This is a genomic window from Microbacterium sp. SLBN-154, from assembly GCF_006715565.1.
GTDB lineage: Bacteria > Actinomycetota > Actinomycetes > Actinomycetales > Microbacteriaceae > Microbacterium.
On the sequence record NZ_VFNL01000001.1, the window covers coordinates 3,451,027 to 3,507,732 of the forward strand.

At 68.5% G+C, this 56,706-nt stretch carries 55 protein-coding genes and 1 pseudogene (2 of these 56 cut by a window edge); 25 read left to right on the forward strand and 31 right to left on the reverse strand.

Going from position 1 to position 56,706, the window contains the following annotated elements; genetic code table 11:
• Positions 1-573: the 5' portion of an electron transfer flavoprotein subunit beta/FixA family protein gene (locus tag FBY40_RS16695; protein ID WP_141939855.1), read on the reverse strand. 204 nt of this gene lie to the left of the window's left edge; the window shows 573 of its 777 coding nt (coding positions 1-573); it begins with the start codon at positions 571-573; its stop codon lies off the left edge, out of view.
• Positions 574-675: 102 nt separating this feature from the next.
• Between FBY40_RS16695 and FBY40_RS16700 the strand changes: the two genes are divergently transcribed.
• Entirely contained in the window at positions 676-1,206 is a 531-nt protein-coding gene (locus FBY40_RS16700; protein WP_235014997.1) for a MarR family winged helix-turn-helix transcriptional regulator, read from the forward strand.
• 1 nt (position 1,207) lies between these two features.
• Here the strand turns inward: FBY40_RS16700 and FBY40_RS16705 are convergent, their stop codons facing one another.
• The 3 genes from FBY40_RS16705 to FBY40_RS16715 are packed head-to-tail and all read right to left on the reverse strand — an operon-like array spanning position 1,208 to position 4,076.
• Entirely contained in the window at positions 1,208-1,984 is a 777-nt protein-coding gene (locus FBY40_RS16705; protein ID WP_141939856.1) for an enoyl-CoA hydratase-related protein, read from the reverse strand.
• The gene (gene mmsB, locus FBY40_RS16710) at positions 1,981-2,889 is read right to left on the reverse strand and encodes a 3-hydroxyisobutyrate dehydrogenase (protein ID WP_141939857.1); all 909 of its coding nucleotides are present in this window, start codon (positions 2,887-2,889) and stop codon (positions 1,981-1,983) included. The genes FBY40_RS16705 and mmsB overlap by 4 nt, the downstream gene beginning before the upstream one ends.
• Positions 2,886-4,076, reverse strand: coding sequence for an acyl-CoA dehydrogenase family protein (locus FBY40_RS16715; RefSeq protein WP_141939858.1), 1,191 nt, complete (start codon positions 4,074-4,076; stop codon positions 2,886-2,888). The genes mmsB and FBY40_RS16715 overlap by 4 nt, the downstream gene beginning before the upstream one ends.
• A 172-nt stretch (positions 4,077-4,248) precedes the next feature.
• Here FBY40_RS16715 and FBY40_RS16720 point away from each other — a divergent pair, with 172 nt between their 5' ends.
• On the forward strand, positions 4,249-7,746 hold the full coding sequence (locus FBY40_RS16720; RefSeq protein ID WP_141939859.1) for a choice-of-anchor I family protein: 3,498 nt from the start codon (positions 4,249-4,251) through the stop codon (positions 7,744-7,746).
• Between the two features lie 166 nt (positions 7,747-7,912).
• Here FBY40_RS16720 and FBY40_RS16725 read toward each other — a convergent pair whose 3' ends face one another.
• On the reverse strand, positions 7,913-8,128 hold the full coding sequence (locus FBY40_RS16725; RefSeq protein ID WP_141939860.1) for a hypothetical protein: 216 nt from the start codon (positions 8,126-8,128) through the stop codon (positions 7,913-7,915).
• A gap of 406 nt (positions 8,129-8,534) precedes the next feature.
• On the opposite strand from FBY40_RS16725, the gene FBY40_RS17665 reads away from it, so the two are divergent.
• Both FBY40_RS17665 and FBY40_RS16730 read left to right on the forward strand, forming a co-directional pair.
• Positions 8,535-8,669 (forward strand): hypothetical protein, encoded by a 135-nt coding sequence (locus tag FBY40_RS17665; RefSeq protein ID WP_268815541.1) that lies wholly within the window; start codon positions 8,535-8,537, stop codon positions 8,667-8,669.
• A gap of 25 nt (positions 8,670-8,694) precedes the next feature.
• A complete protein-coding gene (locus tag FBY40_RS16730; protein ID WP_141939861.1) occupies positions 8,695-9,072 on the forward strand; it encodes a bleomycin resistance protein in 378 nt (125 codons plus the stop codon).
• A gap of 75 nt (positions 9,073-9,147) precedes the next feature.
• Here FBY40_RS16730 and pulA read toward each other — a convergent pair whose 3' ends face one another.
• Positions 9,148-15,162 carry a pullulanase-type alpha-1,6-glucosidase gene (gene pulA, locus FBY40_RS16735; RefSeq protein WP_141939862.1) on the reverse strand — a complete coding sequence of 2,005 codons (6,015 nt, stop codon included), beginning with the start codon at positions 15,160-15,162 and terminating at the stop codon, positions 9,148-9,150.
• 289 nt (positions 15,163-15,451) lie between these two features.
• On the opposite strand from pulA, the gene FBY40_RS16740 reads away from it, so the two are divergent.
• Positions 15,452-16,159: a Pr6Pr family membrane protein gene (locus FBY40_RS16740; protein WP_141939863.1), complete on the forward strand. Its 708-nt coding sequence runs from the start codon at positions 15,452-15,454 to the stop codon at positions 16,157-16,159.
• Positions 16,146-16,370 carry a hypothetical protein gene (locus FBY40_RS16745; protein WP_141939864.1) on the forward strand — a complete coding sequence of 75 codons (225 nt, stop codon included), beginning with the start codon at positions 16,146-16,148 and terminating at the stop codon, positions 16,368-16,370. Before FBY40_RS16740 ends, FBY40_RS16745 begins: the two co-directional genes overlap by 14 nt.
• Positions 16,371-16,713: 343 nt before the next feature.
• Here FBY40_RS16745 and FBY40_RS16750 read toward each other — a convergent pair whose 3' ends face one another.
• The 8 genes from FBY40_RS16750 to FBY40_RS16785 all read right to left on the reverse strand — a co-directional run bounded on the left by FBY40_RS16750 (position 16,714) and on the right by FBY40_RS16785 (position 23,814).
• On the reverse strand, positions 16,714-17,199 hold the full coding sequence (locus FBY40_RS16750) for an NUDIX domain-containing protein (RefSeq protein WP_141939865.1): 486 nt from the start codon (positions 17,197-17,199) through the stop codon (positions 16,714-16,716).
• Positions 17,200-17,256: 57 nt separating this feature from the next.
• Positions 17,257-17,814 carry an AAA family ATPase gene (locus tag FBY40_RS16755; RefSeq protein ID WP_141939866.1) on the reverse strand — a complete coding sequence of 186 codons (558 nt, stop codon included), beginning with the start codon at positions 17,812-17,814 and terminating at the stop codon, positions 17,257-17,259.
• A gap of 38 nt (positions 17,815-17,852) precedes the next feature.
• Positions 17,853-19,025 carry a thiolase family protein gene (locus tag FBY40_RS16760; protein WP_141939867.1) on the reverse strand — a complete coding sequence of 391 codons (1,173 nt, stop codon included), beginning with the start codon at positions 19,023-19,025 and terminating at the stop codon, positions 17,853-17,855.
• On the reverse strand, positions 19,022-19,483 hold the full coding sequence (locus tag FBY40_RS16765; RefSeq protein ID WP_141939868.1) for a hotdog fold thioesterase: 462 nt from the start codon (positions 19,481-19,483) through the stop codon (positions 19,022-19,024). The genes FBY40_RS16760 and FBY40_RS16765 overlap by 4 nt, the downstream gene beginning before the upstream one ends.
• The gene (locus tag FBY40_RS16770; RefSeq protein WP_141939869.1) at positions 19,480-20,670 is read right to left on the reverse strand and encodes a bifunctional 2-methylcitrate synthase/citrate synthase; all 1,191 of its coding nucleotides are present in this window, start codon (positions 20,668-20,670) and stop codon (positions 19,480-19,482) included. Before FBY40_RS16770 ends, FBY40_RS16765 begins: the two co-directional genes overlap by 4 nt.
• Before the next feature lie 68 nt (positions 20,671-20,738).
• Positions 20,739-21,647, reverse strand: a complete 909-nt coding sequence (gene prpB, locus FBY40_RS16775) for a methylisocitrate lyase (RefSeq protein WP_141939870.1) — start codon at positions 21,645-21,647, stop codon at positions 20,739-20,741.
• Positions 21,647-23,173, reverse strand: a complete 1,527-nt coding sequence (locus FBY40_RS16780; RefSeq protein ID WP_141939871.1) for an MmgE/PrpD family protein — start codon at positions 23,171-23,173, stop codon at positions 21,647-21,649. Before FBY40_RS16780 ends, prpB begins: the two co-directional genes overlap by 1 nt.
• Positions 23,170-23,814: a GntR family transcriptional regulator gene (locus tag FBY40_RS16785; RefSeq protein ID WP_141939872.1), complete on the reverse strand. Its 645-nt coding sequence runs from the start codon at positions 23,812-23,814 to the stop codon at positions 23,170-23,172. Before FBY40_RS16785 ends, FBY40_RS16780 begins: the two co-directional genes overlap by 4 nt.
• Before the next feature lie 146 nt (positions 23,815-23,960).
• On the opposite strand from FBY40_RS16785, the gene FBY40_RS16790 reads away from it, so the two are divergent.
• From FBY40_RS16790 to FBY40_RS16810, 5 genes are read left to right on the forward strand one after another with little or no spacing between them, the layout of a single operon-like run.
• Positions 23,961-24,869: an ABC transporter ATP-binding protein gene (locus FBY40_RS16790; protein ID WP_141939873.1), complete on the forward strand. Its 909-nt coding sequence runs from the start codon at positions 23,961-23,963 to the stop codon at positions 24,867-24,869.
• Positions 24,866-26,473 carry an ABC transporter permease gene (locus FBY40_RS16795; protein WP_141939874.1) on the forward strand — a complete coding sequence of 536 codons (1,608 nt, stop codon included), beginning with the start codon at positions 24,866-24,868 and terminating at the stop codon, positions 26,471-26,473. Before FBY40_RS16790 ends, FBY40_RS16795 begins: the two co-directional genes overlap by 4 nt.
• The gene (locus FBY40_RS16800) at positions 26,466-26,945 is read left to right on the forward strand and encodes a GbsR/MarR family transcriptional regulator (protein ID WP_235014999.1); all 480 of its coding nucleotides are present in this window, start codon (positions 26,466-26,468) and stop codon (positions 26,943-26,945) included. The genes FBY40_RS16795 and FBY40_RS16800 overlap by 8 nt, the downstream gene beginning before the upstream one ends.
• Positions 26,945-28,474 carry a carboxylesterase/lipase family protein gene (locus FBY40_RS16805; protein ID WP_141939875.1) on the forward strand — a complete coding sequence of 510 codons (1,530 nt, stop codon included), beginning with the start codon at positions 26,945-26,947 and terminating at the stop codon, positions 28,472-28,474. The genes FBY40_RS16800 and FBY40_RS16805 overlap by 1 nt, the downstream gene beginning before the upstream one ends.
• A gap of 38 nt (positions 28,475-28,512) precedes the next feature.
• Positions 28,513-29,034, forward strand: coding sequence for a ribonuclease H family protein (locus FBY40_RS16810; RefSeq protein WP_235015001.1), 522 nt, complete (start codon positions 28,513-28,515; stop codon positions 29,032-29,034).
• A 23-nt stretch (positions 29,035-29,057) separates the two neighbouring features.
• On the opposite strand, the gene FBY40_RS16815 is transcribed toward FBY40_RS16810, so the two are convergent.
• On the reverse strand, positions 29,058-29,792 hold the full coding sequence (locus tag FBY40_RS16815) for an rRNA methyltransferase (RefSeq protein WP_141939876.1): 735 nt from the start codon (positions 29,790-29,792) through the stop codon (positions 29,058-29,060).
• Positions 29,793-29,798: 6 nt separating this feature from the next.
• Positions 29,799-30,620, reverse strand: coding sequence for a TrmH family RNA methyltransferase (locus tag FBY40_RS16820; protein ID WP_235015004.1), 822 nt, complete (start codon positions 30,618-30,620; stop codon positions 29,799-29,801).
• A gap of 123 nt (positions 30,621-30,743) precedes the next feature.
• Here FBY40_RS16820 and FBY40_RS16825 point away from each other — a divergent pair, with 123 nt between their 5' ends.
• Positions 30,744-31,592, forward strand: coding sequence for a hypothetical protein (locus FBY40_RS16825; RefSeq protein WP_141939877.1), 849 nt, complete (start codon positions 30,744-30,746; stop codon positions 31,590-31,592).
• Between the two features lie 7 nt (positions 31,593-31,599).
• On the opposite strand, the gene FBY40_RS16830 is transcribed toward FBY40_RS16825, so the two are convergent.
• The 8 genes from FBY40_RS16830 to FBY40_RS16865 form a co-directional block, all read right to left on the reverse strand.
• A complete protein-coding gene (locus FBY40_RS16830) occupies positions 31,600-32,061 on the reverse strand; it encodes an NUDIX domain-containing protein (RefSeq protein ID WP_124294353.1) in 462 nt (153 codons plus the stop codon).
• Complete coding sequence (locus FBY40_RS16835) at positions 32,061-33,074, reverse strand: aldo/keto reductase family protein (RefSeq protein ID WP_141939878.1); 1,014 nt, start codon at positions 33,072-33,074, stop codon at positions 32,061-32,063. The genes FBY40_RS16830 and FBY40_RS16835 overlap by 1 nt, the downstream gene beginning before the upstream one ends.
• Positions 33,075-33,097: 23 nt before the next feature.
• Positions 33,098-34,027, reverse strand: coding sequence for an aldo/keto reductase (locus FBY40_RS16840; RefSeq protein ID WP_235015006.1), 930 nt, complete (start codon positions 34,025-34,027; stop codon positions 33,098-33,100).
• Positions 34,028-34,133: 106 nt separating this feature from the next.
• Complete coding sequence (locus FBY40_RS16845; RefSeq protein ID WP_141939879.1) at positions 34,134-36,131, reverse strand: ABC1 kinase family protein; 1,998 nt, start codon at positions 36,129-36,131, stop codon at positions 34,134-34,136.
• A gap of 44 nt (positions 36,132-36,175) precedes the next feature.
• Positions 36,176-37,018, reverse strand: a complete 843-nt coding sequence (locus tag FBY40_RS16850) for an ABC transporter permease (protein ID WP_141939880.1) — start codon at positions 37,016-37,018, stop codon at positions 36,176-36,178.
• Complete coding sequence (locus FBY40_RS16855) at positions 37,015-37,920, reverse strand: ABC transporter ATP-binding protein (RefSeq protein WP_124292340.1); 906 nt, start codon at positions 37,918-37,920, stop codon at positions 37,015-37,017. The genes FBY40_RS16850 and FBY40_RS16855 overlap by 4 nt, the downstream gene beginning before the upstream one ends.
• Positions 37,921-37,974: 54 nt before the next feature.
• Positions 37,975-39,204, reverse strand: a complete 1,230-nt coding sequence (gene rlmN / locus FBY40_RS16860; protein WP_124292339.1) for a 23S rRNA (adenine(2503)-C(2))-methyltransferase RlmN — start codon at positions 39,202-39,204, stop codon at positions 37,975-37,977.
• A gap of 412 nt (positions 39,205-39,616) precedes the next feature.
• Positions 39,617-40,297, reverse strand: a complete 681-nt coding sequence (locus tag FBY40_RS16865) for a hypothetical protein (RefSeq protein WP_141939881.1) — start codon at positions 40,295-40,297, stop codon at positions 39,617-39,619.
• A gap of 489 nt (positions 40,298-40,786) precedes the next feature.
• Between FBY40_RS16865 and FBY40_RS17470 the strand changes: the two genes are divergently transcribed.
• Both FBY40_RS17470 and FBY40_RS16875 read left to right on the forward strand, forming a co-directional pair.
• The gene (locus FBY40_RS17470; RefSeq protein ID WP_200830011.1) at positions 40,787-41,449 is read left to right on the forward strand and encodes a hypothetical protein; all 663 of its coding nucleotides are present in this window, start codon (positions 40,787-40,789) and stop codon (positions 41,447-41,449) included.
• Between the two features lie 3 nt (positions 41,450-41,452).
• The gene (locus tag FBY40_RS16875) at positions 41,453-41,878 is read left to right on the forward strand and encodes a hypothetical protein (protein ID WP_141939882.1); all 426 of its coding nucleotides are present in this window, start codon (positions 41,453-41,455) and stop codon (positions 41,876-41,878) included.
• 19 nt (positions 41,879-41,897) lie between these two features.
• Here the strand turns inward: FBY40_RS16875 and FBY40_RS17705 are convergent.
• Positions 41,898-42,101, reverse strand: a pseudogene (locus tag FBY40_RS17705) (DUF1016 N-terminal domain-containing protein); the annotation flags it as partial.
• 443 nt (positions 42,102-42,544) lie between these two features.
• Positions 42,545-42,841, reverse strand: a complete 297-nt coding sequence (locus FBY40_RS16885) for a hypothetical protein (RefSeq protein WP_141939883.1) — start codon at positions 42,839-42,841, stop codon at positions 42,545-42,547.
• Positions 42,842-43,509: 668 nt separating this feature from the next.
• Here FBY40_RS16885 and FBY40_RS16890 point away from each other — a divergent pair.
• Both FBY40_RS16890 and FBY40_RS16895 read left to right on the forward strand, forming a co-directional pair.
• Entirely contained in the window at positions 43,510-44,091 is a 582-nt protein-coding gene (locus FBY40_RS16890) for an RNA polymerase sigma factor (RefSeq protein ID WP_141939884.1), read from the forward strand.
• Entirely contained in the window at positions 44,088-44,849 is a 762-nt protein-coding gene (locus FBY40_RS16895) for a hypothetical protein (RefSeq protein WP_141939885.1), read from the forward strand. Before FBY40_RS16890 ends, FBY40_RS16895 begins: the two co-directional genes overlap by 4 nt.
• A gap of 689 nt (positions 44,850-45,538) precedes the next feature.
• Here the strand turns inward: FBY40_RS16895 and FBY40_RS16900 are convergent.
• From FBY40_RS16900 to FBY40_RS16910, 3 genes are all read right to left on the reverse strand, one after another.
• Complete coding sequence (locus FBY40_RS16900; protein WP_141939886.1) at positions 45,539-45,805, reverse strand: hypothetical protein; 267 nt, start codon at positions 45,803-45,805, stop codon at positions 45,539-45,541.
• 133 nt (positions 45,806-45,938) lie between these two features.
• Positions 45,939-46,196, reverse strand: a complete 258-nt coding sequence (locus FBY40_RS16905) for a type II toxin-antitoxin system RelE family toxin (protein ID WP_141939887.1) — start codon at positions 46,194-46,196, stop codon at positions 45,939-45,941.
• Positions 46,193-46,441: a type II toxin-antitoxin system Phd/YefM family antitoxin gene (locus FBY40_RS16910; protein WP_141939888.1), complete on the reverse strand. Its 249-nt coding sequence runs from the start codon at positions 46,439-46,441 to the stop codon at positions 46,193-46,195. Before FBY40_RS16910 ends, FBY40_RS16905 begins: the two co-directional genes overlap by 4 nt.
• Positions 46,442-46,630: 189 nt before the next feature.
• On the opposite strand from FBY40_RS16910, the gene FBY40_RS16915 reads away from it, so the two are divergent.
• From FBY40_RS16915 to FBY40_RS16925, 3 genes are all read left to right on the forward strand, one after another.
• A complete protein-coding gene (locus tag FBY40_RS16915) occupies positions 46,631-46,870 on the forward strand; it encodes a hypothetical protein (RefSeq protein ID WP_141939889.1) in 240 nt (79 codons plus the stop codon).
• A 63-nt stretch (positions 46,871-46,933) separates the two neighbouring features.
• Positions 46,934-47,314: a hypothetical protein gene (locus FBY40_RS16920; RefSeq protein ID WP_141939890.1), complete on the forward strand. Its 381-nt coding sequence runs from the start codon at positions 46,934-46,936 to the stop codon at positions 47,312-47,314.
• A 909-nt stretch (positions 47,315-48,223) separates the two neighbouring features.
• Positions 48,224-48,871, forward strand: a complete 648-nt coding sequence (locus FBY40_RS16925; protein ID WP_141939891.1) for an META domain-containing protein — start codon at positions 48,224-48,226, stop codon at positions 48,869-48,871.
• 366 nt (positions 48,872-49,237) lie between these two features.
• Here the strand turns inward: FBY40_RS16925 and FBY40_RS16930 are convergent, their stop codons facing one another.
• Complete coding sequence (locus FBY40_RS16930) at positions 49,238-49,498, reverse strand: Txe/YoeB family addiction module toxin (RefSeq protein ID WP_141939892.1); 261 nt, start codon at positions 49,496-49,498, stop codon at positions 49,238-49,240.
• A gap of 312 nt (positions 49,499-49,810) precedes the next feature.
• Here FBY40_RS16930 and FBY40_RS16935 point away from each other — a divergent pair, with 312 nt between their 5' ends.
• The 5 genes from FBY40_RS16935 to FBY40_RS16955 all read left to right on the forward strand — a co-directional run bounded on the left by FBY40_RS16935 (position 49,811) and on the right by FBY40_RS16955 (position 55,991).
• The gene (locus tag FBY40_RS16935) at positions 49,811-50,728 is read left to right on the forward strand and encodes a PRD domain-containing protein (protein ID WP_141939893.1); all 918 of its coding nucleotides are present in this window, start codon (positions 49,811-49,813) and stop codon (positions 50,726-50,728) included.
• A 170-nt stretch (positions 50,729-50,898) separates the two neighbouring features.
• Positions 50,899-52,767, forward strand: a complete 1,869-nt coding sequence (locus FBY40_RS16940; protein ID WP_141939894.1) for a beta-glucoside-specific PTS transporter subunit IIABC — start codon at positions 50,899-50,901, stop codon at positions 52,765-52,767.
• An 8-nt stretch (positions 52,768-52,775) separates the two neighbouring features.
• The gene (locus tag FBY40_RS16945) at positions 52,776-54,230 is read left to right on the forward strand and encodes a glycoside hydrolase family 1 protein (protein ID WP_141939895.1); all 1,455 of its coding nucleotides are present in this window, start codon (positions 52,776-52,778) and stop codon (positions 54,228-54,230) included.
• Between the two features lie 4 nt (positions 54,231-54,234).
• Positions 54,235-55,080, forward strand: a complete 846-nt coding sequence (locus tag FBY40_RS16950; protein WP_160141435.1) for an HAD-IIB family hydrolase — start codon at positions 54,235-54,237, stop codon at positions 55,078-55,080.
• A 443-nt stretch (positions 55,081-55,523) separates the two neighbouring features.
• Complete coding sequence (locus tag FBY40_RS16955; RefSeq protein ID WP_141939897.1) at positions 55,524-55,991, forward strand: GNAT family N-acetyltransferase; 468 nt, start codon at positions 55,524-55,526, stop codon at positions 55,989-55,991.
• 13 nt (positions 55,992-56,004) lie between these two features.
• Here FBY40_RS16955 and FBY40_RS16960 read toward each other — a convergent pair whose 3' ends face one another.
• Positions 56,005-56,577 carry a TetR/AcrR family transcriptional regulator gene (locus FBY40_RS16960; RefSeq protein WP_141939898.1) on the reverse strand — a complete coding sequence of 191 codons (573 nt, stop codon included), beginning with the start codon at positions 56,575-56,577 and terminating at the stop codon, positions 56,005-56,007.
• A gap of 81 nt (positions 56,578-56,658) precedes the next feature.
• Between FBY40_RS16960 and FBY40_RS16965 the strand changes: the two genes are divergently transcribed.
• Positions 56,659-56,706, forward strand: the beginning of a protein-coding gene (locus FBY40_RS16965; protein ID WP_141939899.1) for a flavin monoamine oxidase family protein. It continues 1,305 nt past the right edge of the window; 48 of the gene's 1,353 nt are visible here — the first part of the coding sequence; its start codon is at positions 56,659-56,661; the stop codon falls past the right edge of the window.

A 56,706-nucleotide genomic window follows, 5' to 3' on the forward strand; every position in this document is an offset into this window, starting at 1 on the left:
CTTGAAGTTGGGGAAACGCGCGTCGGGGAGCGCCTCGGTGATCGAGACCACCGCCGGGAGCTCTGCCCGCACCCTCATCGAGCCGGCATCGCTCAGCCGGACTCCCTCGACGGCGCCGTCGGAGATCTCGACCGACGTCAGATTCGTCGCGCTCGGCACATCCAGGATCTCGGCCACCATCGCCGGGATCATCCCGCCCGAGCCGTCGGTGGAGAGGTTGCCCGCGATCACGAGATCGAAACCGATCCGCTGCAGCGTCGCCGCGAGCACCTCAGCCGTCAGTCCCATGTCGGCGCCGAGAAGGTCGCCGTCGACCACCTGCACCGCTGACGCCGCCCCCATCGCCAGGCCTTTGCGCACCGTCGCCGTCGACGCTTCCGACGCCATCGACAGCACGACGACCTCAGTGCCCTCATGCGCGTCGGCGTACGAAAGGCCCACCTCGAGGGCGCGTTCGCAGATCTCGTCCAGCACTCGATCGCTGGCGTCGCGTTCGGCGAGCCCGGTCTCCAGGCTCAGTTTCCGATCGCCCCACGTGTCGGGTACCTCTTTGATCAGCACCACGATCTTCATGGAGCCTCCTTGTCCGTCTGATCGAGTCTATTGCCGCGGGTGCCGCCGGCAGCCGGGCCCCGGGCCGGGATCCCGGTACCGTGGGAGCGGGAAGGAGCCGCCGTGGCCCGACGTCTGCCGGTCGATCCGATCGCCGAAGCGAAACGCCAGTGGCTCGCGCACGGCTGGACTGATGCCGCTGCGGGCATGACCGCCGTCACGTCGATCATGCGCGCCCAGCAGCTGATGCTCGCACGGGTGGATGCGACCCTCCGCCCCTTCCGTCTGACCTTCGCCCGGTACGAGCTGTTGACCCTCTTGAGCTTCAGCCGGGCCGGGCGCATGCCCATGGCGTCAGCATCCGCACGTCTGCAGGTGCATCCCACGAGCGTGACCAACACGGTCGACCGGCTGCAGGCCGACGGGTACGTCCGTCGCGAGCCGCACCCCGTCGATGGCCGGGCCACCCTCGTCGTCCTCACCGATGCCGGGCGCGATCTGGCCGAGCGCGCGACGGCAGCCCTCAACGCCCAAGTGTTCTCGGAGCCTGGTCTCAGCGCCGACGACACCGACGAGCTCGTGTCGATCATCGCCCGCATGCGCCGCGCGGCCGGTGATTTCGACGACCCGCGCCCGACCCCCGAGCCGCTGTAGCTCACCGGTTCTGAAACTCCGCCGGACGCTTCTCGCGAAACGCGCGCATGCCCTCTTTCTGGTCGGCGGTGTCGAACAGCGCAGCGAACGCCTGCCGCTCGAAACGCAGGCCCTCGGCGAGCGAGGTCTCCTGCGCGGCATCCAGTGCCGCCTTCGCCGCGTAGAGCGACGGCAACGACTTCGCGGCGATCGACTCGGCGAGCGCGGTCGTCTCGTCGAGGAGATCGGATGCCGGGACAACACGTGACACCAGCCCCGCGCGCTCCGCCTCGTCGGCGGTCATGTTCCGCCCCGACAGGATGAGCTCTGCGGCCTTGTAGGGCCCGACGGCGCGGACGAGGCGCTGCGTCGCGCCCATGCCGGGGATCACACCGAGGTTCACCTCGGGTTGGCCGAACACGGCGGTGTCGGCGGCGAGGATGATGTCGCACATCATCGCCAGCTCGCATCCGCCGCCGAGCGCGTAGCCCGAGACGGCCGCGATCACCGGGGTGCGCAGCGCTGCGAATCGCGCCCAGCCGCCGAAGTGATCGGTCATGAGCATCTCCAGGCCCGACTTCTCCTCCATCTCCTTGATGTCGGCACCGGCGGCGAAGGCCCGTTCCGAGCCGGTGACGACGATCGCACCGATGCGGTCATCGGCGTCCCACCGGGTCGTCACGTCGACGATCTCGCGCATCACCGTCGTGTTCAGGGCATTCAGCGCCTTCGGCCGGTTCAGCGTGATCCACCCGACCCGTCCACGCGTCTCGGCCAGGATCGTCTCGTACTCGGTCATCCTCGTCCTCCAGGGGCGTCGCTTCCGGATCGGATCATCGTGATGATCCCGGAGAAATCCTGCCCGGCCCCCGCGCCGTCCGCGAATGCGCGGTACAGGTCGCGGGCGAGTAGACCGACGCGGGCGTCGACACCCGTCTGGGCGATCGCGTCGGCGGCTAGTCCGAGGTCTTTGGCCATCAGGGCTCCGGCGAAGCCCGGCTGGTAGTCGCGGTTCGCCGGGCTCGTCGGCACCGGTCCCGGCACGGGGCAGTTCGTGGTGAGCGCCCAGCACTGACCCGACGCGTTCGACGCGACGTCGAACAGGGCCTGGTGGCTGAGCCCCAGCCGCTCTCCGAGCACGAAGGCCTCGGCGACCACGATCTGCGAGGCGGCGAGGATCATGTTGTTGCAGACCTTCGCCGCCTGCCCGAGACCCGCGCCGCCGCAGTGCACCACTCGGCGGCCCATGGCCGACAGCAGCGGCTCGGCGGCAGCGAAGTCATCCTCATTCCCCCCGACCATGAAGGCCAGGGTGGCGTTCTCGGCGCCGACGACACCACCCGAGACCGGCGCGTCGAGCGCTCGGTGACCGGCCGCCTCGGCGAGTCCGTGCGCGATGCGGGCATCCTCGACCGAGATGGTGGAGCAGTCGATGAAGAGCGTGTCGGCGGGCGCCGCGGCGAGGAGTCCGCCCTCGTAAGCGTCGATGACCTGACGACCGGTCTGGAACATGGTGAGGACGACGGATGCCTCGGCGACCGCCTCGTGAGGTGCGTCGACGACCGGCAGGCCTGCCGTCGCCGCGCTCTCGCGCGCCGCCGTCGAGACATCGAATCCGATGACCTCGTGTCCGGCAGCGGCGAGGTTCTGCGCCATCGGCGCGCCCATGTGGCCGAGTCCGAGGAAGGCTGTGCGCACCGTCATCCCCCCAGCAGTTCGCGGCCGATGATGACGCGCATGATCTCGTTGGTCCCCTCGAGGATCTGGTGCACGCGCAGGTCGCGCACCACCTTCTCGATGCCGTAGTCGTGCAGGTAGCCGTAGCCGCCGTGCAGTTGGAGCGCGTCGTTGGCGACGCGGAATCCCACGTCGGTGGCGAATCGCTTGGCCATCGCGCACTGCATGGCGACATCGGGGGCGTGCCCGTCGAGCGCCAGCGCGGCATCCCGCACCATCGCGCGCGCGGCGCGCAGCTCGGTCGCCATGTCGGCGAGCGCGAAGACCACGGCCTGCTTCTCGGCGAGCGGTTCGCCGAACGTGAACCGCTCGTGGACGTAGCGGATCGCACGGTCGAGCGCCCACTGCGCACCGCCGAGCGAGCACGCGGCGATGTTGATCCGGCCGCCGTTCAGCGCCGTCATCGCGATGCGGAAGCCGCGACCCTCCTCACCCAGGATGTTCGCGGCGGGAACGCGCACCTCGTCGAGGATGACCTGACGGGTCGGCTGGGCGTTCCAGCCCATCTTCTTCTCGTTCGCCCCGAACGACAGCCCCGGGGTGTCGCCGGGAACGAGAAACGCGGTGATCCCCTTGGCACCCGGCTCGCCCGTGCGCGCCATCACGACGTACACCGATGCCTCGCCGCCGCCGGAGATGAACTGCTTCACGCCGGTGAGGACGTAGTCATCGCCCTGACGGACGGCACTGGTCGTGAGGGCTGCGGCATCGGAGCCGGCGCCCGGTTCGGTGAGGCAGTAGCCGCCGAAGTCGGTCATGGCCGTCAACCGCGGGAGCCACTGCTCACGCTGGGCGTCGGTGCCGAAGGTGTCGATCATCCACGCGACCATGTTGTGGATCGTGATGTACGCGGCGATCGAGGGGTCTGCGTGAGCGAGCTCCTCGACGATCGCCACGGCGTCCACGCGCGCGAGGGCGGTGCCCCCGACATCCTCCGCGACGTACAGTCCGCCCAGGCCCAGCTCGCCGGCACGGGAGAGGACGTCACGCGGGAAGGTCTTCTTCTCGTCCCACTCCAGCGCATAGGGGGCGATCTCGGTGGCGGCGAAATCGCGCACCGCCTCGAGGATGGCGGCGCGATCCTCCTCGGTCATGGCGACCGGCTGCGACCGCGATGGCGTTTCGCTTGCGTGGGGGGTGATCGTCTGCGACATCCGTCCGCTCCTTCCGTGCCGTCCTTGGCACGTTGCTCATTTTAGATGGACATCCATGCATTTACGAGGTCTACTGAGTATCAGTTCGTTTCCGGCTGGTTCACCCATTTGAAACGTGCCGTGGCTAGACACGGAGAGCGTGCGCCCCGGCACGCCCGACCTGAGGACATTCATGCCTTCATCTCATCGACGCGCCGCGGCCGGCTTGACCGCGGCGGCCGTCGCCTGTTCCCTGGCGCTCGCGCCGGGCGCGGCGTTCGGCGCCATCGTCACCGATCCGATCACCACCTCCGCCGACGACGCAGCGCTGTCGCTGACGCCGCTCGGTTCGTTCGAAACCGGCGTCTTCGACGAGGGGGCCGCCGAGATCGTCGCCGCCTACGGCGACCGCCTCTTCGTGGTCAACGCGCAGGCGGCGACCGTGTCGGTGCTCGACTACTCCGACCCGACGAACATCGTGAAGGAGTTCGACATCAGCGGGGCGGGCGTGGCGAACTCCGTCGCCGTCCGCGACGACGGGCTCGGTGTCATCGCCCTCGAAGCGCCGGTGAAGACCGACCCGGGCTCGCTGCTGTTCTTCGACGCGAACGCCGCCGGGTCGACCATCCTCGGCTCGGTGACCGTCGGGGCACTCCCCGACATGGTGACCATCTCGGCCGACGGGCAGTACGCCGTCGCCGCCAACGAGGGAGAGCCCTCCGACGACTTCACGATCGACCCCGAGGGCTCGATCAGCGTCGTGACGCTGCCCGCCGGCGTGACCGCGCCGGGGCAGGGCGCTGTCGCCACCGCCGACTTCCGCGACTTCGAGGCGGGCGGATCGCTGCCCCTCCCCGAGGGTGTGCGCGTGTTCGGGCCGAACCCCGCCGGCGACCTCCCGGTGAGCCGCAACCTCGAGCCCGAGTACATCACCGTCGACGGCGCCACCGCCTATGTGACCCTGCAGGAGGCGAACTCGCTCGCCGTCGTCGACCTCGCGTCGGCGACCGTGTCGGCGATCGTGCCGCTCGGCACGAAGGACCATGGTGCGACCGGTGCAGGGCTCGATGCCAGCGACCGCGACGGCGCCGCCGAAGGTCCGGCCATCAACATCGACACCTACCCGGGCCTGAACGGCATGTACATGCCCGACGCCATCGACGCCTACACCACCGGTGGCGCGACCTACCTCGTCACGGCGAACGAAGGTGACGTCCGGGAGTGGGGCGAGTACATCGACGAGTCCCGCGTGGGCAACCTCGCCACCGACGGCTACGGCCCGGTGTGCGCCGACAGCCCGCTCGCCTCGCTCACGGGCGCAGCCGACCTCGGTCGCCTCGCCGTGTCGAAGGAAGACGGCTTCAACGCCGACGAGGGCTGCTACGAGGAGCTGTACTCCTACGGTGCCCGGTCGTTCTCGATCTGGAACACCTCCGGTGAACTCGTGTGGGACTCGGGCGATGCGTTCGAGCGCCTGACCGCCGAACTGCTTCCGGCCAACTTCAACTCCGATCACGGCGCGTCGGAGTTCGACACGCGCAGCGACGCCAAGGGGCCCGAGCCCGAGAGCGTCACGGTCGGCGAGGTCGACGGGGTGCCCTACGCCTTCGTCGGGCTCGAGCGCGTGGGCGGCATCATGGTCTTCGACCTCTCAAGCCCCGCGGATGCCTCGTTCGTGACGTACTTCAACAACCGCGACTTCGCGGTGTCGGGCGAGGACACGACGGATGCAGCCGGTCTGGCCGCTGCCGGCGACCTCGGCCCCGAGGGCATCGCGTTCGTCGCCGCGGAGGACTCCCCCACCGGCGCTCCGCTCCTCGCGGTCGGCAACGAGGTCTCGGGATCGACCACCGTCTACTCGGTGGACTCGACCCTCGACACCACGACCGACGTGCAGGTGCTGACGATCAACGACTTCCACGGTCGCATCGAGCCGAACTTCGGCAACGGCGAGGCGGGCGCCGCGGTGATCGCGGGTGCGGTGTCGCAGTTCGAGTCGGAGAACCCCAACACGCTGTTCGTCTCGTCGGGCGACATGATCGGCGCGTCGACGTTCACGTCGTTCATCCAGCAGGACAACCCCACGATCGACGCCCTCGTCGAGGCGGGACTCGACCTGGGAGCCGTGGGCAACCACGAGTTCGACGCCGGCTTCGCCGACCTCGTCGAGCGCGTCATCCCTCGCTACGGCCAGGGCGACGAGGTCGCCGGGGCTCCCTACGCGCTGGGCGCGAACGTGTACCTCGCGGGCACCGATGAGCCCGCGCTGCAGGAGTACGTGGTCGAAGACGTCGACGGCGTGCGGGTGGCCTTCATCGGCACCGTGACCGCCGACACCGCGACCCTCGTGAGCCCTGCGGGCATCACCGAGATCGAATTCGGCGATCAGCTCGAGGCTGCCAACCGTGTCGCGGCCGAGATCACGTCGGCCGACGCCGCGGATGTCGTTGTGCTCCTCACCCACGACGGAGCGCCCACCGAGGACTGCGCGACCATCGCGCAGGGCGACAGCGACTACGCCGCGCTCGTGAACGGCGCGTCGGCGGAGATCGACGCGATCGTCTCGGGTCACACCCACCAGCCGTACGCCTGCGAGGTGCCGGTGAACGGTGTCGCCGGAACGGAGCGCCCGGTCATCCAGGCGAACCAGTACGGCACCATGCTCGGCAAGCTCGACATCTCCGTGGACACCGCCACCGGCGAGCTCGTCTCGATCGGTGGGTCGCTGGTGCCCCTGGTCGGCGAGGATGACGCGCCGCTGTTCGCCGCCGACCCCGAGGTCGAGGCGATCGTCGCCGACGCCGTCGAGGTCGCCGACGAGCTCGGCAGCGTCGAGGTCGGGTCGATCACGGGCGACATCGTCCGCGGCGGCACCCCTCCGGGTGACGACAGGGGGGTCGAGTCGTCGCTCGGCAACCTCGTGGCCGACATGTACCTGTGGGCGACCTCGAACGAGTCGTACGCGGGCACGCCTGCGCAGATCGCGCTGATGAACCCGGGCGGTCTTCGCGCCGACCTGCTGTTCGGCGAGGACGGCACGGTCACCTACCGCGACGTCGCCAACGTGCAGCCGTTCGCGAACACCCTCGTCACGCTCACCCTCACGGGTGCACAGCTCGAGCAGGTACTCGAGGAGCAGTGGCAGCCCGAAAGCTCGTCTCGGCCGAAGCTGCACCTGGGTGTGTCGGAGGGCTTCTCCTACGTCTACGACCCGAACGCCGCTGCCGGCTCGCGCATCCTCTCGATGACGCTGAACGGCGAGGCGATCGGCGCCGATGACGAGATGACCATCGTGACCAACTCGTTCCTCGCGGCCGGTGGAGACAACTTCTTCACCCTGGCCGAGGGCACGAACGTGGCCGACTCCGGTCAGGTCGACCTCGCGGCATCCGTGGCGTACTTCGAGGAGTTCGAGGTCGTCGAGCCGGCGCCGCTCGGCCGAGCGGTCGTGGGCGAGACCCCGGCGCCCGGCGATGGGGACGGCGGATCGACCCCCGGCGCCGGTAACGGTTCGGGCTCGGGCAGCGGTTCGGGCTCGGACAGCGGTCGGGGTACGGGTTCGACGGCCGGTCAGCTCGGTGTCACCGGCGCGGAGCTGCCGCTCGGCGCCGCCCTGGGCGCGGCGCTGCTGCTGGTCGCGGGAGGCGTGCTGTTCGCCCTCCGTCGCCGTACCACCCCTGCCGGCGAGTAACCCACACAACGCAGAGGGCCCTCGGACCACGGTCCGGGGGCCCTCCTGCGTCTCCCACTGCCGGCCGCCGGCCTCCGTCCTTCTGCGCTCCGCTCGACGACCAGATCCGCCGCGAGCCGTCACGATCTGCGGGTGCGGCGCCCTCCGAGCCGCACTTCTTGACGGGTCACGAAGACCGAAAGACCTCGACGGTCGCGCCGCGACGACGCGACCCGAGGATCACCGCCAGGACGCCGAGCCCCACCGTCCCCGCGAGGAACGCGACCGGTCGCCGGGCGACGACGCTGTCGGCTCGCGTCATCCCGACGGCCAGAAGAAGAGCGGATGCCGCGAACGCGACGTTCTGCACGATCGCCAGAACGCCCGAACCCGCAAGGCCCACAGAATCCGCACCGAGGAGCCCGAGAGCCCCGCTCAGGATAGGCCGATGCCACCGATGATCCACGTCGTGCCGCGCCGCATGCGAGCAGGCTATCCCCGACTACCGGGCGACGCGCGGCCCGTTCTCCCCGTCCCCCTTCCCGCGAGCCGTCACAAACGGCGGTCGCGACGCGCGACGGGCCGCACTTTTCGACGGGTCGCGGCGGGAGCGGGCCGCGCGAACCACGCCGGTTCCCGCGAGCCGTCAGAAACGGCGGGCGTGACCCGCGACGAGCCGCACTTTTCGACGGGTCGCGGCGGGAGCGAGCCGTGACGGGCCGCGCGGGCGGCGAAGGTCATCCTCGCGAGGGACGGGGATACACCCCGGGGCCGATGCCGTCGCGGCATCCGATTCCTAGCGTCGAGGTATGAGTAAATCGACGGCCTTCCTGCTCTCCATCGGTGGCACGGTCCTCGTCATCGGACTGCTGCTGGCCACCCTTGCCACCGTGGCCGCGGCGGCGCTGCTGATCTTCGGCGGCCCGGTGCTCGACGGCTTCTGACGCGGGGCGGCGCTAGCCTGGCGTCGTGCGCGAGTCGGCCGTCCCCATCCTGCTCAGCCGCGATCTGCGGCGAACCCTGCGGTTCTACGAGGCGCTCGGCTTCGAAGATCGCGGATCACGGCCCCCCGAGGAGTGGCACTACCTGATCCTCGCGCGCGGCGACATCGCGCTTCACTTCTCGGAAGACCCCGAGCTCGACCCGCTGACCACGGCGAGCATGTGCTACCTCTACGTCGACGACGCCGAATCGCTGTACGAGCAGTGGCGAGCGCATGTCGTTCCCGACGCGGCGACCGGCCACCGCATCACGCCGCCCGCCACCACCGAGTACGGCCTGGTCGAGTTCGCGCTCGTCGACCCCGACGGCAATCTGGTTCGGGTCGGTTCGCCGCTTCCGGCGTAAGCCGATGTCGGGGTCGCGCAGGACATCTCGGGTGAGACCCTGCGCCACCCCGACGTGGTCCGCTGTGACGGGCGGTCAGCCGCGCCGCACCGCCGCCCGACGAAGGATCACCATCAGCGCCCCTCCGAGAAGGAGGAGCACCGCCGCGATGGCGAGGCCGAACGGCAGCTCCGAACCGGTCACCCCCAGCACACCCGGGGCGGCCGAGTCTCCGCCGGTCGACGCGCCGTCGTCATCCGACCCGCCACCGGACCCTGCACCAGGCTGCTCGCCCGATCCGTCACCGGGGCCCTCACCGGATCCGTCGCCGGGGCCCTCACCCGGCTCCTCACCGGACCCGCCGTCGGCCTGGTCCTCGACCAGCACCGCCACGGAGCGCGCCGGCACGGTCAGGGCACCGGTCGCGGCATCCCACGTCGTGGACTTGACGACCTCGTCGGTGCCGTCCGCCAGCGTCGGCGCGAGGGCGAACGCGCGCCCCTCGAGCTCGGGCAGCGTCTGCGAGACCGCGTCGGGCGAGACGTTGAAGACGACCAGCGCACCGCTGAGCTCAGGGTCGACATCCTCACCGAGGAGGTCGTCGACGAGCATCACGAGCAGGCCCGCGGGGGCCTCCGGTCCGCTGCCGGGGAACGACACCTTCTCCTGGATCAGCGCGGCCGATCCGAGGCGGAGCAGGTCGACATCCTCGCGTGTGCGCAGCAGATCCAGAGCGGATGCCTCGGCGGCGGCGATGTCGGCCGCAGCGGGCTTCAGGGCCGGATCCGCCAGCAGCGGGCTCATGATCGCCCACTTGTCCTCGTTGTCCGCCGCACGCGGCAGACCCGAGCCGAAGGTCGACTCCTGCCCCGTCCAGTCGATGCGGTTGAACCAGTCACCGGAGTTGTAGCTGTTGCGGTCCAGCGACTTCGAGCGCAGCAGCTCGGTGCCGGCGTGCCAGAACGACGGCGTCTGGGCGAACGCGGTGGTCGCCAGCGACAGGGTGTTCATGCGCACCCGGTCGGCCATCGCGGTGTCAGCCGGGAGCTTCAGCACCGACAGGTCGTACAGCGTCTCATTATCGTGCGCGTCGACGTAGGTGATGATCTCGTCGGGCTGCTCGGCGTAGCCGGCGGGCGATCCGCGGTAATCCAGCTCGTCGCCGGCCTTCACCGCGCCGGTGTGATCGGTGAGCGTGAAGTCGCGGAGGTTGCCGGCGAGCCCGAGCTTCACCAGGTCGGTCTGCAGACCGAGGTCGGCCAGCGCCTCCTCGGGTGTGCCGTTGATGGGCGCACCGTTGGGGTCGGTGCCCAGCCCGGTGCCGAAGCCCTGCTGCTGCACCGTCTCACCGGCCACGGGGCTGCCGCCGTGGACGGCGTCGCGCAGCCGGTCGCTGAAGGTGCCGATGCCGGTGCCGCCGAGCTGCCCCTGCGTGGCCTGCTCGAACAGGGCGTTGTTCGCCACCTCGCCGAAGTTCCAGCCCTCGCCGTAGAGGTAGATCGCCGAACCGTCGACGCCGTCCTCCTCGAGGGTCAGCTCGTCGAGCGCAGCGCGCACCGCGAGCATGTTCGCCTTGGAGTGGTGGCCCATGAGGTCGAAGCGGAACCCGTCGACCTTGTACTCCTTGGCCCAGAGCACGACCGAGTCGACCATCAGCTTCTCGGCGAGCTCGTGCTCGGTCGCGACGTTCTGGCAGCAGGTCGACGTCTCAACGGCGCCGGCCAGATTCAGACGGTGGTAGTAGCCCGGCACCACCTTGTCGAGCACCGACTTCTCCCCCTGACCCGACTGGGCGGTGTGGTTGAAGACCTGGTCGAGCACGACCTGCAGGCCCATGCCGTGGAGTGCCCCGACCATCTCGCGGAACTCGTGCACCCGCGCTCCGCCCTCGGCGTCGACCGCGTACGAACCTTCCGGCGTGGAGAAGTGGTACGGGTCGTAGCCCCAGTTGAACCCGTCGGCGTCGGCGATCGCCTCGATGCAGGCCTGCTGCGCGGTGTCGGCGGGGCCGTACGAGGCCAGGTCGCAGTCGGGCTGCGCCTGCATGGCGCGGTCTTCCTCGATCGTGGCGATGTCGAAGGTCGGGAGCAGGTGCACGGTGTTGATGCCGGCGTCGGCGAGCTCGCGCAGCTGCGCGGTGCCCGCGCTGTCGCGCGTGAAGGCCCGGTACGTACCGCGCTCCTCCTCGGGGACCGTGGTGTCGCCGATCGAGAAGTCGCGTACATGCAGCTCGTAGATCGCGCGGTCGACCGGCCGGTCGATGACCGGCGCCGGGGTCTCCTCCCACGCCTCGGGGCGCCAGTCGTCGTCCGCGAGGTCGACGGCGACGGATGCGGTCGAGTTGAGCGTCAGGGCGACCGCGTAGGGGTCGGTGACCTGGTTGGTCTCGATCGCTCCGGTCGACGGGGCGTAGACGACGACCTCCCAGAGGTACTCGACGCCCGCGAGCGCGCTGCCGTCCTCGACGGTCCAGACTCCGGATGCCGCGTCCCACTCGGCCTCGTGACGCTCGGCGTCGGCCGGGTCACCGCCGGCCTCCCACGTCAGCAGCGTCGCGGACTGCGCCGTCGGCGCCCACAGGCGGAACGTCGGCACGTCACCGTCGAAGGTCACGCCGAGGTCGAGATCGGCGACCGCACCGGCGTAGAGGTCGTCGAGCACACCGGGGATCTGCACGCCGGTGAAGGCGGTGACCGCGCCGTCGGCGCCCCGCTGCGACACCATCAGCTGACCCTGCAGCAGCGCCGCAGCGTCGGCATCCGATACGTCGAGTGCGACGAAGTCGGCCAGGGCCGGGAATGCCGCCCGCTGAGCCTCGGTCAGTCCGCCGTCGATCACAGTCAGATCGAAGGCGTCGCCGCCGACGATCTCGTCGTCCTCGAGGGCGAGGGATGCCGCGGGCGAGGCGTGCAGCTGCCAGGTCGCGTCAGCGGCATCCGCCCCGAGGTCCCTCGGCCAGGCGAGGGTGTTCTCGTCGATCCAGTGCGCACGGAGCTCACCGGTACCCGCGAGCGGCGGGTTCGTCACCTCGATCTCGAGCAGGTGGGTGTCGAGGGTGTAGCGGAACACCACCAGCTCGCCGTCGGCTGCGCTGAAGCTGTAGTTGCCGCCGCCGGGGGTACCGCCGACGCCGTAGTTCTCATCCCAGCTCAGGCCGTGGGCGACCTTCGCCTCATACGCCCCGGCGGGGATCTGGTCGGTGGTGAACTCGTAGACTCCGTCGCGGTCTCCGTCGGCCATGAGGGTCGCGAGGCAGTCCGGCGCCCAGTCGCCGGCGCAGCCGAGCTCGTCCTGCATCGAACCGGGGATGGTCACGATGGGGCCCTCGGCCGTGGACTGGGCGATGTTCGAACGCGGGTCGAAGTAGAACGTGATCGGGCCGCCGCTGTGGGTGATGGCGATGTTGGTCCCGTTGAGCACGCCGTCGCCCCCGTAGTTGACGTCCCACGATCCGTTGATGGCGACCTTGTACTCGTAGTCACCGGCAGGGAGGTCGAAGGTGCCGCTCCAGATGCCGTCGGCGCCGAGGGTGAGCTTCGCCGCCTCGCAGCCGGGGGCCCAGTCGCCCGCGCATCCCATCTCGGAATTCAGGCTGCCCGGCACCGTCACCATGTCGATCGGCGACTCCGGCGCTTCGGGCACCTCGAGTGTCACGCCGTTGCCCACCGAGGCGTAGGTCGACGCCGCGGAACGCTGCCCTGCCGCATCGACGCTGACCGCGCGGTACTCCACCAGGGTGCCGGTCTCGAGGCCGCGGATGTCGTGGAAGACGCGCGGGTCGGTGTCCTCGGCCGTGCCGAGGGCCGTCCAGTCCTCGGAGCCGACGACGCGCCAGGCGAAGCTCGTCTCCTGCCACGTCGCGTCCGCGACATCCGCTCCGATCGCCACCTGACCCGAGAGCGCCGCGCCCGGCGCCGGGGCCGACACCGAGAGCTCGTGCGCCGCCTCGGGGGCGGTGACGGTCGTGTCGGCGCGGTAGACGACCGCCGACAGAGCGGGCACGGTGACCGAGGTCACCGAGGCGGCATCGGTGGCGAGGCCCTGGTCGGCGCCGTAAATCGGGGCGAACGAGGCATCTGCGGTCAGGGTCGTCACCTCGACCGTCTTGTCGGCCGCGGTGTTGTTCAGGGCCACGAGGTACTCGGTCTTCTCGTCGCGGTCGACGCGTGAGAAGGCGTAGACACCCGCGCCGTTGTCGGCGTAGCGCTCGATCTGCGCACCGGTCGCCAGCGCCGGGTGGTCTGCGCGCAGCTGCGACAGGGCGGCGATGTGGGTGTAGACGGGGGCGGCGGTGTCGAAGCGGTCGACGGAGCCCGCGGTCTCACCGGTGAGGAGCGTCTGCTCCTGATACTCGGCGACCTGGCTGGCGAAGAGGCTCTGCCGGGCGCTCTTATCGTTTCCGGGGTCAGCGCCGGCGAAGCCCTGCTCGTCGCCGTAGTAGACCACAGGCTGGCCGCGGCCGAAGAACATCAGCTCGTGAGCGAGGAGGTCGCGCGCCAGCGCGTCATCCGTGTTCTTCAGGAAGTATCCGACCCGGCCCATGTCGTGGTTGCCGAGGAAGGTCGGCAGCGCCGTCGCCGAGCTGTCAGGCGTGGTGTACCGGTCGTCGCCGGCATACAGGCTCTGCAGACCCTTGGCGCTGTTGCCTGCCGCGAAGCTGATCGCCGACGACTGGAAGGCGAAGTCGAGCACGCTGTTCATGTCGGTGTCGCGGACGTAGGGCGAGAGCTTCACCGGATCGGCGTCGTAGACCTCGCCGAACATGAAGAAGTCGGGCTTGCCCTGGGCGTGGGCGTAGTCGAGCACCTCGGTCGACCAGGTCTCCCAGAACTCGAAGTTCACGTGCTTGGCGGTATCGATGCGGAACCCGTCGATGCCGAGGTCGATCCAGTCCTGGTACACCTGCACGAAGCCGTTGACCACGGTGGGGTGCTCGGTCATCAGGTCGTCGAGACCCGAGAAGTCGCCGTAGGTGACCGACTCCCCAGACCAGGTCGAGTCGCCGCGGTTGTGGTACAGCGTCGGGTCGTTCAGCCACTCGGGGGTCTTGGCGTTCTGATCGGCTTCGGCGATGACCGGGGTGTAGGGGAAGGATGTCGCGGGGTCGAGCTCGGGGAAGGTGTCGCCGCCGGCGTAGTCATCGGGGGTGAAGGCGTTGCCGGCCGCATCGAGGTAGGGCGAGGTCGCCTGGTCGATGTAGGAGTACTGGCCCTCCGCGTAGGAGATGACGTCGGCCGTGTGGTTGGTGATGATGTCGAAGTAGACCTTGATGCCGCGGTCGTGGGCTTCGGCGATGAGGGCCTCGAGCTCTTCGTTGGTACCGAGGTGCGGGTCGATGCGGGTGAAGTCGGTGACCCAGTAGCCGTGGTACCCGGCGCTGGCGTTCTCACCCTCGCCCTGCACCGGGCGGTTGGCGAAGCTCGGGGTCAGCCAGATCGCACTCGTGCCGAGACCTTCGATGTAGTCGAGGTTCGCACGCAGACCGGCGATGTCGCCGCCGTGGAAGAAGCCCTTGTCGGTCGGGTCGAACCCGGTCGCGAGGCGGTCGCCCTCGAATCCGCCGGTGTCGTTCGACGGGTCGCCGTTGGCGAACCGGTCGGTCATGACGAAGTAGAACTGCTCGTCGCTGCCGGGCTGACGCACCGGCGATGCGACGAGCGCGTCATCGGCGTCCTCGTAGTCGCCGCGGAGGCTGAGCGCTTCCAGACCCACTCGGTCGAGGGAGTCGTCGAAGGTGAAACGCAGGGTGGTGGGTCCGGCGACGGTGAGCGGGATGTTGTCGGCGCCACCGTCGAGGCCGTAGGCCTCGTCCCATGCGTCGTTGAGCGCGACCTTGTACTCGTATGTGCCGGCGGGCACCTCGAACTCGGCCGAGTACACGCCCTCGGTGTCGGTCAGGGCGAGCTCGGTGGCCGCGCAGTCGGGCTGCCAGTCATCGGAGCAGCCGAGCTCGGACTGCAGAGATCCGACGAGGGCGACGGTGCGCGCGTCGTCGGGCGGGGTCGCCGCGGTGGCCGCGGGCGCGAGCGCGACGCTCCCGGTGAGGACGAGCGTGGCGCCGGTGAAGACGGCCAGAACGCGGCGGATACGGGAGGAGGTCGGCTTCGACACGGGGCTCCTGGAGGGGCGGCACGGCGACGTGCGGATGGGGGACTCCGGGCGACCGTACCTGGGAAAGCGTTCTGTTTGCAAGCGCTTACATCATGAGAATCCCTTAACGTTAGGGCTTTGCGCGGGTGTGCATCGGTTTGTTGCCCCATCCCCGCAATCGCTTGCAGTCGAGCGGGAGGCGGGTCTGCGGTGGGCGCGTCCCGAAACCTCTCCCCCGCTCTCCCCTGGCCGACAGGTGAATGGATACGATGTGCCGGGCTGGGGAAAGCGCTTCAGGATCGGGGAAAACATGACGACGACGGTGACGGAGCAGACACAGGACGTCCGCGTGCGGGTCGCGCGGGGGTGGTACGGCGCGATCGCGGTGGTCGTCGCCATCGCCCTGGTGATTCAGATCGTCTTGATCCTCACCGGTGGACAGGACGCGAATTCGGGGTCGAATGCGACCGGACCCATCGGCACACGTCTGGTCAGGCTGTTCAGCTTCTTCACCATCCAGAGCAACCTGTTCGTGCTCGCGACGTCGATCGCGCTGATGCTGAACGTACACCGCGACGGGAAGGTGTGGCGGGTGCTCCGGATGGATGCCCTGCTCGGCATCATCATCACCGGTCTCGTCTACGAGACCGTCCTCGCCCGCCTCGTCGACCCGCAGGGCTGGGCGCTGGTCGCCACGATCGGCTTTCACTACATCGCGCCGTGGGCGACGCTCATCGGCTGGCTCATCTTCGGGCCGCGACCCCGGATCTCATGGATGACGACGCTCCTCGTCTTCATCTGGCCGGTGCTGTGGCTGGTGTACACCTTCATCCATGGCGCGGTCACCGGGTGGTACCCGTATCCGTTCCTCGACGTCACCGAGATCGGCTTGACCGCATCGATCCTCAACTCCCTCGTCGTGCTCGCGATCGGCATCGTGCTGGCGATCATCCTCACCGTGATCGACCACCGCCTCCCGTCGCTGGTGCGCGGGCGGGCGGAAGATGTTCGGGAATGAGTCGCGCGTCCTGAGAGTCCGGGGCGAGACCTTCGAGTGGCGTCTGCGCGACGGCGCGAATCAGTTCGCGTGGCTCAGCGGCCCGAACACGGGGTACGGCTTCGCCATCGGCCGAACCGACGGCGCTGCGCTCGCCGACGCCGAGGCGCGCGATCACATCGCGGCGTTCCTGGCCGAGATCGACCCCGCCACGGGGTACCTGCGGGACTGAGCCGCCCCCACGCGCGACGCGCGGCGTCCCGAACTCCTGCAGTTCACGCGACGTCGGGCCGTAAAGTCCCGAATCCCCGCGCTCCGCGCCGAATCTGCAGGAGTCAGGGACAGCGGCGTCGGCGTAACTCCTCAGATTTCGCGTTCGACCGCCGGGAAGTGCCCTCTGGGCCAGCGACCTGCGCGGTGGAGAGGAGTTGTGCAGGCGGCCCGCCGGGCGACGGACTCGCCGTCCACCGCCTGGACCCGAAACCTGGCCCTGCAGAAGCCTGGAGGCTAGGGGCGCACCATGACGCAGCAGTCGACGGTCGAGCCGGCCGCCACCGCGCCGCCAAGCCGTCCGGTCAGCCGCGGAATCGTCTTCGCCGTCGGCGTCCTGCTGATCCCCTGACGTCGGCGAGCACCCGGTCGATCCAGCCGCGACGGTCGAGGGAAGAGATGTCGTGTCGCTCGAACCATCCGATCTCGATCAGCTCGACGCCGTCCGGCGTCGGCGGCGTCCGCAGCACGCACTCGTAGGCGGTCGTCACGTACCCCACCCGGTCGCCGTTCGGGTACGTGACCATGAGCGGCTCACCGCCGTACACGCCGACGATGCCCGTCACGTCGATCTCGGCGTCGAGCTCTTCGCGCACCTCCCTCATGACAGCCTCGAGAGGTTCCTCCCCTGGTTCGACGGCTCCGCCGACCAGGCTCCAGGTTCGTGAGTGGGCGTGCCGGGCCAGCAGCATCCGTTCGCCGTCTCGGATGACGGCGGTGACGCCCGGAAGGAGCAGAAGATCGTGACCGATCCGGGAGCGGAGGGACTGGATGTAATCGGATGCCGGCACCGGACCATGCTTGCAGGCGGCGCGGCCCGCTCCGATCGGTGAGCGAGCGCGCCTCGCTCAACGACCGAACCGGTCGACAGCATCGATGAATGCCGCGAGTCGCGCTTCGCGCGCACCGCCGATCTCAACGATGCGAGCCCGCGGACCGACGAGATCTTCGTCGTCGACAAGGTCGAGAAGGATGTCGTTCATCATCTCGCGGAGCTCAGCGTCTTCTCCGTCCTCGTCTGGGGCCGGTCCGTCGACGTCATCGGCAGCGAGAGGGAGGACGACGACGAGGTCGACGTGTCGCATCGCCTCAGCGGTGATCGCTCTCGCGCGGTCGAGCAGATCGGGGTCGATGCCGGCGACATCCATGCGATCGAGCGCCCACAGGTAGGCGAGGAAGTCGAGCGGTCCGCGCTCGGCGATCAGGTCCGCAGCCTCCGGGTGCCGCAGACGATCCGCCGCGATGCGCAGCTGCGCCGCGAACGCCGCCGGATGCGGACCGTCCCAGCGCTCGTCGATGAGCTCGAAGGGGTCGGGAAGGACGACGAATTGCGGATGCCGGAGCGCGAAGTCGGAGATGAGCGTGCTCTTGCCGGTGGCGTGCGTCCCCGACACGACGATGCGCATGCGGGAACCCTAGCGGGGCGCAGCGCGCGATGCGCGGCTCAGCCGATCCGCTCGACGATCGTCGCGTTCGCCATGCCGCCGCCCTCGCACATCGTCTGCAGCCCGTAGCGACCGCCGGTCGCCTCGAGATACGCCAGCATCGTGCCGAGCAGCCGCGTGCCCGACGCCCCGACCGCGTGCCCAAGGGCGATCGCTCCGCCCCACGGGTTCAGCTTGGCCGGATCGGCGCCGATCTCGGCCAGCCAGGCGAGCGGCACCGAGGCGAACGCCTCATTCACCTCGTACGCGTCCAGGTCGTCGATCGACAGGCCACTCCGCTCGAGGATCCGCCGCGTCGCCGGGATCGGCCCGGTCAACATCATGAGCGGATCGTCCCCGACCACCGCGAAGGAGTGGAACCGCGCCCGCGGTGTGAGCCCGAGCGCGAGCGCCCGCTCCTCGCTCATGATCAGCACCGCCGACGCCGCATCGGTCAACGGCGACGAGTTGCCCGCCGTGATGCGCCACTGGAGCTCTGGGAAGCGCTGCACAAGCTCATCGGTGCGGAAAGCCGGCGCGAGCCCCGCGAGCTTCTCCGGCGTCGTCCCGACCCGCACCGTCTCATCCGTCGCAGATTCGACACCCTCGACCGGGATCACCTGCGAGGCGAAGCGATCATCGCTCCACGCCGCGGCAGCGCGTCGGTGGGACTCGGCGGCGAACGCATCCAGTTCTTCGCGTCCCAGGTTCCAGCGTTCGGCGATCAACTCCGCCGACACTCCCTGGTTCACGAGGCCTTCGGGATACCGGGCTCGCAGGCCGGATGACACAGACCCGCCCTGACGCGAAGAGCCGAGCGGCACCCGGCTCATCGACTCCACTCCGCCGGCGATCACGATGTCGTACGCACCGGCGATCACGCCCTGCGCGGCGAAGTGCGCCGCCTGCTGGCTCGACCCGCACTGGCGGTCGATCGTCGTCGCCGGAACCGACTCGTCGAATCCCGCCGCGAGCACCGCCTGCCGCGCGATGTTCATCGCCTGGTCGCCGATCTGGCTCACGCATCCGAGGATCACATCGTCGACCTGGGCCGACTCCAGCCCGTTCCGCTCGAGCAGGCCCCGCAGCATCCCGGCGGCGAGATCCACCGGATGCACCCCGGAGAGCGCGCCACCCGGCTTCCCGCGCCCTGCGACGGTGCGGACGACATCGACGATGACCGCCCGCCTCACAGCGCCAGCCTCCGATCGGGGGCGGCGTACGAGCTCCGCTGCTCGATCACCGCGAGAGTGCACCGCGAGATGCACACCAACCTGTCCGCGTCGTCCACGATCCGGATCTCCCACACGTGCGCCCGCCGGCCCAGGTGCACCGGCGACGCGGTGGCGGTGACCCACCCCGACGAGACCGGACGCACATGATTGGCGTTGATCTCCTGCCCCACGACGTGGAACTTCTCACGGTCGACGGCGAGATACCCGGCCCACGACGCCAGCGTCTCGGCGACGGCGACCGACGCCCCGCCGTGCAGGACGCCCGCCGGCTGCACCGTGCGGTGATCCACCGGCATGCGCCCGACCAGCGCGTCATCCCGCACCTCGACGATCTCGATGCCGAGATTCTCGATCATCGTGCCGGCCGCCATCGCTCCGAGGTCGACCGCGGCCACATCGCCGAACCAGATACTCACCCGGCCGACTCCTCCGGACGGTCGGCGACGGCCAGAACGGCCTCGTCGGGCACGTACCCCTCGACGTGCCGCTCGTCGGGGCCGTTGTACTCCGACAGCGGACGGATCAGCGCGTTCGCGCCCAGCTGCTCGATGACGTGGGCGGTCCACCCCACGATCCGCGCCGCGACGAACAGGGGCGTGAAGGTGAGGGTGTCGAAACCCATCAGGTTGTACGCCGGGCCCGACGGGTAGTCGAGGTTCGGGTAGATCCCCTTGCGCGAGACGAACTCCGACTCGAGCGTCTCGTAGAGCTCGGCGACATCGGGCCGGTCGTAGTGCGCGACGAGGGTGTCGAGCGCCGCCTTCATGGTCGGCACCCGAGAGTCGCCGCGCTTGTACACGCGGTGGCCGAAGCCCATGATCTTGCGCTTCTCGGCGAGCGCCGCGTCGAGCCACGGCACGACGTTCCCGGCCGAGCCGATCTCGTCGAAGATGTGCAGCACGGCCTCGTTCGCACCGCCGTGGAGGGGGCCCTTCAGGGCGCCGACCGCACCGACGACCGCCGAGTACAGGTCGCTGAGCGTCGAGGCGATGACCCGGGCAGTGAAGGTCGAGGCGTTGAAGGAGTGCTCGGCGTAGAGGATCATCGACCGGTTGAACGCGTCGACGACGACCGGATCGGCTTCCTCGCCGAAGGTCATCCAGAGAAAGTTCGCCGCGTAGTCGAGGTCATCTCGGGGCGCGACGGGCTGCTGACCCCGGCGGCGACGCTGACCGTAGGCGACGATGGCCGGAAGGACGGAGAACAGGCGGATGCTGCGCGCGAGGTTCTCCTCTGCACTCCCGCTCGCGTCGAGAACCGAGCCGGTACCGGCGAGATCCCGCGCGCCGATGAGGCTGAGAGCGGTCCGCACCTCGTCCATCGGGTGCGCATCGAGGGGAACCAGGTCGATCGCGGCCCGCACGTCGGCGGGAAGTGCGCGATACGAGCGCTCGGTCGCGCGAAGCTTCGCCAGCTCGACCTCGCTGGGCAGCTCTCCGTTCCACAGCAGGAAGGCCACCGCCTCGAACGGCTGGGTCGCGGCGAGCTCCTGCACCGGGTATCCGCGGTACAGCAGCGAGTTCGTCTCGGGGTTGACCTTCGAGACCGCCGTGTAGTCCACGACGACGCCGGCGAGGCCCTTCTTGATGTCGGGTTCGGTCATGCGGTGCTCCTTTGCTGGCGTTTCGTCTCGCTTCGCTCGCTCAACGACCGGGGTGGTGCTTCGCTCGCTCAACGACCGGTGGTGTCGATCTGGAAGTTGAAGACGTCCTGATCGAAGTGGGTGTAGTGCTCGTAGTCGATGAGGTCGTACAGGTCGGCGCGGTGCTGCATCTCGCCGAGCTTGGAGGTGAGGTGGCCCTCGTCGACGAGCGTATCGAGGGCGCGCGACGCCGCCCCCATCGCGATCCGCAGCAGCGACACGGGCCAGATGACGATGTTGACACCGACATCCCGCAGCTGCGCCACCGAGAAGAGGTCGCTCTTGCCGAACTCGGTCATGTTCGCCAGGATCGGCACGTCGATCGCACGCCTCACCGCCTCGAACTCCGACAGGTCGCGCATGGCCTCGGGGAAGATCGCGTCGGCTCCTGCGTCGACCAGGGCGCGGGCGCGGTCGATGGCGGCATCCAGGCCGTCGACGGCACGGATGTCGGTACGCGCCATGATGAGGAAGTTCGCGTCGCGCCGCGCGTCCACCGCCGCGCGGATGCGCTGGATCGCGGTGTCCTCATCGACGACCGACTTGCCGTCGAGGTGACCGCACCGCTTCGGGTTGACCTGATCCTCGATGTGGGCTCCGGCGATCCCTGCGTCTTCGAGGGTCTGAATGGTGCGGGCAACGTTCATCGGCTCGCCGAACCCGGTGTCGGCGTCGATGAGCGCAGGCAGGTCGGTCATCCGCGCGATCTGCTGACCGCGACCGGCCACCTCGGGGAGGGTCGTGAGCCCGATGTCCGGAAGCCCCAGGTCGGCCGAGAGCACCGCCCCCGAGATGTAGACGCCCTCGAAACCCTTCCGCTCGATGAGGCGCGCCGACAGCGGGTTGAAGGCGCCGGGGAAGCGCAGGAGCTCGCCCGAGCGCAGCCGCTCGCGGAACGCGCGCCGCTTCTCGTGCGCGGGAACGGTGGAGTAGAGCATCAGAAGAGGCCCTTGGGCGCCGGCGCGGTGGCGAGCACCCCGGGCTTGGCCACGATCGAGAGCTGCCGCACCTCGTCGGCGGTGAGCTCAGGGAGGCGCTCGGCGAGCTCGAGGAAGCGCTCGATCTCCTCCGGCGCGAGCACGGGCTCGGCGAGCAGCCGGAACTTGCGCACGTAGTCGTCCCGCGCGAAGGGCCGCGCCCCGAGCGGGTGCGCGTCGGCGACGGCGATCTCGTCTTCGATCACGGTGCCGTCGGTGAGCGTGATCACCACGCGACCACCGAAGGCCTTCTCGTTCGGGTCGTCGGAGTGGTACCGGCGAGTCCACTCCGCGTCCTCGGCCGTGGTGATCTTCTGCCACAGCTCGACCGTGTCGGCCCGCCCCGCCCGCTCAGGCGTGTACGAGTCGACGTGGTGCCACCCGCCATCCTGGAGGGCGACGGCGAAGATGTACGGGATCGAGTGGTCGAGCGTCTCGCGCGACGCGGTGGGATCGTACTTCTGCGGGTCGTTCGCACCCGAGCCGATCACGTAGTGGGTGTGGTGCGAGGTGTGCAGCACGATCGAGGCCACGTTCGCGGGGTCGGTCGCCTCCGGGTGCTCGCCGTGGAGCTTGCGCGCCAGGTCGATCCAGGCCTGCGCCTGGTACTCGGCCGAATGCTCCTTGGTGTACGAATCCAGAATGGCGCGCTTCGGCTCGCCCGCGGCGGGCAGCGGCACGTCATACGAGGCGTCCGGGCCGTCGAGCATCCACGCGATCACGCCGTCCTCACCCTCGTAGATCGGCGAGGGCGAAGTCTCGCCGCGCATCGCACGGTCGACGGCCTCGACCGCCATCTTCCCGGCGAACGCGGGCGCGTGGGCCTTCCAGGTGGAGATCTCGCCCTTGCGCGACTGCCGAGTGGCGGTGGTGGTGTGCAGAGCCTGACCGACAGCCTGGTAGATCGTCTCGACGGGAAGGTCGAGCAGCGTGCCGATCCCGGCGGCCGCCGACGGGCCGAGGTGGGCGACGTGGTCGATCTTGTGCTTGTGCAGGCAGATCGCCCGCACCAGGTCGATCTGGATCTCGTATCCCGTGGCGATGCCGCGCAGCAACGCCCGCCCGTCGGCGCCGACGTGCTGGGCCACGGCGAGGATCGGCGGGATGTTGTCGCCCGGGTGCGAGTAGTCGGCGGCGAGGAAGGTGTCGTGGTAATCGAGCTCCCGCACGGCCACGCCGTTCGCCCACGCCGCCCACTCGGGGCTCGTGCGACGCTCGAGCGCGCACCCGAAGATCGTCGCGCCGTCGCCACCCACCGACACGGCGTGATCGAGCGCCTGCTGGCGTGCGGCGCTCACCGGTGCGCGGGTCAGGGACGCAGCCGCGACTGCGGCGTTGTCGATGATGCGGTTGATGATCATGTCGGTCGTGTCGGCGTCGACCTCGACGGGATCGGCGGCCACCTCCGCGATGTGCCAGGCGAGCTGCCCCTCGCGCGCGAGGTGCTCATCACTGCGGTGGACGCGCAGATGGTGGGTGACGGTCATGCTGCTCCTTGCTGGGTGCGGGGGGATGCGATCACGTGCGAGAGCGCGTGGTGAAGGTGGACGTGCGTGGCGTGGGCGGCGAGGTCGGCGTCGCCGTCGGCGATGGCCTGCGCGATCAGGTGGTGCTCTGAGACGGATGCCGCCAAGCGGCCGGTGTGCTCGCGTGCGAGCCTACGCACCCGCACCAGGTGTGTGCGAACGGGGCGGAGGGCGGCGGTGAGGTAGTCGTTGCCGTGCGCGGCGTCGAGGGCGGCATCGAACCGCGCGATGAGGGCGTAGTACTCCTCACGCGCCGCGGCGCTGCTGACGTCCACCTCGGCGAAGCTCTCGGCCAGCTCGGCGAACCGCCGACGGTGATGGCTGCGGGCGGCCGCGCGGGCAGCGGCCTCCTCGAGGGCGCGGCGTACCTCGAACAGGGCGCGGATGTCGTCGGAGTCGATGGGCGCGACCACCGTCACGCGCGGGGACTGCTGCACGACGAGCCCGTCGGCGACCAGTCGCGCGAGCGCTTCGCGCAGCGGTGTGCGACTCACGCCGAGACGGGTGGACTGCTCGACCTCGCCGAGGACGGTGCCCGGCGCGAGAATCCCCTGCTGGATCTCGTCGAGGAGGGTCGCGTACGCCCGATCGCTCGCTCGCACACGCGTCACCTCCTCTGGTCAGGACCAGTGTATACATATGGACGACATCGACGGCCCTGTTCGCGAGAAGGATCGTCTGTCGTATACACACCACGGAACAGCGCACACTATTCACAAATTCGTGAAACGCGTGTAGCGTCACCGGCATGACAGACGTCATCCGCACACACGGCCTCGTCAAGCGATACGGGCGGGTCGCCGCCCTCGACGGCCTCGACCTTCACGTTCCCGCGGGACAGGTTCACGGATTCCTCGGTCCGAACGGCGCGGGGAAGTCGACGACCATCCGCATCCTCCTCGGCCTCGCCCGCGCCACGACCGGAGAGGCGCGCGTGCTCGGCGGCGATCCGTGGCGCGACGCGGTGCGCCTGCACCGCCGGATCGCGTACGTTCCCGGTGACGTCAGCATCTGGCCGAACCTCACGGGAGGAGAGGCCATCGACTTCCTCTCCCGCCTGCGCGGCGCCGGCCGGAACGACGCCCGCTACCGCGCGGAACGCGAGCGACTGTGCGAGGTCTTCCAGTTCGACCCGCGCAGGAAAGGTCGCACCTACTCGAAGGGCAATCGACAGAAGGTCGCGCTCATCGCCGCCTTCGCCGTGCCCGCAGACCTGTACATCTTCGACGAGCCGACCAGCGGCCTCGACCCGCTGATGGAACTGGTCTTCCGCGAGGAGCTCCAACGGGCTCGAGACGCCGGGGCGACGGTGCTGCTCTCCAGCCACATCCTCCCCGAGGTCGAGCAGGTGTGCGACCACGTCTCGATCATTCGCGCCGGTCGGGTCGTCGAGTCCGGCACCCTGGCCGAGCTTCGTCACCTCACCCGCACCTCGATCTCGTTCACCGCCGGCGACGGAGCCGTCCCCACCATCGCCGGCGCGCATGACATCGAGGTGGAGGGTGGGCGGGTCCGGCTGTCGCTCGACAGCGACCGGGTGACCGCCGCTCTTCCCGAACTGGCCCGCCTCGGCGTCGAGGGTCTGCGCATCGAGCCGCCGAGCCTCGAGGAGCTGTTCCTGCGCCACTACGGCGACCACCCCGTGGAGGCGTCGTGATCCTCCTGACCCAGCGTCTGCGACGCGACGGCGTGCAGCTGCTGGTGTGGATCCTCGCGACGGCAGCCCTCTGCTTCTCGGCCACGGCGGGTGTCAGTGAAGCGTTCGCCGCCGAATCCGAACGGCAGACTCTCCTGGCCGTCGCGCTGGCGAACCCCGCGATCCTTCTCTTCCGCGGCCTGCCGTCCGGGGCGAGCGAAGGGGCCTTCCTCGTCTTCACGATCCTGCCGTTCCTCGTGCTCCTCGGAGCGCTCATGGCCGGCTTCCTCGCGGTGCGGCACGTGCGCGCCGAAGAGGAATCGGGCCGCGCCGACGTTGTGTCGGCCACGCCCGCCGGTCGGCGAGCGCCCTTCATCGCGACGGTCGCCCACGGACTGATCGCCTGCACGCTCCTGGGCATCGCGACAGCCGCCGCATTCATCGCGGCGGGTCTCGGGGCAGGCGGCAGCGTCGCGCTCGGGGGTGCTCTGGCGTCCTCGGCGGCCGTGTTCCTCGGGGTCGGTCTCGTCTCGGCGCAGCTGTTCCGAAGCTCCCGGGCAGCCAACTCCTTCTCGGTCGGGGTCATCCTCATCGCCTTCCTCGCCGCGGGGATCGGCAACGCCATCGGCACCCCGTCGGACGACCTCACCCGGATGGAGAGCTCGGGGCTGGCCTGGCTGTCTCCCTTCGCGTGGGCCGAGAACGTGCGGCCCTTCGCCGACGACGACCCGCGTCCGATCCTGCTGGCGGTCGGAGTGAGCGTGGCGCTGCTGACGGTCGCGGCCGCGCTCCAGGCCACCCGCGATCTGGGCGCCGGCGTGATCGCTCCGCGTCCGGGCCGCGCCGCGGCATCCTCTCTCCTGTCGCGTCCGCTCGGACTGGCGACGCGCGTGAGCGCCGGATCCCTGCTCGCCTGGGTCGTCGGCGCAGCCGTCGTCGGAGCCCTGTCCACGTCGCTCGGCGACGTCATCGACGAGATCGCCACACAGAACCCTGCCGTCACCGACATGCTCGATCGACTTGCCGCTCAGGGGTCGATGGATCAGGGACTCGTCGTCACCTTCTTCGTGATGGTGGGCACCTTGGCGGCGTGCTTCGGTGTGCAGACGGTGCAGCGCGCCCGCCAGGAGGAGACGCACGGCACGGCCGAGCAGACGCTGGCGACCCCGGTTGCGCGCGCGAGGTGGCTCGGCGCCTTCCTCGCCACCGCTCTCGCGGGAATCGTCGTCATCGTCGCCGCGGCGGTGGCGGCCGCGACGCTGGCCCTCCTCGCGCGTGGCGGAGACCCCGCCATCCTCCCGGACGTGGTGGTCGCAGGCGCCGGTCAGGTCCTCGGAGCGGCGGTCTTCCCCGTCCTGACCGCGGTGATCTTCACCCTCCTCCCCCGCGCGACGACGACGCTGGGGTGGGTGCTGGTGATCGCGGCGGCATCGCTGGCCCTGTTCGGCGCGCTGCTGGGCCTCGACGAAGACATCGTCTCGCTCTCGCCGTTCGCCGCGGCACCCGTGCCGGCCGCGGACGGCGTCGCTTGGAACGGCAGCGCCTGGCTCGTCGTGCTCGCCGTCGCCGGGGTAGCGTCGTCCCTGATGCTCATGCGACGCAGGGAAGTTGCCACGGGTGGCTGAACCGGAGAGGTCCCACCCCGGCGTCGAGCGCGCGGAGCGGGCAGCGGCGATGCTGGCCGCCGCGGGGATGCCCCGCATGCCCGCACGGGTGATGATGGCCCTCGTGGGCTCACCCGACGAGGGGTATTCCGCCGCCGAACTCGCGTCGCGCCTGGGCGTCTCCCCCGCCGCGGTCTCCGGCGCGGTCCGCTACCTGGAGTCGATGCGGATGGTGCACCGACTCTCGCGCCCCGGCGAGCGCGTCGCGCGCTTCGACCTCATCGACGACGGCTGGCGCTCGATGGTCGTCTCCCAGACCCCTATGTACGGACGCCTCGCCGACGACATCGACGCGATCGCCGACGACAATGCCGATGCGCCGGCATCGGTCGAACGTGCACGGGAGATCGCCGGGTTCCTCCGTTACCTGGAGAAGCGGATGCCGGAGCTCGTCGTGGAATGGCAGGAATCGACCGGCAGGAGCCCGAGCTGATGACAGACACCGCCACGGCGACCGCCCCTGCGGGCGTCTTCCACGGTGACGGCCTGGCCGGCGGGGTCCGCCGCTGGCGCGGCATCCGATATGCCCTTTCCCCCGCCGGCGAGGGGCGGTGGCGACCCTCCCAGTCGGCCCCACCCGCGTCGGGACCGGTCGAGGCGCGGGCGTTCGGGCCTGCCGCTCCCCAGGGTCACACCCCGGCGGTGAAGCTCCCCGCCGACACCCCCACCGACGAGGACTGCCTGACGCTGAACATCTGGAGTCCGGATGCCGCGGGCGACCGTGCCGCACCCGTGATGGTGTGGCTCCACGGCGGCGCGTACATCTTCGGGGCGAGCAGCCAGGCGATGTACGACGGCGAGGCACTTGCACGCGCGGGCGCCGTCGTGGTGACGATCAACTACCGCATCGGCGCCCTGGGGTTCCTCGATCTGACGCGCGTGTTCCCCGATGACGGCTTCGCCGCCAACCCGGCGCTCGGCGACATCCTGCTCGCCCTTCGGTGGGTGCAGGACAACATCGCCGCCTTCGGCGGCGACCCCCGCCGCGTGACGGTGTTCGGCGAGTCGGCCGGTGGGGGGCTCGTGACCACCCTCCTCACCAGTCCGGCAGCCGAAGGCCTCTTCTGGCGGGCGATCGCCGAGTCGTCGCCTGCCTCGAGCGTCTATGACGCCGACCGCGCCGCGGGGATCGCCGACCGCGTGCTCACCGAGCTCGGCGTCACCGACGTCGCAGGCCTTCGGGCCGCGACGCCATCGGCGATCGTCGCCGCGCAGATGGCCGTGTTCGCGGCCATCCCGACAGCCGAGCCCGGCACGATCGCCTTCGCCCCCGTGATCGACGGCGACCTCGTTCCCGAGGCCCCCGCTGCGGTGCTGGCGCGTGGGGAGGGGCATCCTGTCCCGCTGCTCATCGGCACGAACCGCGACGAGGCGTCGTTGTTCCGCATGATGAAATCGCCGCTGCTCCCCGTAGACGACGCCGACATCGACCGCATGATCGCCGACCTCTCGCACGAGCGCCCCGAGCTCGAGGTGCCCACGCGCGCCGAGGTGCACGCCGCGTACGAAGGGGTGCGGCACCATGCCATCGGCATGGGGATCGCGCGCGACATCGGCTTCCGCATGCCGACGATCTGGGTCGCCGAGGGACACAGTGGTCTTGCGCCGACCTGGCTCTACCGATTCGACCACGCCACCCCGATGCTGAAGCTGCTGCGGATCGGGGCGACGCACGGCTCGGAGCTGGCGTACGTCTGGGGAACCCTCGGGGCGAACGCCCACGACATCACCTTCCGCCTCGGCGGCCGCCGCGACGCCGAGCGGATCGGTGGCCGCATGCGCGAACGATGGGTCGCGTTCGCCGCAGGCGGGAGTCCCGATGCCGCCGACGCCGAGGCCTGGCCGCCCTACGACACCGCCGAGCGGGCGACGCTCGTCATCGAGAGCGTCGACCGGGTCGTGCCCGACCTCGATCAGAAGCTGCGCGAGAGCTGGGGCGACGAGGTGCTGGCCTTCCCGTGAGTGCGGGCCTCGCCTGTGAGCCCGGGTAGCGTATCGGGGTGACCAGCTATACCGTTGCCACCGACGGCGCCTGCAAAGGCAACCCCGGCCCGACGGGATGGGCGTGGGTCGGCGAGGACGGCCACTGGGCCGCCGGCTCGATCGCGCTCGGTACGAACAACATCGGCGAGCTCACCGGACTGCTCCGCGCGATCGAGGATCACCGCGAGGTCGCCGACCTCATCGTGCAGGCCGACTCGATGTACGCCATCGACACGTACACGAAGTGGATGGACGGCCACCGCCGCCGCGGCTGGAAGACCTCGACCGGCTCGCCGACGAAGAATCGCGACCTCCTCGAGCAGCTGATCGCCGCGCGCGACGCGCGACGCGCAGCGGGCCTCCCCGACGTCGTGCTGCAGCACGTGCGCGGCCACTCCGGTCACGTGCTCAACGCGTGGGCCGACGAGCGCGCGGTGCGGGCCGCCGAGCACGCCGCCGAGGGCAAGGAGAGCGCGTGGTCATCACTCGGCTCCCATCCGAAGCTGGATGTCGCGGCGGCGCCGAAGAACGGACGCTGACCGGCCCCGACGCGGCGCAGCGGTCACGAATCCGACGCGGCGAAGATCGCCACGGCGCGTGACCCGATGCGGAAGGATGCGAGACGACGATGCCCTTCCCCCGCCCGTACCCGGCGGCCTCGGGTCGAGATAGCAATGACCGCGTTACGGTCCACGACCTCCGCCACGGCGCTGAGCATGTCCGCCAACGCGGCGTCGGGGTCAACGCCCGACCACGTGGTCTGCTCGCCGTAAGGGATATCAGCGATGACCAGTCCGGGGCGCTCATCGCCGAGCGCCTCTCGGAGCTGTCCGGGGTCGAAGACGTCGGCGATCGCGACGCGGGTCGACAGAGACCGATTGTCCTCGAGTCTTGCGGGAGCGAGCCGTTCGGCGGCCGCCGCCGCATCGGCGTACGCGGGCTTGCCGAACAGTTCGGCCCCTTCCCGCAACGCCGCGGCCCGCGTGTGAAGACCGTGGCGGGCCAGCAGACGGAGATTCCGGCGGGCCAGCGACACGGCGGCAGGATCGATGTCGCTGGCGATGACAGCGGAGATCTCCTTCCCATGCAGAATGGCGAGGGTTGTCAGTAAATAGCCGCTGCCGCAGCACGGGTCCCATACGGTCACCGGGCCCTCCCTGCCGCGAGCCCGGGCGCGCTGGAAGATCTCGCTCGCGAGGCGCACGGGGAAGGCGGGGAATCCCGGTGCCGAGAAGAGCACTCGCCCGGAGGACAGATCGGAGTGATCACGGCGGGTGGTGGCGTAGCGGTAGGCCACGTTGTCTCACTTCCGCCCACGCTGACGGACGGCCTCGTAGAGGGCGACCGTCGCGGCGCTGGCGGCGTTCAGCGAGCTCGCCGCCCCACCCATCGGGATGCGCGCCAGCACGTCGCAGTTCTCACGCCATCCCCTGCTCATCCCCCGTGTCTCATTGCCGACGACGAGCAAGGCGGGTTCGGCGAGATCGACATCGGCGACGTCAACGTCAGCGTGCTCATCGGTTCCGATCACCGTGATCGGGCACCCGCTCCCCCGACGCTCTCGCACCCACCTCATAACCGCCTCATGCGACGCGACGCGCACCACGGGTACGGTGAACACGGAACCGGTGGAGGCCCGCACCGCCGCGGGATCGTAGGGGTCGGCGGCATGCCCGGTCACAATGAGCCCCGCGCCGCCGAACGCGTCGACCGAACGCAGCAGGCTGCCGATGTTGCCCGGCATGATGGGGCGATCGAACACTACAGCGAGGAACGCCGGGCCCACCTCGATGCGAGATAGATCATCGGACGGAAGCTCCGCGACGACGAGGACCTCCGGCACGTCATCCCTCTCACTGAGTCGCCCGAGCAGCTCTCGGGACATCGCGACCACCTCGCCGCCCGCGCGCTCAAGAACACTGGTCGCCCACCCCGACGGCGACGTCTCGCGGTCGTAGAGCACCGCCCGCACCGGCCAGCCGTGCTCGAGGGCGAGAGTGATTGGGCGGACGCCATGAACGAGAAACTCACCAGCGCGGTGGCGTTTGTTGCGGCTGTGGAGGAGTGCCTCCCATTGCTGGAAACGCGCGTTGGGTCGCGAGATCGTGATCACTGTCTGCCTCACCTCCGGCTCCACCGTGCACGACCACCGAGACCCTCGCACGACAATTCCTGCCCAATCCGGTCGCCGCGGCGGACAAGATTCTGTAGGGCCCCCGACGCGGCGCAGCGGTCCTAGCCTGGAACCGTGGCAGAGGAGCCCGACCGCCTGTGTGCTGACGAGCGCGCCGAGCTGCGTGCGCTCCAGCGGCGCGCGTACGGACCCGATGCCGACATCGACACCGACCCGGCCGCGCTCGCCCGGTTGCGCGAATTGGAGACCGCGGCGGCGCGGCCCACTCCCCCGCAGGACCAGGGGCCGGTCGACGACGACCCCGTTGAGCATCACCCTGGCGCGAACGCCGCGGCAGCGGCATCCGATCTCCCCCGTCGCGCTGCTCGACGGCCCACCCTCCTCTTCGTCGCCGGCGGCGCCGCACTGGCGGTCGCCGGGACCGCCCTCGTGACATCGACCGCCGGGACGCAGACGCCGGCCGAGGGTGATGACATAGCGATCATCCGACAGGAAGCCGCCGACGCCGCCGCGGAGCGCCTCGCGCTCGACGACGAAGGGTCGTACCGGAACCCCTACGAGCTCTACTTCGACGGCAAGAGGGATGAAGTCCTCACCCTCCCGGGCGCGGAGGGCGTCGCATCCCGCGTGGTCTACGACGAATTCCTGCCCTACGGCACGCTCTACGGGCGCCTCGTCGGCGCCGGTCCGACCGAGGACGACCGGTTCTGCATGATCGTCGAGAGCGACCCGTCAGCGGTGACGGTCTGTCTCGACCCGGCGATCTGGGGATTCGCCCCGCTGCCCAAGACCCTCGTCTTCCCCGCGCCGCAGTTCGACGCCGCCTCCCCCGGCGAGGTCGCCTACGTCGGCTACACCCTCGAGCCCGACGGTCAGGTCGTTGCTCGTCCGGGCGTGGATCCGCAAGCGGCATCCGAGCCGGAACCGACACGCACGGCGGTTCCGGCGCCGGGCACCCAGTAGACCGGCATCACACCGCGGCGAGCCGGGCCTGGAGGGCGTCGATGGCGGGGCGCTGGCCCTTCACGAGGCGCTCACGCGCCACGTCGAACCCGACCCACTCGGCCCGGTCGACTTCGGGGAACACCGCCCGCTTGCCCGAGCGGGGCGGCCACTCCATCTCGAACTCGCCGAACCCCGCCGTCGGGGCGTCGAAGCCCGCGCCGTCACCGACGAACACCGTCACGCGCTTCCCCGACGAGTATGCGTAGGTGCCGAGCTCGGCATAGTCCACCTCGGGCGCCTCGACGCCGAGCTCCTCGCGGAACTCCCGCCGGGCGGCATCCAACGGCGCCTCATCGTCGTCGAACTCGCCCTTGGGGATCGACCACGCGCCGGCGTCCTTCTTCGCCCAGAACGGCCCGCCCATGTGGGCGATGAGCACCTCGGGGTGCCCGCCGAGCCGGAAGAGAAGGATGCCGGCGCTGCGCATCAGGTGAGGCGCTGCTTCGGCGACACCCCGTAGGTGTGCTCGGGGTCGTCGAAGACGGCGCCGCCGAGGGCGGTGTCGATCGCCGACATCGTGTCGGCGTCGAGCGTGACGCCCGAGGCCTTGACGGTGTCGGCGAGCTGCTCGGGGCGCGACGCGCCCACGAGGGCGGCGGCGACGTTGGGGTTCTGCAGCACCCAGGCGATCGCGAGCTGAGGCATGGTGAGCCCCGCCTGCTCGGCGATCGGTTTCAGTCGCTGCACGGCCTCGAGCACCTCGTCGCGGAGGAACCCCTTGATGAACTGCGCGCCGCTCTTCTCATCGGTGGCGCGCGACCCCTCGGGCACCGGCTGGCCGGGCAGGTACTTGCCGCTGAGCACGCCCTGCGCCATCGGCGACCACACGATCTGCGAGATGCCGAGCTCCTCCGACGCGGGCACGACCTTGCCTTCGATGACCCGCCAGAGCATCGAGTACTGCGGCTGGTTGGAGATCAGCTGGATGCCGAGGCTCTTCGCCAGGGCGTGGCCCTCGCGCAGCTGCTCGGCGGTCCACTCCGAGACGCCGATGTAGAGGGCCTTTCCCTGTCGCACGACGTCCGCGAACGCCTGGAAGGTCTCCTCCAGGGGGGTCTCGTAGTCGAATCGGTGCGCCTGGTAGAGGTCGACGTAGTCGGTGCCCAGGCGCTTCAGCGACCCGTTGATCGACTCCATGATGTGCTTGCGGCTGAGACCGGTGTCGTTGGGGCCGCCGGGGCCGGTCGGGAAGTAGACCTTGGTGAAGATCTCCAGCGACTCCCGGCGCTGACCCTCCAGCGCCTTGCCGAGCACCACCTCGGCGGCGGTGTTGGCGTAGGTGTCGGCGGTGTCGAAGGTGGTGATGCCGGCGTCGAGCGCGGCATGCACCGTCTTCACGGCGGCGTCGTCCTCGACCTGGGAGGCGTGCGTCACCCAGTTGCCGTAGGTGATCTCCGAGACCTTCAGTCCACTGTTTCCGAGATAGCGATATGCGACCACGTGGGTCCTCCTTCGAGAGCGGTTCAGGGCACGCGGTATCCGGCGGCACGGAACAGTTCGTACCACTCGGCCCGCGTGAGGGGGATGTCGGAACCGAGCGCGGCACCCTGCACGCGCTCGATGGTGGTGGTGCCGAGCACGACCTGCATGTTCGCCGGATGCCGCGTGATCCACGCCGTCGCGATGGCGATGGCGGGGACGTCGTAGGCCTTCGCGAGGCGGTCGATGACGGCGTTCAACTCCGCGTAGTCGGGGGAACCGAGGAAGGTCCCGGTGAAGAAGCCGGCCTGGAAGGGCGACCAGGCCTGCACCGTGATCCCATGGAGGCGGCAGTAGTCGATGATCCCGCCGCCGTCGAGGACGATGGACTGGTCGGTGCCCGCCATGTTCGCCGCGACCCCCTGCGCCACGGTCGGCGCATGCGTGATCGACAGCTGCAGCTGGTTGGCCACGATCGGCTGGCTGACGGCGGTCTTGAGCAGCTCGATCTGGGCGGGAGTCTGGTTGGAGACACCGAACGCGCGGACCTTGCCCGAGCTCTCGAGGTGGTCGAATGCGCGGGCGACCTCCTCGGGCTCGACGAGCGCGTCGGGCCGGTGCAGGAGCAGGATGTCGATGTAGTCGGTCTTCAGAGCGTTGAGCGACCCCTCCACCGAGCTGACGAGGTGGTCGTAGGAGAAGTCGAAGTACGGCCCCTCTCTCACGATCCCCGCCTTGGACTGGAGGGTGATCTGCTCGCGCTCGGACGGGGAGAGCTGGAGGGCATCGGCGAAACGCGACTCGCAGCCGTGCAGCTCGTTGCCGTAGACGTCGGCGTGGTCGAAGAAGTCGATGCCGACGTCGCGGGCGGCCGCGACGAGCGCACGGACCTCTTCGTCGGTCTTGTCGGCGATGCGCATGACACCGAGGACGACGTTGGGGGCTTCGCCTGCTCCCAGGGTGATCTTTCTCACGACGGTCCTCTTCTCGAAGTCGGTGCGCTCGGCCTCCGGGCGCGCTTCCCCACACTAGGCGGTGGGCGGCCGGCGCGTTCCCGGTGGACAACAGCGCCGCGAGGCGTCAAGCTTCGCCGTCTGACGCGTCGCCTTCGAGCACGTCGCCTCGCAGGCGGAGTGCGCGTCGGAGGCTTCGCAACAGCAGCAGGAATCCGCCGAGGGCCACGACGCTCCCGAGGAACGGCGACACCGCCACCTGGGCCGTCAACTCCGGTCCGCCGTCGGCGACGGCCAGCAGGATGCCCATGAGAAGCAGCGCGATCCCCACGATGGTCACGGTGACCTGACCGAGCAGCCCGTCGAGCCAGCTGCGCTCCGTCGGGTTCGAGAAGCGGCGCAGTTGCACGACGAAGGTGCCGTCCTCGAGAGACCGGCCGAGGTTCTCCATGCGGCGGGGCAGACGTCGGAGCTGCTCCACGAGCAGCGCACCGTTGGACTGCGCCGACAGGAGGAGGTCGCGGGGGGTGTTCATCAGGCGCGCCGTGTGGGGGGCGCGGCTCAGAGCATGGCCGACCATGTCGTAGTCGGCTTGAAGCCGTCGCATCGACCCTTCGAGGGAGGCCAGGGTGCGGAAGACCAGAAGCAGCGACGGCGGCATGGCCAGTCGGTGCGCCCGCAGCACATCGATCAGGGCCCGGAAGACGTTCTGATCGTTGGTGTCGTTGTGGATGCGGGTCAGCACCACCCCGATGTCGTGCTGCAGCGCGGCGCGGTCGGCCGACGTGCCTCGGGCCGGCGCGCACAGCAGAAGGACGACATCGGTGGCGGCGATGTCGTCTTCGTTGAGGATCGCGATGAGGAAGGGCACGAGGAGGTGGCGCATGCTGCGTTCGAGCACGCCGATGGCTCCGAAGTCGACGAGCGCGACGCTGTCGTCATCGCGCAGCACCAGGTTGCCGGGGTGCAGGTCGGCGTGGAAGACCCCCCGCACGGCGATCTGCTCGAACACGGCGTCCACGACGCCGTCGGCGATCGCGACGGCCCGTTCGGGTGGGAGCTCACCGGGGCTCAGGCGGCTGAAAGGGGTTCCGGTCACCCGCTCGAGAACGAGCATGCGTGTGGTGGTGAACTGCGCGTACACCTTCGGGACCGACACCTGCGAGTCGCTGGATCGGGCGATGGCCCCGCGCAGCAGCTCGGTGTTCGCCGCTTCGACGCGGTAGTCGAGCTCGTCACGCAGCGCCCGCGCGAACTCGACCACGAGTGCGCGCAGTCCGTAGTCGCGGGCCCACTCCATGCGGCGTTCGGCGTCGGCGGCCAGACGCTCGAGGATGTCGAGGTCTGTCGTCACCTGCGCGCGGGCCCGTGGTCGCTGGATCTTGACCACGACCTCCTCCCCCGACAGCAGCGTGGCCGCGTGCACCTGTGCGACGGATGCCGCGGCGAGGGGTTTCTCCTCCACCGCCGCGAACACCTCGTCCAGCGGCCGCCCCAGCTCGGCGATGATCGCCGCCTCCGCCTCCGCCCACGGGATGGCGGTCGAATCCATCTGCAGGGTGGACAGGGCGCGCACGAACTCGGGCGGAAGCACGTCCTCGCGGGTGGACAGGGTCTGCCCGAGCTTGACGAACGTCACCCCCGCCTGGTTGAGAGCAGCGACGAGGGCTGTCGGCAGATCGTCGCCGTCGCCGCGACGATGGCGCTGGTAGAGCCCCAGCCCGTGTCGTGACCCGATCGCGACGATCTGCGCGTAACGGCGAGCGCGGTCGCGTCGCCGGAGGGCTTGGCGGAAGGCCGTGACAGGGTTGCGGAAGCCGCGGGAGGGCCAGAGGAACTCCACGGCCATGATGACGGCGACGACGATCGCGAGCATCCACCCGAGCGTCAGGGCGAGGAACGCCAGGGCGATGAACCCCTGGACGGCGAACGCGAAGTCGGCGTCCAGGACGCCCGAGCGCTGCAGCATCCACAGCGCCACCGGCGCGCTGATGAGGAAGACGAGCACGGAGAGGATGAGCGCCCGGATCTCGCCGATCCGCCGGTCGAGGAGGCGACGCGCCACCCACGTCGCGATGAGCGCGAACACGATCGCGAGGAGACCTACGATCACCCAGGCCGGCATAGGTCGATTGTGTCAGTGCTGGCGGGCGGTGTCAGGCGGGACGCTCAGCCGTCCTTGCGAATCCACCGGAAGGTCAGTCGGGCGAGGATCAGACCCACCACCAGCCAGATGAGGAGCGCGATGAGGGTCTCCTGGTGCTGCCACGATCCGCCCGGTTCGGCGTCGGCGAAGACCTCGGGGAGGAACACCGAGCGCATCCCCTGCGCGATCCACTTAAGCGGGAAGATCCCGGCGAAGTTCTGCAGCCACTCCGGCAGCGTGTCGAACGGGATGAAGACACCGGAGATGAACTGCAGCACCAGCACGATCGGGATGACGACCGCGGTGGCGCTCCGGCCGCTGCGCGGGAGGGCGCTGAGGGCGATCCCCAGAACACCGCAGGTGATGGCACCGAGGAGGAAGACCCAGGTGAAGGTCAGCCACCGCTCGGGGTCGGTGGGGAGGGCGACGCCGAAGAACACCGCGGCGATCACGAGCAGCAGAGCAGCCTGGAACACCCCGGTCACCAGCACCTGGCCGAGCTTGCCGATGAAGTACGACACCGGTGAGAGGGGCATGCCCCCCAGGCGCTTGAGGGTGCCGTCGCTGCGTTCCATGGCGATGTCGATCGCCAGCAGCTGCGTGCCCGAGAGCAGCAGGCCCGCGGCGAGCATGGCGGGGAGGTAGTACCCGGCCGCGGTGACCTCGTCGGTGGGCGGCCCGAAGGTGCTGCTGCTGAAGGCCACCGCGAAGATGAACAGGAACAGCACAGGGAAGAGGAAGGTGAAGAACACCGAGTCGCCCTGGCGGAAGTAGGCGCGCACCTCGAAGGCGATGCGGCGAAGGCCCAGGCGGATGGTGCGGCTCGGCCCGAACGACACCTTGTGCGATGCGCGGGTGGTGCTCATCGGGTCACCTCCGTGACGGTCTCGGTGTCGCCACCGGGCTCGGGCGCGGCGTCGTCGCCCGCTTCGCCCTCCACGAACGACAGATACACGTCTTCGAGGCTCGGTCGCACGATCTCGAGCCCCTCGGGCTCGGCACCGAGCGCGTCGTACAGGTCGGCGACCACGCGTCCCGGATGCTCGGTGCGCTCCTCGCGGACTCGTCCGTCTTGGCGCCACCGCACGATCGGGATGCGCGCCTCGGCCCCGCCGAGCTCACCGACCGGACCGAGCGAGGCGAGCTTGCCGCCCACGACGATCGCCGCGCGCTCGGAGAGCTCGGCGGCCTCATCGAGGTAGTGGGTGGTCAACAGGATGGTCGTTCCCTCGCGCTGGAGCCCCCGGATGAGCTCCCAGAACACCCGCCGGGCTTCGGGGTCGAACCCGGTGGTCGGCTCATCGAGGAAGAGCAGTTCGGGCGACCCGATGATCCCGAGGGCCACATCCACACGCCGACGCTGACCACCGGACAGCTTGCGCACCGAGGTCTTCGCCTTCTCGGAGAGCCCGACCGCCTCGATGACCTCGTCGACCTTCCGCGCCCGCGGGTAGAACGACGCGAAGTGCGACAGCAGCTCCTTCACGCTCGCCGACGGCGCCTCCCCCGTGCTCTGCAGCACGATGCCCAGCCGCGAGCGCCAACGGAGATCCCCCTGGCGCGGGTCGACCTTCAACACCCGCACCTCGCCACCCGAGCGGTCGCGGTACCCCTCGAGGATCTCGATGGTCGTGCTCTTGCCGGCGCCGTTGGGGCCGAGGAGCGCGAAGGTCTCGCCGCGGCGGATGTCGAAGCTCACGCCCTTCAGCGCCTGGAAGCCGCCGCGGTAGGTCTTGGTGAGGTCTTCGACCTCGACAACACTCGTCATACTCCGACCATGCCGTATCTCGCGGCCTTCGAGGACAATCTGTCGGGTCGCCGATCAGCTGGAGGCCGCCGCCGCGACATCCGCCTCGGTGGCCACGAGCTGTCCGCAGGCGCCGTCGATCTCCTTGCCGCGCGTGTCGCGGAGGGTGGTCGGAATGCCCGCGGCGTTCAAGCGCCGCACGAACTCGTTCTGCACGCTCCGCTCCGACGCGGTCCAGACCGACCCCGGGGTGGGGTTGAGCGGAATCGGGTTCACATGCACCCAGCCGCGACCGCGGGCGTTGAGCTTCTCGGCCAGCAGATCCGCGCGCCAGGCGTGATCGTTCATGTCCTTGATGAGGGCGTACTCGATCGAGACGCGGCGCCCGGTCTTGTCGAAGTACTCGCGGGCGGCGTCGAGGGCCTCATCGACCTTCCACTTCGAGTTCACCGGGATCAGCTCGTCGCGCAGGTGGTCGTCGGGTGCGTGGAGCGACAGGGCGAAGGTGACGGGGATCTCTTCGGCCGAGAGCTTCCGGATCGCCGGCACGAGTCCGACGGTCGACACCGTGATGCCACGCGCGCTCATGCCGAGCCCGCGCTGCGGGTCGATCATGACGCGCACCGCCTGCATGACCCGCGCGTAGTTGGCCAGCGGCTCGCCCATGCCCATGAAGACGATGTTGGTGACGCGCTCGTCGGGGTGGTCGGGCTTGCCGAGCCCGCCCTCGCGGATGAGGCGGTTGGCCCGCACGATCTGATCGACGATCTCGGCCGCCGACATGTTGCGCGTGAGACCCGCCTGGCCGGTGGCGCAGAACGGGCAGTTCATGCCGCATCCGGCCTGGCTCGACACGCACAGCGTGATGCGGCCGGGATAGCGCATGAGCACCGACTCCACGAGCGCACCGTCGTGGAGCTTCCAGAGGAACTTGATCGTGTCGCCCCGGTCGGTCTGCAGGCGGCGCACCTCGGTGAGGAGCGGCGGCAGGAGGCCGGCGACGAGGTCATCGCGGACGGATGCCGGGAGGTCGGTCATCTCGCCGGGGTCACTCGTGTAATGGCGGAAATAGTGGGTCTCGAGCTGCTTGGCGCGGAACGCGGGGAGGCCGAGCTCGGTCACCTTTGCGGCGCGCTCTTCGGCGGTGAGGTCGGCCAGGTGCACCGGGGGTTTCCCGCGCTTCGGGCTGGCGAACTGCAGCAGCGGGCGGCCGTCGGCATCCTTCTGCTGCTTCCACCCCTCGGTGCGGGGCCGCACCTGGCGGACGGGCCCGGCGGTGCCGCGGGCAGGAGGATTCTCGGTCACCGTCCCAGGGTACCGGGGGCATGGTGAGAAGCACCCGGGGGCATCCGTGCCGCGCGGGCGCGAGCTGAGCGAGAAGCGTCCGGCGCAGCGCTCAGCGAGGCCCCTGGTGCCTTGGGTGCCTCGTAAGGGAGTTCCGCACTCGAAGTGGTTCCACTGGGTTGCGACACACAGTTACGAGAGTGGGCCTCCGCAGAGAACGACGCGCGTCAGGAGCGAGCGCCTTTGAAGCTGAGACACGTCTCGCAAGGCAAGCGATGCGAGACAGTCTGCGACCCAGCTGTGTGGGCGAACGTTGCTCCCGCCGTGCGGTCCTCAGGGGACAGGTCATGGGAGAAGTTGGATGACGGAGAGGAAGGCAACGTATGCACATAGTCCGTCAGCGGCGCAGTCGGGGGGCTCTTGAGGCAAGCACCTAGACACCTGATGCAGCTGGCAGCAAAGCGAACCCCGCTGCCACGACCGCGACAATTGCCACACCCACAGCGATCGCGATCACGCTCTGCCACAACTTCTTTTTGAGAAGGAAAGCTCCGCCCAGCGCGATCAGCCCAACTCCAACAAGTCCGGCGGCGATCCCGCCGAGCAGCAGCACCCAGTAATTGCTCGCCTCGAAACTGAGGGGTGCCACAACGAAAGCACCGAGTCCTCCCAGCAACAGCGCCACGATTCCGACGAGGATCCCCAACCCAGCCACGGTCTCCAGCGTCTCCACGGACTTCGAGGGTCGTTCGGGAGGATAGTGACCGAGCCGAGCACGGAACCGTTCGCGATGCGCCGGGGCGATCACCTCGAGCACCTCGATCAAGTCGGGGTTGTCGCGCATGCTGCCCGGAAGGGCGAGGAGTTCCCCTCTCCAACTCTGCGGCGGACCGCTTGCCCCCAGCAGGCGGCCGAGACGATCCCGCTCAATCGGCGTGGTCCATCCTTTGACGACTATTCCCCACCGGCCCGCCTGATCAGGGCAGCCAAGGCTCCGGTATAACTCGGCCAGCATGAGCCGAACGTCATAAGGGGCTTCGTCCATCTCCACCTCCCGACGCAGCACCCGGATCGCCTCCCGAGACTGACCCCTGTCCACGAGGTCCTGTGCCACCTCCAAGCTCCCCCGGCTCATCCCCTGAGACTAAAGGTTTCAAACGCCCCCACGTGGCCGGCGGACTCATCCGGCCGGCGGAGTCAGTGTGATTGCATCTCATCCATGGAAAGCGTTTGGATGTGGGTCCTGCTGGTCACCCTTGGCGCCGCCAGCTCTGTCGCATCCGTCCTCGTCTACGCGCACGATCGGCCGACGAGTTCATACCCGTTCTCGAGCACGCCAAGCGATGAGCCGAAAGCCGTAAAGGTGCTTCGCATTGCCGGCTTTTTCCTGACAATGTTTGCTGCGCTGATGCTGGCTTCCTCCACCGGGGTGTGGGTCGGGGTCCTCACGCTCGTGGGCGTATGGCTTCCGTTAATGGTGACAATCTTGATATCGAATGCCGTCCGACGTCATCGGACCCGCGATCTCAGCGCGTAAAGCATCGTCGAGCGAAACAGCATCACAAGGCGAGGGATGCGAGACAGTCCTCCATCAAGAGATCTTGTGAACGGGACCTCTTCGTCAGCGGTCGTCAAGGATGATGGCTCCCTCCAACTTCTGACTGTCATCGAAGGGCCTGATGCTCCTGACCGGTTCGCCTATTCCCTCGACATCCCCGAAGGCGCGACGATTGATTTCCTCCCGGACGGAGGCGCATTGGTGACGAAGGATGGGTCACTGGTCCTCGGTATCGCTGCCCCGTGGGCTGTTGATGGCAACGGCAGTGCAGTGCCAACCACCTACGAACTCAGCGGGTCAACACTTACGCAGGTGGTTGACCACCGCGGCAAAGACGTGAGTTATCCCATCGTGGCCGACCCCTGGCTTGGGGCCGCAATCTTCCAGCAGGTGTACCAGAACGCTTCACTTCAGTACATCTCGGCCGTTCCTTCGCAGTGGGGCGCGGCCATCCAACTCGGCGTTGCCGGCGGTGTGGCGGGCTGGGCGGCCGGGCAGGCGATTCTCAAGAGCGCCGGATGGGATGAGCTCAGAGGAAAGGCGCCAATCGCCAACAACAAAGCCACATATCGCCAACAGTACGACTGCCATGTCCTGGGGGCTTACGTACCATTTACGGCGGGCGTCGCCTGGGATTTGGAAGGCACCCGTTCGAACAACCCCTACTGGATAAACAACGCCGCGTCGCATCTGTGCAACTGGAGGTAAGGCATGCAAACCCGTCGCATCGTCTGGATTGGAAGCGGGATAGCGGCCGCGGTTGTCGTCCTAATTGTCATTGCGGTGATCGCCGTCACATGGCTAGTTCGTGACCCTCGCCAGGACCTGAGCCTGGAGACTTTCGTTCCCCAAGAGGGAGTGGCGGGCGGCCCGGTTGAGGTCGCTGCGTTCGAGGGGCTGCGGGACGAGACATCACATCTTTGCGACGGGGTCCAGGGATGCATAGAGGGGTATTCGGCAGCGGACGCCACCTTCTACCGGTTCTCCTCGAAACTCCTAGCAAGCGAGTTCGCTCTTACCCTCGACGACGCGTACCAGTCGGACTGGATTCTGATCGACTGGAGCGATAGCTCGTTGCCAGAAGACGAGCGGTCGCTGGCTGAGGATGTCATCGACGGGACGTGGACGTCCGAATGAATCGAAGGGGTGTCACTCCTCAGGGGTGACACCCCTGCTTCGCGCAGTCCCGCAGTTCTGGATCGGTGAGCTTGTCCCGTAGCAAGGTGATGTGCCTCCACGGCAATGGCGCAACGGGCTGTTGCGCGATCCCGCGGGGTCCCGGCCAAGCCCAGGCGAACGAGCGCATATACGTCAGGTTGCGGTTTGACGACCCACGGGAGTCGGGAGACTCCGCACGAAGATCCGAGGGAAGGCGCTAAATGATCTTTGCGCCCCAATGGGCCTCGTCGGCACGTTCGGCGAGCACCTGGCCGATGTGCCAGTTCAGCGGGACCAACTCGGTGTTCACGTTGCGCTGGGACGGTAGTGCGACTCACGTACATGCCCCATCAGCCCCGTGGCCACGCTCACGTCGCCCGGGAGCGCCAGCTCAGTCAAGAGCCGAGTCTATCGACGCCGTCCGACAAGATGTTTGGACGGCGAGCATTCCCAGGCGGGTCCGCCAACGGCCACACTGTCTCGGAATTCAAGGGATACAAGCCAGGTCCGACGACGGTTGCAAGCCCCATTCCCCCTGCTGCAGGGATTCTGGTCGGACAGGTCACGCGAGAAGCTCGATGACAATGAAGCGGGGCTGGCCACGACCATGTTCAACAATGGGTTCTCCGCGCGAAAACCGACCCCTCAATGCCGCCGTTGACCGAGCGAAGTCAGTTCGGATATGAGCGTGTTGACCTGCTTGCTGCCGACGACGACGGTCAGTCGCTCTCCGAACCATTTCTGCCATACAGCATCGAGCTGTTCGGCAGTGACTGTTCCGTCCTTCAGGAGGATGCTGGCGATCGTCGTCGCTTCCGAGTCGTACTCGTCAGCAGGAGCCCCGTCCGGAGCGCCCGGGGTGAGCCCGTAGGGGTCAAGCTCGCTGAGGAACCGTAGTACCTCAGCGTTCAGCAGCTTCCACAAATCCCGGCTCGGCTCCACTACGCCAGCTTGCCGCACAACTGATCCAAAGCGTCGCGGCAGGAGTTCAACCGCGGGCAAACGCCAACTTAGCGGGGGCATTGTCTAATCCCGATCACCTTCAGACACGAACCCTCCAAAGGTTCCATCGGGAACTTCCCACCGCCGCTTACGAGGCCAGCCGCGAGGGACGTCGCCAGTCGTCCGGCGACGGAGCTGACCGTCGCCCAGTGCCTCGATGCGCAAGTACCGCTCCGCGGACACAACGGCTGCGGCGCCGAACACTCCCAGCACCAGCGTGAGAAGGATCTGCCACCACGGTGGCCGAACATCGTGGATCATCGTGACCTCGAAGCGCCCCCTTTCCAGGACCGCCCAACCGTCACGCTCACGTCTCTTCACCTCAGTGTCAAGGGCCACTCGTCGACGAGCTGCGTCGTAAACATTTCCCTCGCCGCTCACCGATTGAGTATGGATTCCGCCGCCACCCGCCCGCAACGATGGCCCACGCCGCGATCGGCGTCCGTGTTCTAGCGACTCGCCGCAACCGACTTCGCGCTCGAGTCAAAATCCCACGGTGGCCGACCAAGCCTCGTCCCCAGGACGGAAAGGCCATGGGATCTTCGACGATCGATGCTCAACGGTGGTGGAGGATGTTACGAATCGGGTGAATTCGGACACTACAGAGTATGAGTGCGACGCAGCGGACTGAGCAGGCGCTATGGGCGCGTGCCGCTGGCGGCGAGGGCGACGCGTTCGGTGAGCTCTTCGACCTGCATCGTGACCGGGTGTTCCGTCACGGGTACCGGATCCTTCGGGACACGCACGATGCCGAGGACGCAGCCGCGGTGGCGTTCCTTGAGCTGTGGCGTCGGCGGCGGCAGGTGCGGTTGGTCGAAGGGTCGCCGTTGCCGTGGCTGCTGGTTACGACCACGAACGTCTGCCTGAACCTCAGCCGCGCGAAGCGTCGTTACCGAGACTTCCTCGTCACGCTGCCCCACGGTACGCCCGTGCCTTCGGCAGAGGACACCGCCCTAGACGGGCTTGCGGCAGACGGTGACCTCGCCGCCGCGCTGGCGACTCTGAGCAGCGCGGAAGCGGAACTGTTCGCACTGGTCGCCGTGGAGGACTACTCGATCACGGACGCCGCCGCCGCGGTTGGGGTGTCCCCGGCCGCGGCGCGCACCCGCGTGCATCGAATCCGGACCAAGCTGCGGCAGCACTTGGGTCACCACACCCTCGTGGGCTACCTCTCGAAGGAGGCGACATGAACACCACTCAGATGAGCGCCGAGTTCGCCACCGCGTTCCGCGCCCGACTCATCGACCACGTCAACACCTCAACGCGCCCGCAACGACGTCGCGCTCTTCTTGCCGGCGGAATCACGCTGACGCTCGTCCTGGGCGGAACTGCTGCAGCCGCTGCAACCGGCCTCCTTCCCTTCCCCGGCGGAACAGAGATCACCGAGCTGGCCGAAACCACCACTGGGACCTTCACGGGTCCCGCCGCGCTGGAACTTGGCCAACGACCGGCGGATGCCACCGGGGTCGCCGTGTCATTGACCTGCCTTACCCCCGGGACGTTCACCTTCGATGACGGCGCCGCTGTCACCTGCACCACCGCGCTGGACACCGCCCGACCGACCACCTACCTCATTCCCGCTGACGCAGTTATCGGCAACCAGGTCGGCATCGCCACCAGCCCAGACGCCGTATGGTCAATGACCGCCGCATGGGCCTCTGCGGAAACCACCGACTGGGCGGTCAACGTCGACGGGTACACCTATGGCGCCATCAACGACAACGGCGAACCCGACCTAATAGCCGTCATCACCACCGATAACAAGCCCGGATACGTCTGGCGCACCGACCTTCACGACGCGAACGGCACCAACGCCGCCGAATCGTTCACCTCACCCCAAGACGCCCTCCGATGGCAACAAGAAAACGCCGACACCGTCCACCGCATCCCCGTCTACGAAGCCGACGGAACCACCCAGATCGGTATAGTCCAAATCGGCGGCAACTAGACCGGGTAGATAGACCTCAAGCCGATCGTGCAGCGGGCGCTTCGACCCGCGCAGAGCATGGCGCGACGGGGAACGGGCGGTCGGAGGCAACGGTGGTTCAGGATCAAGCCGTTGCTAGCCTTTGGGTCACGCGGTATGCACGGATGGTGCGTAAGCGGCGGGCAGCTCAAGCAATCGGGTGTCTCTGGATCGCTGCGGGGTTGGCATGCTTCGCGGTCACCGTGTGGATCTGGCTGGCCGTGTGGGAGTCGCCACCCGGTGAGACCGACGCGCGAATTCTCCTGGTGCCACCGACTCTCGGCGGAATACTTGTCGGCATCGGAATCTGGATGCTGCTTACTGGACGGCGTCTAGAACAGGGCTCGCCCCGGTGGCCCTATATCCCCGGCGGCGTGAACAGGCGGGCGAGCGGACCTGACAACGCTGGCGGTGAGAGAACACTGCGACAAGACAGCGATCGGTGATGCACTCCGACTGCGACAGGGGCGTAGCGCAAGCCAAGAGATACGAGACAGCTCGCGCTCGAAGATGTGCGAGCAGGGGCGCGCTTCGTCGCGGCACCTTCGCGGTCGAGTCCTCCGGAGAAGCCAAGTCGCGGGAACGCTACTCCGCGACAGATGACGCGCGACGCGCCCTCCGTTCCGGTCCTTCAAAGCTCCACACAGAGCAACGCTCTGAGCGATAACCGATCAACGGACCGGCGTCTGTTTCCCTGCGGCTTCGCCATGCTGCGCCTCGAAGGTGATGCGTTCGCGACGGGCCCGGACGAGGCGGACTATTCCGAATGTTGCGAGAACCGCGAAGGCCGCGAGTGGGGCGAAGTTGAAGGACTGCAGCATGCCAGCGACCCAGGAGAGGATTCCCGCTGCCGCACCTAGCCCACCAACGACAAGCATCCAGAGCCCTTCCACTCGCATTCGATCGATGGCCATGCGTTGCTGAATGAGTGAAGCCACGAAACGCGCCCTTCGTCGGTTCGCTTCAGCTTGACCGATACTCGGGCCAACCCCAAAGCAGATGCGGTGGTTCGGGCGCCTGCTGCGGGATCCCTTGCGCGACAAGGGTGCCGCGCAAGGGAAGGGATACGAGTCAGCGGTCGTAGATGTCGCGGCGGTGTCCAAGGGTGACGACGACCACCACGAGGATGTCTTCCTGGACGGTGTAGATGATGCGATAGTTTCCGACGCGCACCCTGAGACCATCTCGGCCCTGTAGCGCCTTGGCTCCGGGCGGCCGCGGATCCTGACCGAGCAGCGCGATCGCGCCGCGGATGCGGTCGCGGTCCTGGTGATCGATGCGCTTGAGCGCTCGAAGAGCTGCCGCTCGGATTTCGATCCGGTAGCTCACTCCCAGCCCAGGTCCTTCTTGACCTGGTTCCAGGGGATGTTCTCGCCTTCTTCAGCCATCGCGTCATCGAAGGCAGCCGCGTCCTCGGCGTCCTCGAGAGCCTCGAGCATGCGCTCATACTGCTCCGGGCTCACCACCACTGCCGCGCGCTGACCGCGCCGTTCGATGAAGACCGCTTCCTTCTGGGAACGAGCAATCACGTCCGACAGATGGCTGCGGGCGTCTGCGACGCTGACACTAGACATACCGCAAGTGTACATCTATAGCGTTGTCATGTACATCGGGTGCCTCCCGCGCATCACTTCTGCTATCACGCAGGCCGATCGGCTTGCGGTCTCTTGGGCGCCAAAGCCACTCTTGAAAGGGCCAAGAGTGGGCGAAGCTGGAGCGACCGGCAGAAGGGCGCATCGTTGGCTTCACTCATTCAAGAACGCATGGCCATCGATCGCATGCGGGTCAGAGGGCTGTGGATGCTCGTTATCGGTGGGTTAGGTGCCGTTGCGGGAATCCTCTCCGGGGTCGTCGGCGCGCAGTTCGTCAGTTTTGTCCCGCTTTTGGCTTTCGCGGCGCTCGCGACCTTCGGAATAGTGCGCCTCGTCCGGGCCCGTCGACAACGCATCACGTTCGAAGCTCTTCACGGCGCGGACGCCGGCAAACAGACGCCTGTCCGCTGACGGATCCTCCGCGCACGTCTTCGATGAGCGACGCAGTTCGGGCGTTGGCGCCATACTTCTGTGATGGATGGTCGCTCCCGGCAGCATGCCAGGACCTGGCAGGTCAACGCTTCGGTCTTTGCTGTGCTTTTCGGTGCCGCTCTCATCGTCCTCGGTGTCGCCGCAGCGCTCATGCCGTTGGCGGGCAGAGACGCCACAGCATGCCTACATAACATCACGCCGCCAGCTGAGTTCGTGGCGAAGTACCAAGAGGGCATCGCCGCGACGGGCGAGACAATCTCCCTGCTGCCGCTTGGCGCACAGTGCTCCTACGTCGCGACCTCCACCGGCGAAACGACGCTCTCGATTGTTCCGCTGTGGCCGACCATTGCCGTCCTCAGCGGACTCGCTGGAATCGCCTTGGGTGTGACCGGCCTGATTGTGTCGGCCTTGGCGCGGCTTTGACACGGCTGGGTGCTTCATGCGCGGCAGGGGTTAGTTGCTGTGAATCAAGTCGACGATCCCTTGCGGGTCGTCGTCCGGCGACAGGGCGATCGTGACCTGGTCGCCGTCCAGCGGTTCCATCACCGCGACAGCCGCAAGCGCCTCGTCGCCGACCTTGAAAACTAGGCGGCTTCCGCACCCGACTGCGCGGCTTAGTCAGCCAAAGCGTTGAGGACGCTCGCCCCTTCGGGCGAGAAGGTCACGTCAATAGCGTTTGGTTGAGTCCCATCGTTGACCACAGCATCATCGACAGCGGCGCGCTCGAAGGCTGAGGGAGAGATGACCCACTCGTCACCAATTTCGGTGGACTGTGACTCGTCCACCTCGGCACACAACTCCGAAACTCCTGACTCGATCACCCCGCCCGCGGGCTCCGTCGTCTGATTCGTTTCGGTCGCCGCAGAACATCCACACAGACCGATTGAGACGAGGATCCCAACAGCGAGGTGGCGTACACGAAAGGTCATCTATCTCCCTTGATCAGAGGACGCCCTGACTCGACACAGACCCGACACCCTCCATTGACGCTAAGCGACCGGTCGACCGAGCGCCACTCGGACGGTACTGGGACTTCGGGTACACGACCACGCCCAAGACATACAGGCTGAGTCAACAGCTTGCGGCCGACCTGACGGGCTGGCAAACATTCTTCGAGGAGCACGCCGACCCGTTCAAGGGGTGGGACACCGACACCAACCTGCAGAAGTGGCTTCGGGACGGAGAGTGGCTGGCAGATCGCCTACAGGACGAGGTACAGGCATTCGCCGACGTGAAACGCGAGTTCCGCAGTCACCGATCGTAAGTCGATCCCTGAGCGTGGGCCGTACTCGCCGTTCTAAGGTAGTCCGCTGCGGTGTTACCGTCGGCCGCATGCGCCATGAGGGGAATCAGCAGCCGGCTGCACTTCTCTCACGCGGGGCGATTCAGCAACGACGCGGGCTCGAGGTCAGCCTGTGGCTGTCGATCCCGGTCATTCTCGCGCTTGTGCACCTGCTGCAGATCTTTGAGCAGTTCAGCACGGTCGGCTGTGAGGGTGTCTGCGATCTGGATCTCATTTTCGCCGCGCGTGCCGCGTACCCATGGGAAGTGGGAGTGTCGCTCGCCGCGGCAGGAGGCGCCGCGATCGCGCTCCGACTTCTCGGCAAGCCGACGTTCTGGGCTGGGCTCATCGCCGTGGTGCTGGTGCTGGCGTCAGCGACGATCACGAGTGTTCTGTTCCAGACGGGGCTTGCACCGATGCACGAACGGAACGATCGAATCGCGCAGGGTGGCCTTCCCGCGGCACCGCCACCACCAAGCCCCGTCGGTGAATGGGGAACGAACGCCGACGAGGCACCGTACCTGGAATTCCTCCCGGATGGCACACTCGTCGGCACCGACGGATGCAACGAGCTCAGCGGTGAGTGGATCCAAGACCATGAGGACGAGATCACTCTGACACTCCTGTCGGTAACGACGGCCAGTTGCGACGGCATCGACACCTGGCTCAGCAATGGACGATCCGCCACGATCCCCTGACGGCCGCTGCCCGTCGGAACGGTTTGGGGGGCGGCGGTGCTGTGCATCGACGACCGCGCGGGAGATCATGAGCAGATGAGCGATCGCAGTGGGGTTCAGACGATCTGGCTCGTCATCCGCTCGGTGGGCAAGGCGCTGGTGAGGTTTGTGATGTTCCTGGGCGCAGCGCTGAACGCTTCCGTGCCAGGCGGCGCCCCGCCGCTCCCTCCCGATGCACCAACGGCGGACAGTAGGGCCGAATACAGGCCCTGACCGACCCAGGTTCCACCCGTAGAGGGATCCCGAGTGCGACAGGGAACCAGCGCAAGGCAAGGGATACGAGAAACATCGTGATTGAGGGCGTCCGAGCAGTGAGCTTCCGTCGCGTCAGTAGTGGTCTCGCGCTTGCAGGATCACGATGTGTTCGTCGGTGACGTAGTAGACGAGGCGGTTCTTCTCATCGATGCGTCGCGACCATGCGCCCGACAGGACATGGCGCAACGGTTCGGGCTTGCCAATGCCTTGGAACCGGTCGCGGAGGACATCCGCAACGAGCAAGTTGATCCGCTTCAGTGTTCTGCGATCCTGCGTCTGCCAGGAGACGAAGTCTTCCCACCCGTTCGAGTCGAACGCGAGTGCTCGGGTCACGCGTCGAGGAGATCGTACTGCTCGAACTCGCCGCGACGGGCGCGCTCGACGGCCTCGAGCAGCCTCTCGGCGTTTGCAGGATTGCGTAGGAGGTACGCGGTTCGGTGAGGGCGTCGTAGTCGTCCTTCCGTTTACGTGTACATAGAACGGTACGACCCCAGCGCCCGGATAGGCACCGTCAGTGCGACGCTGCGTTCGGTCAGCGTCGATGATGCGATAGGGCGTTGCGGGGCCGGTCTCAGAGTCCGCGTCAGCCATCGAAGGTCGCGACCCGGCCGCCGGTCCGGCACCCGACCGCCCTAGAATGCACGCATGCCCGCCCCCGCAGGGCACGATGCCGCGCGCGACTCGACCGTCGTCGCCCGGAAGGTGCTCAACAACAACGTCGTCATCACCGTCGACGCGGCCGGGCGCGAGCGCGTGCTGATGGGCCGGGGCATCGGTTTCGGTCTCAAGCCCGAGGCGCCGATCGACCCCGCGAAGGTGGAGAAGACGTTCGTTCTCGATGCGACGAGCGACTCTGCGCAGGCACAGCAGCTGCTGCGCGACGCACCCTACGAGGTCGTGGAGTCGGTCATGCGCGGGGTCGAGGTGGCCGAGCGCCGCCTCGGGCGCGACCTCGGGCGCCGGCTCCCCCTCGCCGTGATCGACCACGTGCAGTTCGTCCTCGAGCGTCTCGACGCCGGGGTGCGCATCCCCTCGACGTCGATGCCCGAGCTGCGGATCCTCCACCCCGACGAGTTCGGCGCCGCCCAGGCGATGGCCGACGCCATCGCGACCTCGCTCGGTCGCGAGCTCCCCGCCGAAGAGGCGGTGTTCCTCACGATGCACCTCCTCAACGCCACGCGCGACGAGCCGAACGGCACCGCCGCCCTGCTCTTCCGCCGCGTGCAGCACGTCGTCGCCACCGTCGAACGCGGCCTCGGGGTCACGCTCGACATCGACGACGCCAACTACGCCCGATTCATCCTCCACGTGCAGTTCCTGCTGCAGCGTCTGGTCAACCGGGCGATGCTCGCCAGCGGCGACACCTCGTTCTTCGAATTCGCTGCGCGCAGCTACCCCCGCTCGTACGCCATCGCCCAGGACGTCAAGGCCTACGTGCTCGCGGCGACCGGCTCGGCCCTCACCGATGAGGAGCTGCTCTACCTGATCGTCCACGTCGAACGCCTGGCGGCCGCGATGGCGGCACCCGACCCACCTGTGGTAGGTTCCCTTCCGCAGGAGTGATCTCCTGCCGCGACTGGATTGTTACCGCGTCAGCGGGCAAAACCTGAACTCGCATCGTCGTTTTCGACGATGACCTGAGTTCAGGTCTTTTTTTTGTCCGGATGCCGGAGCGACGGCCGCGCGAGAAGAGCAAGCGTCGCGCAGAGGCGGCGAGAAAGAAGCGGATCGCAATGGCGGATTACGCGAAAACCGCGGCGGGGGTACTCGCCGGGGTCGGCGGAGAAGACAACGTCCAGTCACTGGTGCATTGCGCCACGCGACTGCGTTTCGTGCTGAAGGATGACGCGAAGGCCGACGCGCAGAAGCTGCGTGCCACGCCGGGCGTGATCACCACCGCTCAGGCGGGAGGCCAGTATCAGGTGGTCATCGGCAACGACGTGCCCGAGGTGTACGCCGCCATCGGTGCGATCTCGAAGATCGGCGCGGGAGCCGGCGGCGCCGGTGACGGTGCGGAGGCACCGAAGGGAAACCTCTTCAATCGCTTCATCTCGATGATCTCGGCGATCTTCACCCCCGTGCTCTGGGCGCTCGCCGGCACCGGCCTTCTGAAGGCGTTCCTCGCCGCAGCCGTCACCTTCGGCTGGATCGACACCACGACCTCGACCTACGTCGTGCTGAACTCCCTCTCCGACGCGTTCATCAACTTCCTGCCGCTGGCCCTCGCCTTCACTGCGGCGCGCTACTTCAAGGCGAGCGAGTTCACCTCGTTCGCGATCGCCGCGGCGCTGCTGTATCCCGCGGCGACCGCCCTCGTGGGCGTGGAGGGGCTCACGTTCTTCGGCATCCCGTTCACCATGGCCAACTACGTCTCCAGCGTCATCCCGATCATCATCGTGGTGTGGCTGCAGAGCCACGCCGAGCGCCTCCTGTACGCCAGGCTGCCCGCGGCCGTGCGCCGGTTCGTCACGCCGATGATCATCGTGCTGCTCGCCGTCCCGCTCGTCTTCGTCGTGATCGGACCGCTCTCGGCCCTGGTCAGCGGCTGGATCGCCGGAGGGATCGGCTTCGTCTTCACCACCGTGCCGTGGCTCGGCGGGGCGCTCATGGGCGGCCTCTGGCAGGTGTTCGTCATCTTCGGTCTGCACTGGGGTCTCGTGCCGCTGTTCACCGTCGAGTACCAGACGACCGGCCAGATCCTCCTCGTCGCCCCCGTCTTCGCCGCCGTGCTCGCACAGGCCGGCGCTGTGGCCGGGGTGTGGGTGCGCACCCGCAACAAGACCCGTCGCTCGCTCGCGGCGCCCGCGACCCTCTCGGGCTTCCTCGCCGGCATCACCGAGCCCGCCATCTACGGCATCAACCTGCCGCTGAAGCGCCCCTTCGCGTTCGGCATCGTCGGCGGTGTCGTCGGCGGGGCGATCCTGGCCGCCGGCGGAGTGTTCGCCACCGCTTTCGTGGTCCCCTCGGCCCTTGCCATCCCGGCGCTGATCGGCAACGGCAGCACGCTGCTGATGATCGTCGGCCTCGTGGCCGCGATCGTCATCCCCTTCGTGCTCGTCGTGATCGTCGGCTTCAAGGAGTCGACCGAGGACGAACCGGCGTCTCCGGCGACGGCCGACACCGACCTCGCGGTCCGCAGCCCTCTCGACGGCACCGTCGTCGCACTGTCCGAGACCCCCGACGCCGCGTTCGCGGACGGCAGCCTCGGTGACGGGGTGGCGATCCTCCCCCGGTCTGGCGTCCTGTACGCACCGTTCGATGCCACGGTGGCCGCTCTCTTCCCGACCGGTCACGCCATCGGGCTGCGATCGAAGGACGGCGCGGAGGTGCTCATCCACATCGGCATCGACACCGTGCGACTGAAGGGCGAGCACTTCCACGTCAAGGTCGCGTCGGGCCAGGAGGTGTCGGCGGGTGATCTCCTGATCGAGTTCGACCTCGACGCCATCGCCGCTGCCGGCTACGACCTGACCACCCCCGTCGTCGTCACCAACGGCGACCTGTACCCCGAGATCACCGATGCCGCATCGGGCCCGATCGCTCACGGTGACGCGCTGTTCGTCGCCCGTGCGATCGAGTCGGCCGCGGCATCCGTTCGATGAGGATGCTGATGAGCAACGTCTCCCTTCCGCTGACCTTCCCCGACAACTTCCTCTGGGGCGGCGCCACCGCCGCCAACCAGATCGAAGGCGCATACGACCAGGGCGGCAAGGGCCTCTCGGTGCAGGACGTGATGCCGATGGGCATCGTGGGTCCGCGCACCGAGGCCCCGACGCCCGACAACCTCAAGCTCGTGGCGATCGACCACTACCACCGCTACGCCGAAGACATCACACTGTTCGCCGAGATGGGCTTCAAGGTCTACCGGTTCTCGATCGCGTGGAGCCGCATCTTCCCGAACGGCGACGATGCCGAGCCGAACGAAGAAGGCCTGGCGTTCTACGACCGGATCCTCGACGAGCTCGAGAGGCACCGCATCGAGCCGCTCGTGACGATCTCGCACTACGAGACGCCGCTCCACCTCGCCGAGACCTACGACGGGTGGACCGACCGCCGGCTCATCGGGTTCTATGAGCGCTACGCGCGGACGCTGTTCGAGCGGTACGGATCGCGGGTGAAGTACTGGTTGACGTTCAACGAGATCAACTCGCTGCTTCACGCACCCTTCATGTCGGGTGGGATCGCGACCCCGAAGGAGGAGCTCAGCGACCAGCAGCTCTACCAGGCGATGCACCACGAGCTCGTCGCGTCCGCCCGTGCCACCCGGATCGCCCGGGAGGTCGCGCCGGGCGCGCAGGTCGGCTGCATGGTGCTGTCTATGCCCGTCTACCCGCTCTCGCCGTCCCCCGAGGACGCACTGGCGGTGATGACCGCCGATCACGCCAACCTCGTCTACGGCGACGTCCACACGCGAGGCGCCTACCCCGGCTACTTCCTGCGGACCCTCCGCGAGAAGGGCATCGAGCTGCAGATCACCGACGAAGACCGTGTCGACCTCGAGAACACCGTCGACTTCGTCTCGTTCAGCTACTACATGTCGATCGCCGAGACCGCCGACCCCGCGAAGAAAGCCGCGGGCGAAGGCAACATCATGGGGGGCGTGCCCAACCCCACCCTCCCGGCGAGCGAATGGGGCTGGCAGATCGACCCGATCGGGCTGCGGCTCGTGCTCAACCAGTTCTGGGACCGCTGGCAAAAGCCGCTGTTCATCGTCGAGAACGGACTGGGCGCGAAGGATCAGCTGGTCGAGGTCGACGGCCGCAAGACCGTGATGGACGACTACCGCATCGCCTACCTGAACGACCACCTCGTGCAGGTGGGCGAGGCGATCGCCGACGGCGTCGAGGTGCTCGGATACACCACCTGGGGGTGCATCGACATCGTCAGCGCCTCGACCGCGCAGTTGAGCAAGCGCTACGGGTTCATCTACGTCGACCGCAACGACGACGGTTCGGGCACCCTCGAGCGCTACCGGAAGAAGTCGTTCGACTGGTATCGCGACGTGATCCGCACGAACGGTGCGACCCTGACCGCCCGGGCGGCGACGAAGGATCTGACACGCTGAGATGGTGACATCCCGCCGCATCGCCTTCCTCGACGTCGACGGCACTCTGGTCGACCACCATCAACAACTGGCGGAGTCGGCGATCGCGGCGGTCCGCGGCGCCCGCGCAGCGGGGCACCTCGTCTATGTGTGCACCGGGCGCGGGCGCCGCGAGATCCCCGACAGCGTTCTGCGGATCGGCTTCGACGGCGCGATCACCGCCGGCGGCGGGTTCGTCGAGCAGGGCGATGAGCTGGTGGCCAGCTACACCATGCCCGAAGCGGATGTCGCGAGGGTGCGGTCGTTCTTCGACTCGGCCGACATCGAGTTCATCTTGCAGGGCTACGACGACATCTGGGCGAGCCCCGGTCTCCTCGCCCGCGTGCGGCCGCTCTTCGAGGGCGACATCGCGCAAGGCCGTGACGCCGCCGCGACCGCCGACATGGAGAAGCTCGCCGCGCGGATGGCTCCCCGCCCCCGCCCGGCGGGCGAGCCCGTGGCCAAGGCGACGTTCTTCGGCAGCGACCCGGGGGCCTTCGCGCGGGTGCGCGACGGGCTCGGCGAGGGGTTCCACGTCATCACGGGCACGATCCCCTATCTTGGCGAGTCGGGGGGCGAGGTGAGCCTGGCGGGAATGACCAAGGGCGCGGCGATCGTCGACCACGTCGGCCGTGTCGGGCTCACCCTCGCCGATGCGATCGGCATCGGCGACAGCGTCAACGACCTCGAGATGCTGCAGGTCTGCGGGCTCGGCATCGCCATGGGCAACGCCCCCGCTCAGGTCAAGGACGTCGCAGACGAGGTCACGTCGGGCGTCGACGACGACGGCGTCTGGAAGGCTTTCGTGCGCCACGGGCTCGTCGCCGCCTGACTGCCCGCGGCGCGCGCCGCGCGACCCGGATTCTGCGCGACCCGTCAAGAAGTGTCGCTTCCCGCAGCGTCGGGCCGCATTCTCTGACGGGTCGCGGCGCGGAGGCGCGGGTCGCGGCGCGGAGGCGCGGAGGCGCGGCATCCCTCCGCCGCGCCGATCCGTCAAGAAACGTCGCTTCGACCCGCGTTGGGCCGCATTTTCTGACGGGTCGCGGCGGGTGGGCACGGGTCGCGGCGGGGAAGGACGGGTCGCGGCGGGTGGGCACGGGTCGCGGCGAGGACACGAGGGCCGCGGCCGGGAGACGCGGGTCCCGGGGTCGAGGGGCCGACGCCGCGAAGCGGATGCCGAGGATCGCCGATGAACTCGCCGAGCGAATGCGAGGCGCGCGCGCGACCGCGTCAAGCCTGAGCGGGGTGCGAGCCTGCCCGGGCTAGCGTGGGAGCGTGAGTGAGCTGCAGATCCGCGACATCCGTCCCTCCGACGCCGGCGAGGTGCTGACGCTCCAGCGCGCGGCGTTCGTGTCGGAAGCGCTCATCTACGGGAGCGTCGAGATGCCGCCGTTCACGCAGACCCTCGAAGAGGTCGAGCATGAGCTCGCCGAGAATCTCGGCTGCGTCGCGCACCAGGGTCACCGGATGGTCGGCGCCGCCCGCGCACGCGTGGATGACGGGCTGCTCCTCATCGGGCGGATCTCCATCGCCCCCGACGTGCAGGGCGAGGGCGTCGGCTCGCGCCTCCTCGAGGCTCTCGAGGAGCGGGGCCGCGCGGCCGGCGCGACCGAGTCGGAGCTCTTCACGGGGTCGCTGAGCGAGGCGAACCTCCGCCTCTACGAGCGCGAGGGCTACCGCGAGACGCAGCGGGTGCCAGGTGACGGCAGCGACCAGGTGTTCCTCCGCAAACCCCTCGTCTGAGAACGACACGGGTTCACCCCGACCCCCGCGCGAGCAGATGGGCGAGCAGCGACGACACCGCCGCGCGACGGTCGGCGTCGGGGACGCCTTCGACGCCGGTCGTCACCGCACCGGACACGATGATGTCGAGTTGATCGATGAGCAACCGGGTGGCGGCCTCGTCGAGGGCTAATGCATCGACGAGGGTCGACACCGTGGCGTCCCACCGGCGGTCGAAGCGGTCGAGCGAGGCACGGACGACGGGGTCGCCCGGCGCATCGACGACAGCACGCATCCACACGTCGCGCAGTTCCGGCGCAGAGGAGAACACGGCGTGCTCCACGAAGGCCTGGATTCCCATCGGTCCCCCGGTGGGGGGTGGGGCGGTGGGAAGGCCCTGCCAGAAACGATCGAGGGCTTGATCGAGGGCGGAAGAGACCAGCTCTTCGCGACTGGGGAAATAGTGCGTGACGACGCTCGTCGACGCCCCCATCCGTGCGGCGACGGCGCGGATGGTCACGCCGGCGAAACCCGCCTCCACGGCGAGCGCGCAGGCCGCGGAATGAATCTCCCGGCGACGGGTCGCTGCGTCGACGACTTTCGGCATACGTCACTCTTGCACGTCGGCTCATTTTCGTGCAACGCTTGTTTTACAACGCTTGTTGTATAACCTGCGAAAGGGGTTGGCATGTGGGATGTCGCGGTTGTGGGCGCCGGCTTCGCCGGAATCAGCGCC

Excerpts from the sequence above, each read along its gene's own strand:
- FBY40_RS16940 (WP_141939894.1), top strand. The coding sequence starts at position 50,899 with ATGGCGGATTACGCGAAAACCGCGGCGGGGGTACTCGCCGGGGTCGGC.
- FBY40_RS16920 (WP_141939890.1), top strand. The coding sequence starts at position 46,934 with ATGGATGGTCGCTCCCGGCAGCATGCCAGGACCTGGCAGGTCAACGCT.
- FBY40_RS16875 (WP_141939882.1), top strand. The coding sequence starts at position 41,453 with ATGCAAACCCGTCGCATCGTCTGGATTGGAAGCGGGATAGCGGCCGCG.
- FBY40_RS16915 (WP_141939889.1), top strand. The coding sequence starts at position 46,631 with ATGGCCATCGATCGCATGCGGGTCAGAGGGCTGTGGATGCTCGTTATC.
- FBY40_RS16960 (WP_141939898.1), bottom strand. The coding sequence starts at position 56,577 with ATGCCGAAAGTCGTCGACGCAGCGACCCGTCGCCGGGAGATTCATTCC.
- mmsB (WP_141939857.1), bottom strand. The coding sequence starts at position 2,889 with ATGACGGTGCGCACAGCCTTCCTCGGACTCGGCCACATGGGCGCGCCG.
- FBY40_RS16945 (WP_141939895.1), top strand. The coding sequence starts at position 52,776 with ATGAGCAACGTCTCCCTTCCGCTGACCTTCCCCGACAACTTCCTCTGG.
- FBY40_RS16855 (WP_124292340.1), bottom strand. The coding sequence starts at position 37,920 with ATGACGAGTGTTGTCGAGGTCGAAGACCTCACCAAGACCTACCGCGGC.
- FBY40_RS16790 (WP_141939873.1), top strand. The coding sequence starts at position 23,961 with ATGACAGACGTCATCCGCACACACGGCCTCGTCAAGCGATACGGGCGG.
- FBY40_RS16845 (WP_141939879.1), bottom strand. The coding sequence starts at position 36,131 with ATGCCGGCCTGGGTGATCGTAGGTCTCCTCGCGATCGTGTTCGCGCTC.
- FBY40_RS16910 (WP_141939888.1), bottom strand. The coding sequence starts at position 46,441 with ATGTCTAGTGTCAGCGTCGCAGACGCCCGCAGCCATCTGTCGGACGTG.
- FBY40_RS16935 (WP_141939893.1), top strand. The coding sequence starts at position 49,811 with ATGCCCGCCCCCGCAGGGCACGATGCCGCGCGCGACTCGACCGTCGTC.
- FBY40_RS16890 (WP_141939884.1), top strand. The coding sequence starts at position 43,510 with ATGAGTGCGACGCAGCGGACTGAGCAGGCGCTATGGGCGCGTGCCGCT.
- FBY40_RS16780 (WP_141939871.1), bottom strand. The coding sequence starts at position 23,173 with ATGACCGTCACCCACCATCTGCGCGTCCACCGCAGTGATGAGCACCTC.
- FBY40_RS16720 (WP_141939859.1), top strand. The coding sequence starts at position 4,249 with ATGCCTTCATCTCATCGACGCGCCGCGGCCGGCTTGACCGCGGCGGCC.
- FBY40_RS16805 (WP_141939875.1), top strand. The coding sequence starts at position 26,945 with ATGACAGACACCGCCACGGCGACCGCCCCTGCGGGCGTCTTCCACGGT.
- FBY40_RS16925 (WP_141939891.1), top strand. The coding sequence starts at position 48,224 with ATGCGCCATGAGGGGAATCAGCAGCCGGCTGCACTTCTCTCACGCGGG.
- FBY40_RS16830 (WP_124294353.1), bottom strand. The coding sequence starts at position 32,061 with ATGCGCAGCGCCGGCATCCTTCTCTTCCGGCTCGGCGGGCACCCCGAG.
- prpB (WP_141939870.1), bottom strand. The coding sequence starts at position 21,647 with ATGCTCTACTCCACCGTTCCCGCGCACGAGAAGCGGCGCGCGTTCCGC.
- FBY40_RS16745 (WP_141939864.1), top strand. The coding sequence starts at position 16,146 with ATGTTCGGGAATGAGTCGCGCGTCCTGAGAGTCCGGGGCGAGACCTTC.
- FBY40_RS16755 (WP_141939866.1), bottom strand. The coding sequence starts at position 17,814 with ATGCGCATCGTCGTGTCGGGGACGCACGCCACCGGCAAGAGCACGCTC.
- FBY40_RS16705 (WP_141939856.1), bottom strand. The coding sequence starts at position 1,984 with ATGACCGAGTACGAGACGATCCTGGCCGAGACGCGTGGACGGGTCGGG.
- FBY40_RS16770 (WP_141939869.1), bottom strand. The coding sequence starts at position 20,670 with ATGACCGAACCCGACATCAAGAAGGGCCTCGCCGGCGTCGTCGTGGAC.
- FBY40_RS16850 (WP_141939880.1), bottom strand. The coding sequence starts at position 37,018 with ATGAGCACCACCCGCGCATCGCACAAGGTGTCGTTCGGGCCGAGCCGC.
- FBY40_RS16740 (WP_141939863.1), top strand. The coding sequence starts at position 15,452 with ATGACGACGACGGTGACGGAGCAGACACAGGACGTCCGCGTGCGGGTC.
- FBY40_RS17665 (WP_268815541.1), top strand. The coding sequence starts at position 8,535 with ATGAGTAAATCGACGGCCTTCCTGCTCTCCATCGGTGGCACGGTCCTC.
- FBY40_RS16715 (WP_141939858.1), bottom strand. The coding sequence starts at position 4,076 with ATGTCGCAGACGATCACCCCCCACGCAAGCGAAACGCCATCGCGGTCG.
- FBY40_RS16895 (WP_141939885.1), top strand. The coding sequence starts at position 44,088 with ATGAACACCACTCAGATGAGCGCCGAGTTCGCCACCGCGTTCCGCGCC.